Below are 53,721 nucleotides of genomic sequence, written 5' to 3' on the forward strand. Positions count from 1 at the left end.
CGCACCCGCGACGTACAGCCCCGCGCAGCGGCAACAGCCCGCCGCAGGCGCCACGGCGGGAAACGCCAAAAACATGCGGGGCGCCGCGACGGGCGCAACGGCGAAACGGCAGGTACGGCGGGAAAGCCGACAACGTGGGAAGGCAGCCAAACGCAGTGGACCGGTGGGATGTGAAAAAGCTGCGCATCCTGCGCACCCTCCAAGAGCGCGGCACGGTCACCGCGACCGCCGAGGCGTTGCACATGACGCCCTCGGCGGTTTCGCAGCAGCTGACCGGGCTGGCCAAGTCGCTGGGGGTGACGCTCCTGGAGGCCCATGGCCGGCGGGTGCGGCTGACCGGCGCCGCGGAGCTGGTGCTGCGGCATGCCGAGGAGGTCTTCGCGCAGCTGGAGCGCGCGGACGCGGAGCTGCTCGGCTATCTCCAGGGCGAGGCGGGTCAGGTGCAGGTCGGCGCGTTCGCCACCGCCATCCCCGCGCTGGTGGTCCCCGCCGTACAGGAGCTGCGCCGTACGCATCCGGGGCTTACGGTCACCGTACGGGAGGCCGAGGCGGAGGCCGCCTACGAGCTGCTGGCCGAGGGCAGCGTCGATCTGGCGCTGTCGCTGGCCGCGCACGCGCCCACGCCGCGAGACCCCAAGTTCAGCCGGGTCGTGCTGCTCGCCGATCCGATGGACGTGGCGCTGCCGGCCGGCCATCCGCTGGCCGCTGAACCCGAGCTGCGGCTCGACGACCTGGCGAACGAGCCCTGGATCTTCGGCAGCAGCGGTCCCTGGGCGCAGATCACCACTGCTGCCTGCGAGGACGCCGGGTTCGTGCCGGAGCGGGCCCATGCCGCCGCCGACTGGAGTGCGATCTGGGCGATGGTCGCGGCGGGGATGGGGGTGGCGCTGGTGCCCCGGATGGCGATGCGCGGTGCGCGTAGCGGCTCCGGGGTCGCGCTGCGGGTCCTCTCCGGTGACCGGCCGCGCCGCCATGTGATCGCCGCCGCTCGGCGTGGTTCCGAAGGGGCGCCCGGGCTCGCCCGGGTCCTGGAAGCGCTCTGTCAGGCGGCCGTCGCGCAGAATCCCGATGATGTCCCGCTGCACTTCAGGCGACCGTAGCAACCGTTCAGTTCTGCTGAAGATATTCCTCAAGAACTTTCGATGGACCTGTGAGGTGGCCCACTGCGACTGTGGGGTTGTCCGCAACGGCCGACTCCACGAAGGACAACGATGACCACCCCTCCTGTCGCCGACCCGCATGCCAACGACGCAGCTCCGTACGCCGGCGGAGACCCGTACGCCGACTACCGGGGCGGGGACTTCCCCTTCAGCTCGCTCGTCGATCTCGCCGACCGCCGCCTCGGCGCCGGAGTGATTGCGGCGAACGACGAGTTCTTCGCCGAGCGCGAGAACCTGCTGACGCCGGGCCCGGCGGTCTTCGACCCCGAGCGCTTCGGCCACAAAGGGAAGATCATGGACGGCTGGGAGACCCGGCGTCGCCGTGGTGCCGACGCCGACCATCCCTTCCCGTCCGATGACGAGCACGACTGGGCGCTGATCCGCCTCGCCGCCCCGGGCGTGATCCGCGGCGTCATCGTCGACACCGCCCACTTCCGCGGCAACTATCCGCAACAGGTCACCGTCGAGGCGACCTCGCTGCCCGGCAGCCCCGGTCCCGAGGAGCTCCTCGCCGCCGACGTGCGGTGGGAGGAGCTGGTCCCGCGCACTCCCGTCCGCGGACACGCCGCCAATGGCTTCGAGGTCACCGTCGAGCGCCGCTTCACCCACCTCCGCCTCAAGCAGCACCCCGACGGGGGCATAGCCCGCCTCCGGGTCCACGGCGAGGTCGTACCGGACCCGGCGTGGCTCGAGGCGCTCGGCACCCTCGACCTGGCCTCCGTGCTGCACGGTGGCACCGTCGAGGACGCCTCGGACCGCTTCTACTCCTCGCCCGCCCAGCTCATCCGGCCCGACCTGTCCCGCAAGATGGACGATGGCTGGGAGAACCGCCGCCGCCGGGTCCGGGGCACCCACGACTGGGTGCGCTTCCGCCTCGCCGCACAGGGCGAGATACGCGCGGTGGAGATCGACACGGCCTACCTCAAGGGAAACTCCGCGGGCTGGGCGGCGCTTCACGGATGCGACGCGGAGGCCGCCGACCCGGCGGACGAGTCGGCCTGGTCCGAGATACTGCCGCGCACCAAGCTGCAGCCCGACACCCCGCACCGCTTCGTACTGCCGCGCCGGGTCACCGCCACGCATCTACGGCTGGACGTCTTCCCGGACGGCGGCCTCGCCCGTATACGGCTGCACGGCGACCTCACCGAGGCCGGCCGCGCCGCACTGGTCCGCCGCTTCACCGAACTCGGCGGCTGATCCCCACCGCGTACCGCCGCTGGGCCCCGCGGGAGGGGGCGGGGCCCAGCGACAGCAGCGGCTTACCGCGCCGCGTCCGCCGGTTACGCCGCCGCGTCCGCGGCCTGGGCGCGCAGTGCCCGCTCGATGCCGGCCCGCGACTCGGTCACCAGGCGCCGCAGCGCGGCGTTCGGCTCGGCCGAGGCGAGCCAGGCGTCAGTGGCGTCCAGGGTCTCCTGGAAGACCTGCAGCGACGGGTAGAGGCCCACCGCGATCTGCTGGGCCATCTCATGGCTGCGGGAGCCCCAGATGCTCTTCACCACGTCGAAGTACTGCGCGGTGTACGGCGCCAGCAGCTCGCGCTGGTCGGTCTGTACGAAGCCGGCGATGACGGCCTCCTGCACCGCGTTGGGGAGGGTGTCGGACTCCACGGCGGAGGCCCAGGCCGCCGCCTTCGCCTCCGCCGTCGGGCGCGCCGCCCGCGCGGTGGCCGCGTGCCGCTCACCCGCGGAGGTCTTGTCCCGCTCCAGCTCCGCCGCGATGGCCGTTTCGTCCGCCCGGCCGGTGGCGGCCAGCCGCTCCAGCAGCGACCAGCGCAGCTCGGTGTCCACGACCAGCCCGTCGATCTCTTGCGTACCGTCCAACAGGCCCTGAAGGAGGTCCAGTTGTCCATCCGTACGGGCCGATGCGGCGAACGCCCTGGCCCACGCCAGCTGGTGATCGCTGCCCGGCTCCGCCGCCCGCAGGTGCGTGAGCGCCGCCTCCGTCCAGGTGGCCAGACCCGTCTCGCGCCACTCCGGTGCCGCGTACAGATCCAGCGCCAGCTTCACCTGGCGGTGCAGCGACTGGACGACGCCGATGTCCGACTCCTTGCCGATACCGGACAGCACCAGCGACAGGTAGTCGCGGGTGGCCAGTTCGGCGTCCCGGGTCATGTCCCAGGCCGACGCCCAGCACAGGGCACGCGGCAGGGACTCGGTGAAGTCGCCCAGGTGCTCGGTGACGGTCTTCAGCGACTCCCCGTCGAGGCGCACCTTCGCATACGACAGGTCGTCGTCGTTGAGGAGGATGACGGCCGGCCGGGCCTTGCCCACCAGCTGCGGTACGGCGGTCAGCTCGCCGTCCACGTCCAGCTCGATCCGGTCGGTGCGCACCAGCTTGCCCGCGTCGTCGAGTGCGTACGCGCCGATCGCGATCCGGTGCGGCCGCAGCACGGGAGTGCCCTGGGCGCCGGCCGGCAGCGCCGGGGCCTCCTGCCGGACCGCGAACGAGGTGATCTCACCGTCCGCGCCCACCTCGATCTCCGGCCGCAGGATGTTGATACCGGCCGTCTCCAGCCACTTCTTCGACCAGGTCTTCAGGTCCCGGCCGGAGGTCTCCTCCAGTGCGCCGAGCAGGTCCGACAGCCGGGTGTTCCCGTAGGCGTGCGCCTTGAAATAGGCCTGGACGCCCTTGAAGAACTCCTCCATGCCGACGTAAGCGACCAGCTGCTTGAGGACGCTGGCGCCCTTGGCGTAGGTGATGCCGTCGAAGTTGACCAGCACATCGTCCAGGTCGCGGATCTCCGCCATGATCGGGTGGGTGGAGGGCAGCTGGTCCTGCCGGTACGCCCAGGTCTTCATGGAGTTGGCGAAGGTGGTCCACGAGTGCGGCCACTTGCTGTCCGGGGCGTACGCCTGGCAGGCGATGGACGTGTACGTGGCGAACGACTCGTTCAGCCACAGGTCGTTCCACCACTCCATCGTGACCAGGTCGCCGAACCACATGTGTGCCAGCTCGTGGAGGATCGTCTCCGCGCGCACCTCGTACGCCGCGTCCGTCACCTTCGACCGGAACACGTACTGGTCGCGGATGGTGACCGCGCCCGCGTTCTCCATCGCACCGGCGTTGAACTCCGGCACGAAGAGCTGGTCGTACTTCGCGAACGGGTAGTCGTAGTCGAACTTCTCCTGGAACCAGTCGAAGCCCTGCCGGGTGACCTCGAAGATCGCGTCCGCGTCCAGGTGCTCGGCCAGCGACGGCCGGCAGTAGATCCCCAGCGGCACCGACCGCCCGTCCTTCTCGTACGAGCTGTGCACGCTGTGGTACGGGCCCACGATCAGTGCGGTGATGTACGTCGAGATGCGCGGCGTCGGCTCGAAGACCCAGGTGTTGTCCCGGGGCTCCGGCGTCGGGGAGTTGGAGATCACCGTCCAGCCCTCCGGGGCCTTCACGGTGAACTGGAACGTCGCCTTCAGGTCCGGCTGCTCGAAGGACGCGAACACCCGCCGGGCGTCCGGCACCTCGAACTGCGTGTAGAGATACGCCTGTTGGTCCACGGGATCGACGAACCGGTGCAGGCCCTCACCGGTGTTCGTGTACGCGCAGTCCGCGACGACCCGCAGCTCGTTACGGCCGGCCCGCAGCCCCCGCAGCGCGATCCGCGAATCCTCGAACACCTCGCCCGGCTCCAGCGCCTCGCCGTTGAGCACGACCTCGTGCACCGCCGGCGCCACCAGGTCGATGAACGAGTCCGCCCCCGCCTCGGCGACGTCGAACCGCACCGTCGTCACCGACCGGTACGTCCCGCCCTCCTGCGCGCCGGAGAGGTCGAGATCGATCTCGTACGCGTCCACGGTCAGCAGCCGCGCCCGCTGCTGCGCCTCGTCGCGGGTCAGATTCGTGCCAGGCACCCGTTCATCTCCTTCGCGTTGGTCATCGCACCGGATGTCCGGGCCATCCTTCCATGGCGCGGGTTCACCCGATCGTGGGCGGTGCCGGCTGCCGGGATACGGAGGGCGCCGCCGTCCGACCACAGGGGACGGCGTCGTCTTTGCGCCGGCAATCCGTCGGCCCGACGACCACGCTGGACGCATGGTCACATACCTCCCTCGCCCCATCCCCGCCGCCACCGCCGAGGAACTCCGCACCGCCGACGACGCCGGCCGCCCCGCCGAGTGGATGCCAGGGCTGGTTTCCACGCGGCCTTCGACGAGGCGTTCGCCGACTCCGACGTGGCTCTGGTGCACGTACCTGCCCTGGAGTACGGCTGCTTCCACTTCGAGGTGCGCAGGGGCTGAGCGGCCCGGGGACGGCAGAGCGGGGCGGGCCGGTACGTACCCGGCCCGCCCCGCTCCGTGGGTCAGCGCTCCGTGCGGATCAGCCGCGCAGCTCCGCGGCGACCAGCTCCGCGATCTGGACGGCGTTCAGCGCCGCGCCCTTGCGGAGGTTGTCGTTGGAGACGAACAGCGCCAGCCCGTTCTCGACGGTCTCGTCCGCGCGGATGCGCCCCACGAAGGACGCGTCCTGCCCGGCGGCCTGGAGCGGAGTGGGGACGTCGGAGAGGGTGACGCCGGGGGCGGCGGCCAGCAGCTCCTGGGCCCGGGCGGCGCTGATCGGACGCGCGAAGCGGGCGTTGACCTGGAGGGAGTGGCCGGTGAAGACCGGGACGCGGACGCAGGTGCCGGACACCTTCAGCTCCGGGATCTCCAGGATCTTGCGGCTCTCGTTGCGGAGCTTCTGCTCCTCGTCGGTTTCGCCCAGACCGTCGTCCACGATCGAGCCGGCCATCGGCAGGACGTTGAAGGCGATCGGACGGACGTACTTGTCCGGGGCCGGGAGTTCCACCGCCGACCCGTCGTGCGTCAGCTTGGTGGCGTCCTGCTCGACGGCCTTGCGGACCTGGCCGTCCAGCTCCGCCACACCGCCCAGGCCGCTGCCGGAGACCGCCTGGTAGGTGGAGACGACCAGCGAGACCAGACCGGCCTCGTCGTGCAGCGGGCGCAGCACCGGCATCGCGGCCATGGTCGTGCAGTTCGGGTTGGCGATGATGCCCTTGGGGCGGTTCGCGATGGCGTGCGGGTTGACCTCGGAGACGACCAGCGGGACCTCGGGGTCACGGCGCCAGGCCGAGGAGTTGTCGATCACCACGGGGCCCGCTTCGGCGACCTTCTCCGCCAGTGCCCTGGACGTCGCGCCGCCGGCCGAGAAGAGGACGATGTCCAGCCCGGAGTAGTCGGCGGTGGCCGCGTCCTCGACGGTGATCTCGGTGTCCCCCCACGGCAGGGTGCGTCCGGCGGACCGGGCCGAAGCGAACAGTCGCAGCTGCTCGACCGGGAAGTTCCGCTCGGCGAGAATGCCCCGCATCACGCCGCCGACCTGTCCGGTGGCTCCGACGATTCCGACCCTCATGGGACTCCTTCTTTCTGGCCTGACAGAGATGCCTGCTCGGAACACCTGCTCAGTAGTGCCTCCATCATGTGTGTGACACCCGTCGCGTTGTCCAATCCATTCCAGTCTGTGGAGCATGGGCGACATAAGGGGCGACGGAGGGTGTTCGTCGCGTTGCGTCAGGTGAGGAAGGGTTGCGGGGGGGGGAGAGGCGTGTGATGCGTGGTGCGCGGCGCCTGCCTGAGGTCTCTCATATGCGGTGTCAGCGGGGCAGGGCCACCACGTAGGCCGTGGGCCGGCGGTCGGGGGCTGCCATGAGGGCCGTGCGGACCACGGCGGCCTGCTGCTCGGGGGCCTCGCGCAGAGTGCGGGGCAGGCAGCGGACGACGGCGATGCCGAGCCGCTCCAGGTGTTCGCGCTTGTGGTCGAAGGCCGAGTGCGGCGGGTCCTCCTCGGGGCGGGGGGCCCGGGTGTCGATCTCCAGGGCCACCCCGTGCTCCGGCCAGAAGGCGTCCACCCCGCCCAGGTGCGGCCCGCCCGGCAGCCGCAGCTCGACGTTCCACAGCGGGTCGGGCAGGTCGTGTGCGCGCACCATCGCGTACAGCCGCTGCTCGGCCAGCGCCCGGCCCTCGGCGAGCAGGGTGTCGACCGCGTCGACCACATGCGGCCGGCTCAGCAGTCGCGCCCGGCTCAGCTCGCGGACCACCGCGGGCGCCTCGCAGTGCCCGTCGCGGACCGACTCGGTCAGCAGCCGGCGCACCGCCGCCGCGTCACCGAGCCCGGCGACCGCGTCCGCCAGCGCGCGCGGCACCGGAGCCGTCGGCACCCCGGTGACCTCCCGCGCCACCGGCAGCTCCGCCGCCCGGACGACCCGGGCGAAGCCGGTCGAGCGCAGCCGCCGGGTGCGGGCGACCAGCACCTCGATCCGCTCCAGGGCGAGCAGCGGGGGAGACTCGGAGAAGCCGTGCAGGGTGAGCGCGGCCAGGCCGGTGATCATCGCCTGCGGGGTGTCGCCGGACGGGTCCGGCTGCCGGGGCACCCCCGGTCCCCGGTGGGCGGCGTACAGCAGCACCGCGTGCAGCCGCTCCTCGCTGGTGGGCGGCCCGGGGTGGAGCAGGTACACACCGGGGAGCAGCTGCTGCCAGCCGCCGCCGGGGCGGCAGCGCTCGGTGAGCTCCGCCGCCGGGACGCCGTGCTGCCGCAGCTGGCGCGCCGTCAATACCCGGCAGCGGAGGGCGGAGAGGAGGTGCAGGGGGAGGGGGGAGAGCGGGGTTTCGTGGTTCATGACCGGTCGATTCCCGTGCCCGTTCCGCCCCCTAACCGCTGTTACACGCCCGTACCGCAACCTGGACAATCCCGCGCTAAAGTACGGGCGTTCGACTGCCGAGAAGGGCTGGTCGGGGCGGGGGTTACGGCCGCGGACCGGCCGTCTCGTCACAAGCCTGTGCGCGCAGCGCCCGGGCCAGATCGTCCCGCTCCTCCAGCACCAGCCGGCGCAGCGCGGGGGCCGCCTGCGCGTGCTCGGCCAGCCAGGCGTCCGCGGCGTCCAGCGTCGACCGCTCCACCAGCCACGACGGGAACAGCCCGCGCACCACGGACATCGCGATCTCGATGGACCGCTCCTGCCAGATCCGCTCGATCGCCGCGAAGTAGCGCGGCGCGTACGGCGCCAGCAGCTCCCGCTGCCCGGGCTGCGCGAACCCGGCGATGGTCGCCTCCACCAGGGCGTTGGAGAGCGCGTCGGACTCCACCACGTCCGCCCACGCCCGCGCCTTGACCTCGGCCGACGGGCGGGCCGCCAGACAGCGCACCTGATAGCGCTTGCCGGACGCGGTGTCGTCCCTGGCCAGCTCCGCGGCGATCGCCGCCTCGTCCGCGAGCCCGTGCGCGGCCAGCGGCTCGAGGAACGTCCAGCGCAGCTCCTGGTCCACCTCCAGGCCGTCGATCTTCGCCGTACCGTCCAGCAGCCCCTTGAGCAGCTGGAGGGCGGCGGGCGTGGTGCCGATGGCCGCGAAGTGCCGGGCCCAGCTGAGCTGATGGCCGCTGCCGGGCTCGGCCAGCCGCAGCTCGTGCAGCGCGCCCTCGGCCTGCTCATGGGCGGCGGACTCCCGGCGGTCCGGCGCCGCGTAGTGCTCCAGCGCCGTCTGCACCTGGCCGTGCAGCGACTGCAGCACGCCGATGTCGGTCTCCTGGCCGCCGAACCGCCGTACCAGGTCGAGGTAGTCACGGGCCGGCATCAGCCCGTCGCGGGTCAGCCCCCACAGTGCCGCCCAGCACAGTGCCCGCGCCATCGGGTCGGTCAGCTCGCCGAGCCGGGCCCGCAGGGTGGCCAGCGACCCCTCGTCGAACCGGACCTTGCAGTACGTCAGATCCTCGTCGTTGACCAGGATCAGCTCGGGCCGCTCCAGGCCGGCCAGTTCCGGTACCGCGGTCCGCGGACCGGTCACGTCCACCTCGGCGCGGGCGTAGCGCACCAGCGCCGGGGCCCCGCCGCCGGAGAACGCGGTCCGGCTGCGGTAGAGGCCCACCGCGACCCGGTGCGGGCGCAGCTCCGGCTGCTCGGGAGCCGCCTCCTGGAGGATGCTCAGCTCGGTGATCCGCCCGTTGGCGTCATAAGTGGCCTGCGGGGTGAGCGAGTTGACCCCGGCGGTCTCCAGCCAGGCGTGCGACCAGGCCGCCAGGTCCCGCCCGGACGTCTCCTCCAGCACCGCCAGCAGGTCCGCGAGCCGGGTGTTGCCGTACGCGTGCCGCTTGAAGTAGCGCCGGGCGCCCTCCAGGAACGCGTCCTGCCCCACGTACGCCACCAGCTGCTTCAGCACCGACGCGCCCTTGGCGTACGTGATGCCGTCGAAGTTGAGCTTGGCGTCCTCCAGGTCACGGATGTCGGCGGTGACCGGGTGGGTGGAGGGCAGCTGGTCGGCGCGGTAGGCCCAGGCCTTGCGGCGGTTGGCGAAGGTGATCCAGCCGTCGCGGAAGCGGGTCGCCTCCACCAGCGCGAACGAGCCCATGAAGTCCGCGTAGGACTCCTTGAGCCACAGGTCGTCCCACCACTGCATGGTGACCAGGTCGCCGAACCACATGTGTGCCATCTCGTGCAGGATGACGTTGGCCCGGCGCTCGAAGGACGCCTCGGTCACCTTCCCGCGGAAGATGAACTCCTCGCGGAAGGTGACGCAGCCCGGGTTCTCCATCGCGCCGAGGTTGTACTCGGGCACGAAGGCGGTGTCGTACTTCCCGAACGGGTACGGGAAGTCGAAGTGGTCGTGGAAGAAGTCCAGGCCCTGCTTGGTGACGGTGAAGACGTCATCCGCGTCGAAGTGCTTGGCCAGGCCCTTGCGGCAGAGCGCGCCCAGCGGGATCTCCAGCTCCGTGCCGTCCTGGAACGCGCGGCGGTAGCTGTCGGAGACGTAGTGGTACGGGCCGGCGACCACGGCCGTGATGTACGTGGCGATCGGCTGCGTCGTCGCGAACCGGTGCCGGCCTCCTTCCGCGGAGCCCTCCTGGGCGCCGTTGCTCAGTACGACCCAGCCCTCGGGCGCGGTCACCTCGAAGGTGAACGGGGCCTTCAGATCGGGCTGTTCGAAGTTGGCGAAGACCCGGCGGGCGTCGGCCGGCTCGTACTGCGTGTAGAGGTAGACCTCGCCGTCCTCGGGGTCCACGAAGCGGTGCAGACCCTCGCCGGTGCGGCTGTAGGCGCACTGCGCGTCGACGGTGAGGGTGTTCTCGGCGGCCAGGCCGTCCAGCATGATCCGGGTTCCGTCGAAGACCGCCGAGGGGTCCAGTTCGCGCCCGTTGAGGGTGACCGCGGTCACCTGCGGCGCCAGGAGGTCGGCGAAGGTCGAGGCACCGGGCTCGGCGCAGCGGAAGCGGATGGTCGTACGGGACCGGAAGGTCGCCGCGTCCGGTCCCGGCGCGACCGCTGAGCGGACATCCAGCGCCACGTCGTACGCGTCGACGCTGAGCAGTCGGCCCCGCTCACGTGCTTCGTCCCGGGAAAGATTCTCACCTGGCACGACGTGACTCCCTCGTCCTCGTCTCGAATATCGAACAACGGGAATCATGGCACGCCCGGCGCCGGTTGAACCGTCCACGGACCACCGCAGTCCGAGAACCGACCCAGCACCGCTCTCTGGAGGAGACGAGACCCGTGTCCGAAGCGACGAAGACCCCGGCAGACTTCTGGTTCGACCCCCTGTGCCCCTGGGCCTGGCTGACCTCCCGCTGGATGCTGGAGGTGGAGAAGGTCCGGCCGGTGGAGGTGCGCTGGCATGTGATGAGCCTGGCCGTGCTGAACGAGAACAAACTCGACGAGCTGCCCGAGGAGTACCGCGACAACATGCGCCCCGGCGGCAAGGCCTGGGGCCCGGTCCGCGTGGTGACCGCCGCGCGGCAGCTGTACGGCGACGACGTGGTCGGCAGGCTCTACACCGCGCTCGGCACCCGCTTCCACAACGAGGGCCTGGGCGTGAACCGCGAGAGCATCGCCGCCGCCCTCGACGACGCCGGCCTGCCCGCCGACCTCATCGAGTACGCCGGCAAGGACACCTACGACGCGGAGCTGCGCGCCTCCCACAAGGAGGGCATCGACCTGGTCGGCCAGGAGGTCGGCACCCCGGTCATCGCCGTCCCCGGCTCCGACGGCGACCAGATCGCCTTCTTCGGCCCGGTCGTCACCCCCGCGCCCAGGGGCGAGCAGGCCGCCAGGCTCTGGGACGGCACCCTGATGGTTGCCTCCATCCCCGGCTTCTACGAGATCAAGCGGACGCGGACGGCCGCTCCGAGTTTCGACTGACCTTCCCGTGGAACCAACAGGCGAGCCCCCACGAGTCACGTCCTCGTGGGGGCTCGCCGTTCATCCGCCTGCCAGGTGAAGGGTGAGAAGACGATCACGAGGCAGGACGCCCGGGGCGCCGGGTGCTGCTGCTACGCCGTCACGGCGCCAGCAGCAGGTTGTTGGCGCGCTCCTTGGCGGCCGTGTACCGCTTGGCCACGTCCTGCCAGTTCACGACCTGCCACATGGCCTCGATGAAGTCGACCTTCTGGTTCTTGTACTGGAGGTAGAAGGCGTGCTCCCAGGCGTCGAAGACCAGGATCGGGACCGAGCCCTGGCCGACGTTGCCCTGGTGGTCGTAGACCTGCTCGACGATCAGCCGGCCCGTGACGGGCTCGTACGCCAGCACGCCCCAGCCGGAGCCCTGCGTGGTCGCCGCGGCCTTGGAGAGCTGCGCCTTGAACTTCGCGAACGACCCGAAGTGCTCGGCGATGGCGTCGGCCAGCTCGCCCACACCGTCCTGCTCCAGCGGCTCGCCGCCGCCGTCGCCGGTCATGTTGTGCCAGTAGATGCTGTGCAGGATGTGGCCGGAGAGGTGGAACGCGAGGTTCTTCTCCAGGCCGTTGATGTTGCCCCACTGGTCCTTGTCGCGGGCCTCGGCGAGCTGCTCCAGGGTGTCGTTCGCGCCCTTCACGTACGCCGCGTGGTGCTTGTCGTGGTGCAGCTCGATGATCTCGGGGCTGATGACCGGTGCCAGCGCCGCGTAGTCGTAGGGGAGTTCCGGAAGTGTGTAGAGAGCCATGCCGATCCCGCCTCCAAGCTGCGTAAATGCAGTAGTTGCGAACCTGTGTAGTTGCAATCGATGTGCAAGAGCACGCTACCAGCAGAGCTGATCATCAACCGGGGAAGGGGACCCGCCTGGTCCCAAAGACCGAGGCGGGGCGGGACCTCGGAAGGAGGTCCCGCCCCGCCTCGGGGGTGTTCCGTGCCGGCGTGGTGCTACCGCGAAGCCGCCTCCGCTTCCGCGTCCGCCTCCGCGCCCCCGCGCAGCGCCCGCTGCCGCAGCAGCCCGATCACCGCCAGCACCACCCCGAAGCCGCCGGTGAACAGCAGCTGGATGCGCTGGCTCTCGTCCCGCAGCATCAGCAGCAGGACGGCGACGATGCCCGCCAGCGCCACCCAGGTCAGCACCGGGAACGCCCACATCCTGACCACCAGCCGCTCCGGCGCCTCGCGCTCCAGCCGCCGCCGCATCCGCAGCTGGGCCACGGAGATGAAGCCCCACACCACCAGGGTGGCCGCGCCGACCATGTTGAGCAGCCACTGGAAGACCGTCGTCGGCCACCAGATGTTGAACAGCACCGCGAGGAAGCCGAACGAGGAGCACAGGAGCACCGCACGGCGCGGTACCCCGCCGCTCACCTTGGCGAGGAGCCGGGGACCCTGGCCCCGGGACGTCAGCGAGAACGCCATCCGGGACGAGCCGTAGATGTTGGCGTTCATCGCGGACAGCAGGGCCACCAGGATGACGACGTTCATGATCTGGCCGGCCGCCGGGATGTGCAGGTAGTCCAGCACCGCCACGTACGGGCCGCTCTTGGCGATCGAGGCGTCGTTCCACGGGATGACGGTCACGATGATCGCCAGCGAGCCGACGTAGAAGAGGGCGATCCGCCACATCGCGGTACGCACCGCGCGGGCCACGCCGCGGACCGGGTCCTTGGACTCGGCGGCCGCGATGGTCACCGTCTCCAGCCCGCCGTACGCGAACACCGACGCCAGCAGGCCGACCATCAGGCCGTCGACGCCCTTGGGCAGGAAGCCGCCGTCACCGGTGAGGTGCGCGGTGCCCGGTGCGGCGGTGCCGGGGAGCAGACCGAGGATCGCGAGGATGCCCAGGACCAGGAAGAGGGCGATCGCGGCGACCTTGAGGGTGGCGAACCAGAACTCGAACTCACCGAAGTTGCTGACCGACGCCAGGTTCGTACCGGTGAAGACCACCATGAACAGCAGGACCCACATCCAGGTCTCGGTGCCCGGGAACCACTGGGCCATGATGCCCGCGGCGCCCAGCGCCTCGGCGGCCACCGCCACACACAGCAGCGCGGTGTACATCCAGCCCGCGGTGAAACCGGCCCAGGAGCCTATCGAGCGCTCGGCGTGCACCGAGAACGAGCCGGAGGCCGGATTGGCCGCGGACATCTCACCGAGCATCCGCATGATCAGCATGACCAGGGCGCCGGAGACCGCGTAGGCCACCACGATCGAGGGGCCGGCCGCCGCGATGCCCTCGCGCGAGCCGACGAACAGGCCCGCGCCGATCACGCCGCCCAGGGCGATCATCGAGAGGTGCCGCTGCTTGAGGCCGTTGGACAGTGCGGAGCCACTATCGGGGCCGGCGCCCGGAGCGGCGCCGGCCTGCTCGCGCGCGGGTGTGGCGGACGAGGATGTCCGATTCATGTCGTACCTGTCCCAGTAGGTGAGAGCGGAGCAAGGTGGTACTGCGTTCTCCCGGGGCCCCGACCGGTGCGACCCCGCTGCCAGGCCCCGGACCTCTGCCGCGGCAGCGGGTTGCACAGGGGGCTGCCGACGGTGGATCTCCGGGGCTTCGGCAAAGCTGGCTCAGTTTGAGCGTCGATGTTCGGTCAGGGCAACAGGCGTGCAGCGGATGTTCGATATTCAGACGCGATCGTTACCGTACGTGCCTGAACCGTCGTCGATTTTGCGACACCGGGTCAGCGCCGCGTACGAAGACCCCCGCGGCGGTGCCGCAGCTCCCGTACGCCCGCGACGGCCAGCACCGCGCCGGTCGCCCCGGCCGACCACAGCAGCTGGGGCCGGGCCGCGTCATCGAGCAGCATCAGCACGATCACCGCGGCCATCGCCAGCAGCGCCACCCACGTCAGATACGGGAACGCCCACATCCGCAGGGCGAGCTTCCCGGACGCCTCCCGTTCGATCCGCGGACGCAGCCGCAGCTGGGAGACCGCGATCAGACCCCAGACGAACAGCAGCACCGCGCCGACCGCGTTGAGCATGTAGAGGAACACCGAGTCCGGCCACTTCAGGTTCAGCAGCACCGAGACGAACCCGAAGGCCACCGAGGCCAGCACCGCCCGGCGGGGCACCCCGCCGCCCGACACCGTCAGCAGCGCGCGCGGCGCCTCCCCCCGTTCCGCCAGCGAGAAGACCATCCGCGACGAGCCGTAGAGATTGGCGTTCAGCGCCGAGAGCAGCGCCACGAACACCACGATGTTCATGATCTGGCCGGCGCCCGGCACCCCGATGCTGTCCAGCACCGCCACGTACGGGCTCTGCCCCGGCCGCATCGACGACCACGGCAGAAGCGTCACGATGACCAGCATCGAGCCGACGTAGAAGAACAGGATCCGCCACACCGCGCTGCGCACCGCCCGGCCCACCGCCCGCGCCGGATCGTCCGACTCGGCCGCGGCGATGGTGACCACCTCCAGCCCGCCGAAGGCGAACACCACCGCCAGCACACCGGAGACCACCCCGGCCCAGCCGTGCGGCAGCAGCCCGCCCCGCCCGGTGAGGTTCGTCAGCCCGACCGGTTCGGTGTCCGGAAGCACCCCGAAGATCGCCAGCAGGCTCAGCGCGAGGAACAGCACGATCGCGGCGACCTTCAGCGCCGCGAACCAGAACTCGAACTCCCCGAAGTTCTTCACCGCCGCCAGGTTGGCCACCGTGAACACGACCATGAAGATCAGTACCCAGCCCCACTGCGGCACCGCCGGCACCCAGCCGGCCGCGATCCGCGCCGCACCGGTCGCCTCCACGGCGAGCACCACGACCAGCAGGAACCAGTACAGCCAGCCGACGCTGAAACCGGCCCAGCGCCCCAGCGCCCGCTCCGCGTGCACCGAGAACGCCCCGGAGGCCGGCATCGCCGCGGACATCTCACCGAGCATCCGCATGATCAGCATCGCCAGCGCGCCGGCGATCAGATACGACAGCACGATCCCCGGCCCGGCCACCGAGATCCCCGCGCCGGACCCCACGAACAGGCCCGCGCCGATCACGCCGCCCAGGCCCAGCATCGTCAGATGGCGCTGCTTGAGCCCCGCGGACAGCGGCTCCTTCTCACCGGCGCCCTCGCCGAGCGGGGTCGGCCCGACGGCGGTCGGTATGTCGTGCATCGCGCTTGTCACTCTCAGGGAGAAGGGCGGGAGCGGCGCCAGGGGTTTGGGGGAACTCCACAGGTCACCGCAGGGCTCACCCAGTGTCGCCGCACTCCGCGCGCTACCACAAAACCGGCACCATGGAGCGGCCGCCTCCGTGATGAGCATCACGTGACCTGCGCAGACGCCGGTGGTCCGCGCCGGTCCCGGCACGGGGCGGCGGTGCGGCCCCCTCCATCGGAACTCTCCAAACGGGCTGTTACGGCTTTGTCACCGCCACACCGTGATCGCCGTGGGCCCGCTGGACTAACGTCAACGCGTCCCGACCGTCCCGCACCACTCACACCCGCGGAGTCCCGATGAGCACTGCCGCTCTCACCAGCCCTGGCGCTGTCCTCGCCGACCTGCTGCCGGCCGCCACCACCGCCTCCCGCGCCCGCGTCCGCGACGCCGCGCTGGTCGTCGGCGGTGCCGCGCTCACCGGCCTCGCGGCCCAGATCGCCGTCCCGCTGCCCGGCTCCCCGGTCCCGGTGACCGGTCAGACCTTCGCCGCGCTCCTGGTCGGCACCTCGCTCGGCGCGAGCCGCGGGCTGCTCGCCCTCGCGCTGTACGCCCTGGCGGGCATCGCCGGTGTGCCGTGGTTCGCCGGCGGCAGCTCCGGCATCGGCGCCACCCTCGGCTACGTCTTCGGCATGCTGCTCGCCGCCGGCCTGGTCGGCGCGCTGGCCCGCCGCGGCGGCGACCGCGGAGTGCTGCGCACCGCCGCCACCATGGCCGCCGGCACCGCCGTCATCTACGGCGTCGGCGTCCCCTACCTCGCGCTGAGCACGGGGATGTCCCTCGGCCAGGCCGCCGCCGTCGGCCTCGTCCCGTTCCTGATCGGCGACGCCCTCAAGGCGGCCCTGGCCATGGGCGCCCTGCCGACGGCCTGGAAGCTCGCCGGCCGCAAGAGCTGACGGCACGAACGACAGAACGGAAGGGCCCGCACCACGACGGTGCGGGCCCTTCCATGTTGTTGTCCGTCCGTCACTGCCGGCGTATGCGGCGCCGCTCCAGCAGCAGCCCGACCGCCAGCACCACCACGGCCGCGACCACCGACAGCACCATCTGCTTGCGCCCGTTCGGGTCGTAGAACATATAGCCCACGACGAAGACGATCAGCCCGATGGTCGCGTACGTCAGCCACGGGTACAGCCACATCCGCACCGTCAGCCGCTCCGGCGTCTCCCGCTCCAGCGTGCGGCGCATCCGCAGCTGCGAGAAGCAGATGACCAGCCACACGAAGAGCGCCACCGCGCCCGAGGAGTTCAGCAGGAACTGGAAGACGGTGTCCTTCGAGGTGTAGCTGAAGATCGTCGCGATGAAGCCGAAGGCGACCGACGCCCAGATCGCGACCGCCGGCACCCCGCCCTTGTTGACGGTGGCGAACGACTTCGGCGCGTCGCCGCGCTCACCGAGCGAGAACGCCATCCGGGAGGCCGTGTAGAGCCCGGAGTTCAGACAGGACAGCACCGCGGTCAGCACCACGATGTCCATCACCGTGCCCGCGTACGGGATGTCCAGCGACTTCAGCACCGCCACGTACGGGCTCTTGAGCACCTCCTCGTCGTGCCACGGCAGCAGCGTCACGATCACCGCGATCGAGCCGATGTAGAACAGCGCGATCCGCCAGATGACGCTGTTCACGGCCTTGCGGACGGCCTGCACCGGGTTCGGCGACTCGCCCGCCGCCAGGGTCACGATCTCGCTGCCCATGAAGGAGAAGACCACCAGCAGCATTCCGGAGAGGATCGCGCCCGGCCCGTTCGGCAGGAAGCCGCCCTCCCCGGTCAGATTGCTCAGCCCCACCGCGTGGTCACCGGGCGGCAGCCCGAAGATCGCCAGCGCGCCGATCACGAGGAACACCACGATCGCGACGACCTTGACCCCGGCGAACCAGAACTCGAACTCACCGAACGAGCCGACCGAGACCAGATTGGTGCCGGTCAGCACCACCATCACCAGCAGCGCCCAGGCCCACTGCGGGACGGCCGGGACCCAGCCGGTCAGGATCGCGCCGGCCGCGGTCGCCTCGACCGCCAGCACCACCGACCAGAAGAACCAGTACAGCCAGCCGATGGTGAAGCCCGCCCAGCGGCCCAGCGCCCGGTCCGCGTACGCGGAGAACGAGCCCGAGGCGGGGGAGGCCGCGGCCATCTCGCCCAGCATCCGCATCACCAGGACGACCAGCAGCCCGGTCAGCATGTACGAGAGCAGAATGCCCGGCCCGGCTGCCGCGATACCGGCCCCGGAGCCCACGAACAGTCCGGCGCCGATGACACCGCCGATCGCGATCATCGACAGATGGCGGTTCTTCAGACCCGCCTGCAGCCCGTCCGGCGACTGCCCTCCCGCTGGTCCGTGGCCGGGATCGCCGGTCACGGGGGCCGCCGGGGTGGTGAGGGTACCCCTCGCTCCGTGGGAGCTCGGGGGATGGTGCGCACCCATGTGCACCGTCCTTTGTGGTTCGCGGATGGAACTCCCGCATTAGAACTGCGTCAACATGCGGATCGGAAGGGTCCGAATCCGGATCGTTGTGCGAATCACTGGGCGGGTGCCCTCCTGGCATACGTATGGAAGGCGGGGCGTGCGGATCCGTGCACAGAACGTGGGCAGAACGTGGGCAGGACGGGGGCAGGACGGGGGCCGACCCGGCGGCGCCGGTCCGGCGAGTGCCATGTCACACTCATGCCATGCGCGTGTATCTCGGCTCCGACCATGCCGGCTTCGACCTCAAGAACCACCTCGTCGAGTGGCTCAAGGCCCATGGCCACGAGCCCGTCGACTGCGGCCCCCACATCTATGACGCCCAGGACGACTACCCGCCGTTCTGCCTCCGCGCCGCGGAGCGGACCGCGGCCGACCCGGAGAGCCTGGGCATCGTGATCGGCGGCTCCGGCAACGGCGAGCAGATCGCCGCCAACAAGGTCAAGGGCGTACGGGCCGCGCTGGCCTGGAGCGAGGAGACCGCCCGGCTCGGCCGCGAGCACAACAACGCCAACGTCATCTCCGTCGGCGGCCGGATGCACACCCAGGAGGAGGCCACGAAGTTCATCGAGGTCTTCCTCGCCACCCCGTACTCCGGCGAGGAGCGGCACACCCGCCGTATCGAGATGCTCTCCGTGTACGAGACCACCGGCGAACTCCCGGCCATCCCGGCGCACCACCCGCAGGGCTGACCGCCCGCCCCCCCGCCGCAGTCGCCGCCCGCCTCCCCGGTCGCCGGGGAGGGGGCCCCTGCTCCTCGAAGAGCTTGGGTGAGGGCGTACCCACTGGAGAACACCGATGCCCGAGGGCCACACCATCCACCGCCTCGCCGCGGACTACGCCCAGCACTTCCAGGGGCGGACGGTGCGCGTCAGCAGCCCGCAGGGCAAGTTCTCCGACGGGGCCGCCCTCCTCGACCACCAGGTGCTGGCCCACACCGAGGCCCACGGCAAACACCTCTTCCTCGGCTTCGGCCCCGACCGGTGGGTCCACATCCACCTCGGTCTTTTCGGTAAGCTCGGTTTCGGCGGCGCCCCGGCCCCGCCCCCCACCGACACCGTGCGGCTGCGGATCACCGGCCCCACCGCACACGCCGACCTCCGCGGCCCCACCACCTGCGCACTGATCACCGACGCCGAGAAGCAGGCCATACACGACCGGCTCGGCCCCGACCCGCTGCGCCCCCAGGACGACGGCACCCGCGCCTGGCAGCGGATCTCCCGCAGCCGTACCACGATCGCGGCCCTGCTGCTCGACCAGAAGATCATCGCCGGGGTCGGCAACGTCTACCGCGCCGAGGTCCTCTTCCGGCACGGCATCGACCCCTACCTCCCCGGCCGCGACCTCACCCGCGCCGCCTGGGACGCCGTCTGGGCCGACCTGGTGTTCCTGATGGCCGAGGGCGTCCGCCACAACCGCATCGACACCGTACGGCCCGAGCACCTGCCCGAGGCCATGGGCCGCCCGCCCCGGGTCGACGACCACGGCGGCGAGGTCTACGTCTACCGCCGCGCCCAGCAGGACTGCCATATCTGCGGCAGCGAGATCCGCACCGCCGGCCTGGCCGCCCGCAACCTCTTCTGGTGCCCCGGCTGCCAGCCGGCCACCGGCGGACGCTGACCCCGGGCCCGGCCCCGGGCCCGGTCCCGGCGTATCCGTACGCAGATACCACCACTCGCGTACGCCGTTATCACCACTCGCGTACGCCGCTACCGCCACTCGCGTACGCCGTCCCCGCCGCCCGCGCTCCCTCGTGCCGAACGAGGATTCCCGGCAATTGGCCGCTGCGTCGTGCGGCGAATCGACGCACCGCCGAACGGGTGGATAAGGTCCCAGAGCGATGGCAAACGGCCCGGGAACGGAAACCCTGACGGCCCGGGTGCACAAAGGTCTGCACCGGGCCCGCGTCGGCGTGCGCAAGGCCGGGGTCGACTACTTCCGCGGCGAGGGCTCCGACCGGCTCGCGCTGGCCGCCCTGCTGATCGCGATCGCCGTGATCGCCGCGGGCACCCTCTGGCGCCCCGAATGGTTCGCCCCCGCCGCCCTCGTCCTCCCCGTGATCGCCGGCGGTCTGCTGCTGCGCCCGGCCAACCTCCTCGTCCTCTACGGCGCCTCGGCCACCGCCCTGGTCGTCGAATCCGCGCTCTTCGGCCCGTACGAGGACGGGCCCGAACGGATCACCCCGGGCACCGTCCTGGTCGTCGCCGCCGTCGGGTTCTTCGGCCTGCTCATCGCACAGTTCCGCAGCCGCGTCGGGGTGCCCTGGCGGCGCGGCGGCACCATGCTCTTCGACCTGCGGGAACGCATCCGCGTCCAGAGCAAGCTCCCCAGGCTGCCCAAGGGCTGGCACCACGAGATGGCGCTGCGCCCGGCCGGCGGGCAGTCCTTCTCCGGTGACTTCGTCGTCGCCTCCCGCACCCACGGGGGCGACATCCTCGAAGTCGTGCTCACCGATGTCTCCGGCAAGGGCATGGACGCCGCCTCACGGGCCCTGCTGCTGTCCGGCGCCTTCGGCGGCCTGCTCGGCTCCCTCCCGCCGCACGGCTTCCTCCCCGCCGCCAACGGCTACCTCCTGCGCCAGGACTGGGACGAGGGTTTCGCCACCTCCATCCACCTCGTCCTCGACCTGGAATCCGGCGACTACGAACTGTTCTCCGCGGGCCATCTGCCGGCCCTCCAGCTCAGCGCGGGCAGCGGCCGCTGGGAGGAGAAGCCGGGCGAGGGCCCGCTCCTCGGTGTCTACGACGGCGCCCAGTTCGACCCCGTCAAGGGCACCCTGCGCCCCGGCGACGTCCTGATGCTCTTCACCGACGGCCTGGTCGAGGCCGCCGACCGCGATATCGCCGAGGGCATCGACCGGCTCACCGGCGAGGCCGACCGCTATGTCGCCGGCGGCTTCGCCGGCGCCGCCTGGCATCTGATCGAGGCCGTCGCCAAGGACGTCAACGACGACCGGGCCCTCCTCCTCATCTGCCGCGACGCCTGAGCGCGACGCCCGGGAGGACCCCTCAGGCGGCGGTCCGGGCGCGGGCGCGGGCCGCGTCGGCCGGGTCCTCGCGGAAGGCCCAGGCCATCGTCGGCTCCATGGCGAAGCGCAGGGCACGGCGGACGGGCGGGGTGCACAGGCCCGTCACGATCAGCGCGGCGACGAGCGTGACCGTGACCTCACCGACGGGCGTATGCGGCCAGGCGTAGTCGTCGAACCAGCCCCAGAAGCGGGAGCCCTTCGCCAGGAAGCCGTGCAGGAGGTAGCCGTACAGCGTCCCGGCGCCCAGCACCGTGAACCACGTCCGCCGCGTCGGCACCCAGGCGAAGAAGCAGGCCGCGAGCACGAGGGAGCAGCCGAGGAGGGCCACGGTCATCACCGCGCCGATCCACCAGGTGGTGCCCAGTTCCTGCGCGCTGTCGCGGTGGTAGAACCACGCCGAGGCCATCCGCGGCGCCGCCCAGTAGGCCGTCACCAGCGCGGCCGCGAAGACCGGCAACGCGGCGATCCGCACCCACCGCCGCCGCACCAGCGCGAAGTGTTCCGGCCGCAGCGAGAGCCCCAGTACGAAGAACGGGAGGAACTGCAGGACGCGCTGGAGGTCGAGATCGTCGCCGATCTCCGGGCTGACGGACGCGAGCACGGCGATGGCCACGGCGAGCGGAACCGGCCGGCGGACGATCTTCCACAGCGGGGCGGTCAGCCGCCACACGAAGAGCGCCACCAGGAACCACGTCAGGTACCACGGATCGAGCAGGCTGATGGGGTGCCCGGGATCGTCGTCCGCCCAGCGCTTGAAGACGGCGTAGGCCGTCTCGAACAGGACATAGGGGACCGCGATCCCGGTGATCAGCCGCTGCAGCCGGTCCCTGCGCAGGTCGAAGCTGCGCGAGAAGTAGCCGGAGATGATGATGAACGCCGGCATGTGGAAGGCGTAGACGGTCATATAGAGCGCCTTGGCGGTCCGGCTGCCGTCGGTCAGCGGCTCCCATGCGTGTCCCATCGCCACCAGCACGATGGCCAGGTACTTCGCGTTGTCGAAGAAAGCGTGACGGTCGCCGGAACCGGCCGTCGGCGCCGAGGCGGCCGCGTGCGCATCACCGTACGCCCGCGGCGTGGGCTCCGCCGGGCCCGTACCAGGCGCCTCCCGGGGAGGGGGGAGATCACTTTGTGGCGTGGGGGGAGCGGGAAACATCTGAGGCACGATAGTGGCGCCCGGTGAGTGCGTAAAACCGCCTCCGGGCATTCCCTATTTCCTCACCCCCACCGTCCGCTTTAGCGCACTTCATGCACTCAAAAGGGGTTATGCCTCCCGCAGATGACGCGGGCAGAATGCACCTATTGGTGCCCCGCCGGGGCGCCGTGGCCGCCGCGGCCGGAAACGGGCGAAGCGTTGGCCGATGATTCGTCACCGGCCTGCGGTGGGCATGAAGTTGGTGGCACGATGGTGCCGGGGGGTGTGCGCGGCATGCTCCCGGGGCCGGTGAGGCGTTCCGACCGAGGGTGTGATCAGTTGTGGCTCTGTCGCTGTCAGTTGTACTGCTGTTGGGGATCATCCTGGTCGTGTTGATCAGGGGTAAGTCGATCAAGGCGGGCCCCGCGATCGTCGCCATACTGTTCGGCTTCTTCCTGGCCTCCACGGGCATGGCGCCGGCCATCAACAGATTCTTCAACTCGGTGGCGAACACCATCAATCACATCTCGTTCTAGGTGCCTCGCCTCCCGGGCGTCAACCGCCTTCCCGGTGCCGCCTGACGGGCCCGGGCGGGCCGCGCCGGGCGAATGCGTCAACTCCCCTTTCGCAAGGGAAAAGCCGGAGTGGACTTTCGGCGGCGCGATATCCGGTGAACCTTTTCAGTGATAGCCGCGGCGAGCGGAAATGGCGCGCGCGGAAAAGACTCCACGTGCGGAAAAGGCTCAAAGACTCAGGGCCGGACCGTGGAGTTCCACGATCCGGCCCTGAGTCTTTCCGGAGCGGGCGACGGGAATCGAACCCGCGTAGCTAGTTTGGAAGACTAGGGCTCTACCATTGAGCTACGCCCGCAGACGCCGCAGGTCGGGGACCTCGGCACGCAGTGCATCCTAGCGGGTCATCACGGTGTCCCGCACACCCCATCCCGCACGGCTCCCCTATGCCCCGTCTTGTACGCCGTTGCGTGCTCCGCCCACACCGGGCGTTCCGATATCCGGCAGCCGTACCGCCTGCGGCCATGTACCCTACGTGTCGCACCGACGGGGTGTGGCGCAGCTTGGTAGCGCGTCCGCTTTGGGAGCGGAAGGCCGTGGGTTCAAATCCCGCCACCCCGACCAGCAGGTTCAGCCCGGCAGCAGCCGGGCTTCCTCCCGCCCGGGCCCGTACCGCCCGAAAGACGCACCGCCCGAAAAGGCGCATGGCCCGGAAGGGCCGCCGGGGCGCCCGTCGCGGCCGCCGGGGCGTTCAAGGTCACGTTGTCGGTGCCATCCTCCGTGCGGTTACTATGCAAGCTGCGTGTCCGTGTGTCTGTGTGTCTGCGTACCGGACGCGATCGGCCGGGCCCGGTACAGCCGGGTGCTGGTGGATCTCAACACCACGACAGCAGCGACAAGCAGAACCCCAGAAGTCAGCCCCAAGGAGACCGAACCGTGAAGAGCGCCGTGGAGACCCTGAACCCGACTCGGGTTCGGCTCACTGTCGAGGTGCCCTTCGAGGAGCTCAAGCCCAGCCTCGACGCGGCGTACAAGAAGATCAACCAGCAGGTCACGGTGCCCGGCTTCCGCAAGGGCAAGATCCCGGCCCGGGTCATCGACCAGCGGTTCGGCCGCGGTGCGGTGCTGGAGGAGGCCGTCAACGACGCGCTCCCGAAGTTCTACACCGAAGCGGTCAACGAGGGTGAGCTGAACGTCCTCGGCCAGCCCGAGGTCGACATCACCGAGCTCAAGGACAACGAGCTGCTGGCCTTCACCGCCGAGGTGGACATCCGCCCGGCCCTGGAGATCCCGGACTACTCCGGTATCGAGGTCGAGGTCGACGCCGTCGAGGTGTCGGACGAGGACGTCGAGAAGTCCGTCGAGCAGCTGCGTGAGCGCTTCGCCTCCACCAGCCCGGTCGAGCGCGCCGCCCAGGACGGCGACGTCGTGACGATCGACCTGGAGGCCAAGGTCGAGGGCGAGGTCCTCGAGGACGGCGTCGCCCAGGACGTCAGCTACACCATCGGCTCCGGCGAGCTGCTCGACGGCATCGACGACGCGGTCAAGGGCCTGGAGAAGGACGGCAGCGCCACCTTCACCTCCGAGCTCAAGGGCGGCTCCGCCCAGGGCAAGGAGGCCGAGGTCACCGTCAAGGTCACCGAGGTCAAGGTCCGCGAACTGCCCGAGCTGGACGACGACTTCGCGCAGCTGGCCAGTGAGTTCGACACCCTCGAGGAGCTCAAGGCGGACAGCCGCAAGCGCCTCGAGCAGATGAAGAAGTACGACCAGGCCACCCAGGCGCAGGAGAAGGTCCTGGACGAGCTGCTCAAGCTCGTCGAGGTGCCGATGCCGGAGAAGCTGCTCGCGGACGAGATCCAGACCCGCAAGCACAACCTGGAGCACCACCAGCTCGGCCAGATGGGTCTCGACCTCGCGAAGTACCTGGAGATCCAGGGCAAGACCGAGGAGGAGTTCGACGCCGAGACCAAGGAGCAGGCCGAGAAGGGCATCAAGACCCAGTTCATCCTCGACGAGCTGGTCAACAAGGAGAAGCTGAACGTCAGCCAGGAGGAGCTCACCGAGCACCTCATGCGCCGCGCGCAGTCCTCCGGTATGTCCCCCGACCAGTTCGCCCAGGCCGTCGTCGAGGGCGGCCAGGTGCCGATGCTCGTCGGTGAGGTCGCCCGCGGCAAGGCCCTCGCGGTGGTCGTCGAGGCCGCCACGGTCAAGGACACCAGCGGCGAGGTCGTCGACATGTCCGACGAGGACGAGACCGAGGCCGCCAAGGCCGAGGGCGCGGACGAGAAGGCCGCCGAGGAGAAGACCGAGGCCTGATGGGCCCGGCTGTCCGGCGCCCCGCGCAGCACGACTGATCACGGGCCCGAACGCGCACCTTCGCGCGATCGGGCCCGTGTGTCGTACCGTGCCGGATCCGGGTTCGGCGGCGGTCCGCCCCGGATGCCGTATCCGACCGGTGAGCCTGCGCTCACAGCGAACAGTTATCGATGTGGGATGGCGTTGTCCTACCTGCGCGTTAGGGTCCGTAGATACGGGAGCAGGGGAGTCCCCGGAACCGCGCCCGGGCGGGATGCGGCGGCGGTCCCCACGCCCCAGAAGACGACGCTGAGACGGCCCTGGCCGTCCGATCAACGAGCAGGTGGACACGTGACGATCCCGAAGCCCTCCGCCGCCGCTGAGCCGACCTACGGCGGCCTCGGCGACCAGGTCTACAACCGGCTGCTCAACGACAGGATCATCTTCCTCGGTCAGCCGGTCGACGACGACATCGCCAACAAGATCACGGCGCAGCTGCTGCTCCTCGCCGCTGATTCCGAGAAGGACATCTACCTCTACATCAACTCCCCGGGCGGCTCGGTCACGGCCGGCATGGCGATCTACGACACCATGCAGTACATCAAGAACGACGTGGTCACCATCGCCATGGGCATGTCCGCCTCGATGGGCCAGTTCCTGCTGAGCGCCGGCACCCCGGGCAAGCGCTTCGCGCTGCCGAACGCCGAGATCCTCATCCACCAGCCCTCCGCGGGCCTGGCCGGCTCGGCCTCGGACATCAAGATCCACGCCGAGCAGCTGCTGCGCACGAAGAAGCGTCTGGGTGAGCTCTCCGCCCAGCACACCGGCCAGACGCTGGAGCAGTGGACCAAGGACGCCGACCGTGACCGCTGGTTCACCCCCGAGGAGGCCAAGGCGTACGGCCTCATCGACGACGTCATGCCCTCCGCCGCCGGTGTTCCGGGCGGGGGCGGCACGGCGGCCCGGGCCTAGAGCCCCGGCCAGCGCCCCGCAGTCGACCCCCAGCCCCACTTCGTCACCAGGACGGTGAACCACCAGATGATCAACTATCCCGGAAGCGGTCTCTACGAGCGCACGCAGGCCGAGTACTCCGGCCCGGTCTCGCAGTTCTCCGGCCCGCAGGCCGAGGCTCGCTACATCGTTCCGCGCTTCGTCGAGCGCACCTCGCAGGGCGTGCGCGAGTACGACCCGTACGCGAAGCTCTTCGAGGAGCGGGTGATCTTCCTCGGGGTGCAGATCGACGACGCCTCCGCCAACGACGTCATGGCGCAGCTTCTGTGCCTGGAGTCGATGGACCCGGACCGTGACATCTCGGTCTACATCAACAGCCCCGGTGGCTCCTTCACGGCGCTGACGGCCATCTACGACACGATGCAGTTCGTCAAGCCCGACATCCAGACGGTCTGCATGGGCCAGGCGGCGTCCGCCGCGGCCGTGCTGCTGGCCGCCGGCACGCCCGGCAAGCGCATGGCGCTGCCGAACGCCCGTGTGCTGATCCACCAGCCGTACAGCGAGACCGGCCGCGGCCAGGTCTCCGACCTGGAGATCGCCGCCAACGAGATCCAGCGGATGCGCACGCAGCTGGAGGAGATGCTGGCCAAGCACTCCACCACGCCGATCGAGAAGATCCGCGAGGACATCGAGCGCGACAAGATCCTGACCGCCGAGGAGTCCCTGGCGTACGGTCTGGTCGACCAGATCGTCACGACCCGGAAGACCTCCGTCTCGGTCTGACCGTGTTCTTCGCGAAGTGAGGCGGAGCGTTGCCCCCTTGGACCGGGACGGGATCGACTGAACCGAGTCGGTCCAAGGGGGGCCCGTACGGGGGGCCCGGCAAGGTACCGTCGATAGGCAAGCACTCGGGTCCGCGGAGCAATGCGGATCCCAGGCGAAGGGGAAGCACCTCGTGGCACGCATCGGTGATGGCGGCGACCTGCTCAAGTGCTCATTCTGCGGAAAGAGTCAGAAGCAGGTGAAGAAGCTCATCGCAGGACCTGGTGTGTATATCTGCGACGAGTGCATCGACCTCTGTAACGAGATCATCGAGGAGGAGCTCGCCGAGACCTCCGAGGTGCGCTGGGAGGAGCTCCCCAAGCCCCGGGAGATCTACGAGTTCCTCAACGGCTATGTGGTCGGCCAGGAGCCCGCCAAGAAGGCGCTGTCGGTCGCCGTCTACAACCACTACAAGCGGGTGCAGGCGGGGGAGAACGGCCCCGGGCGCGGCGACGAGGGCATCGAGCTCGCCAAGTCCAACATCCTGCTGCTCGGCCCCACCGGCTCCGGCAAGACCCTGCTCGCGCAGACCCTCGCCCGGATGCTGAACGTCCCCTTCGCGTTCGCCGACGCCACGGCGCTGACGGAGGCCGGCTATGTCGGCGAGGACGTCGAGAACATCCTCCTCAAGCTGATCCAGGCCGCGGACTTCGACATCAAGAAGGCCGAGACCGGCATCATCTACATCGACGAGATCGACAAGGTCGCCCGCAAGAGTGAGAACCCGTCGATCACCCGTGACGTGTCCGGTGAGGGCGTCCAGCAGGCGCTGCTGAAGATCCTGGAGGGCACCACCGCCTCGGTGCCGCCCCAGGGCGGCCGTAAACACCCCCACCAGGAATTCATCCAGATCGACACCACGAACGTCCTGTTCATCGTCGGCGGCGCGTTCGCCGGTCTGGAGAAGATCATCGAGGCCCGGTCCGGTGCGAAGGGCATCGGCTTCGGCGCCACGATCCGCTCCAAGCGCGAGATCGAGTCCAAGGACCAGCTCCAGGACGTGATGCCGGAGGACCTGGTCAAGTTCGGGATGATCCCCGAGTTCATCGGCCGGCTCCCCGTCCTGACCTCCGTCCACAACCTCGACCGCGAGGCCCTGCTCCAGATCCTGGTCGAGCCGCGCAACGCGCTGGTCAAGCAGTACAAGCGGCTCTTCGAACTCGACGGCGTGGAGCTGGACTTCGACCGCCCCGCCCTGGAGGCCATCGCCGATCAGGCCATCCTCCGCGGCACCGGCGCCCGCGGTCTGCGCGCCATCATGGAGGAGGTCCTCCAGGCGGTGATGTACGAGATCCCGTCCCGCAAGGACGTCGCCCGCGTCGTCATCACCGAGGACGTCGTTCACTCGAACGTGAATCCGACCCTGGTGCCCCGCACCCGGGGCGACGCGGGGGAGCCGCAGGAGAAGAGCGCGTAGCGCCCGTACCCAGGACACGCCGTCCCACGGAGACGCCGTCCACGGACACACAAGAGCCGCCCGGCAGACGAGTCTGCGCCGGGCGGCTTTCCGGTGTCACGGGTCCGGCCCGCGCCTACTTCTCCTTGCGGACCTCGTTGCGGACCTTGGCCGTCTTCTCGGAGAGCTGCTCCGCGGTGAGCGGCGAGGCGCTGGAGACACCCCCGGACGGCGACGGGGGAGTGGCCTGCGACTGGACGAAGCCGATCGCGCTGCTGTCGCCCCAGATGCAGAGCGAGACCTGCTGGGAGGCGCTGACCCCTTGCAGTGTGGCCGTGGCCTTCTGCGTCTGGCACTTCATCACGGCGCCGTCGAAGTCGCCCGGTGAGTACTCGCTCTTCGGCGTGACCGTCTCGACCTTGGCGCCGGTCTGCTCGGCCCTCTTGCGCTGGCTCTCCTCCAGCTTGGCGAAGAACTGGTCCACGGCCCGCTCCGGGTCGCCGACCTTCCCGTAGACGCCCCCCACGCTGAGCAGCAGCTTGCCGACGTTGCTGTACCCGCCGTTCACGGCCTTGCCGTCCGTGATCCCCATCGCACGCAGTTCCTTGTCGTCGGAGAAGTCCTTCGGCGTCTGGCCGCCCGACTTGCCCGGCAGCTTGCTGTACTCGTTGTTGAGCAGGCTGTTCGGCAGCGAGATGGTGTACGGCTTCACCTCCCCGCCCGGGCCGAAGGCGAAGTACGCGCCCACGCCGATGGCTGCGACGAGCGCCACCGCGCCGGCGATCAGGCCGATCTTCTTGCCGTTGCCGCCGCCGGTCTCCGGGGGGCCCTGCGGGATCAGGCCGTAAGGGGTCTGCTGGCCGCCGTAGGGGGAGCCGGGCTGCTGGCCGAAGGCGGGCTGGGGGGCGGGCTGCTGGGGGTAGCCGTAGCCCTGCTGCGGGGGCACCTGGCCGCCTTGCTGAGGGGGCACCGGAGCGCCCTGCTGCGGGTAGCCGTAGCCCTGTTGCGGAGGCACCTGGCCGCCCTGCTGCGGATAGCCGTAACCGGGCTGCGGAGCCGGCGGCTGCTGCGGCTGGCCGTACGGTCCGGGCTGCTGGGGCTGCTGCCCGTACGGGCCGGGAGGCGGCTGGTTGTAGCTCATTGAGCGGTTCCCCTCGTGACAACTGAGGACAGTCGAACTTCTGTGTGATGCTGCTGTGCGGCGGCGCCGCGTGGTGAAGTCTGGTGACGTCTTATGCGTTGCTCACATCCTGTACGACGGCACCGACAGCCGTTGCCCCGGGTGCCAAACCGATTCGAAGCTGGTACATCCGCGCCCGTACACTGTCCGTCGTGACCGAGAACACTCAGCAGAGCAACCACAGCGCCCCCGAACTGCCGACTCAGTACACGCCGGCCGATGTAGAGGGGCCGCTGTACGAGCGCTGGGTAGAGCGCGGTTACTTCGAGGCCGACGAGAAGAGCGACAAGCCGCCGTACACCGTCGTCATCCCGCCGCCGAACGTCACGGGCTCCCTGCACCTGGGGCACGCCTTCGAGCACACCCTCATCGACGCGCTCACGCGCCGTAAGCGGATGCAGGGCCACGAGACGCTCTGGCAGCCGGGTATGGACCACGCGGGCATCGCTACCCAGAACGTGGTCGAACGCGAACTCGCCAAGGAGGGCGTGTCGCGGCACGACCTGGGGCGCGAGGCGTTCGTCGAGCGCGTCTGGCAGTGGAAGGGCGAGTCGGGCGGCCAGATCTCCGGCCAGATGCGTCGGCTGGGCGACGGCGTCGCCTGGTCGCGTGAGCGCTTCACCATGGACGAGGGCCTGTCCAAGGCCGTCCAGACGATCTTCAAGCGGCTCTACGACGACGAGCTGATCTACCGCGCCGAGCGCATCATCAACTGGTGCCCGCGCTGCCTGACCGCCATCTCGGACATCGAGGTGGAGTACCAGGACGACGACGGTGAGCTGGTCTCGATCCGCTACGGCGAGGGTGACGCCTCCATCGTCGTCGCCACGACCCGTGCGGAGACGATGCTGGGCGACACCGCCGTGGCCGTCCACCCCGAGGACGGGCGGTACGCCCATCTCGTCGGCACCGAGATCGAGTTGCCGCTGACCGGCCGCCGGATCCCGGTCGTCGCGGACGAGCACGTCGACCCGGAGTTCGGTACCGGCGCGGTGAAGGTCACGCCGGCCCACGACCCGAACGACTTCGAGATCGGCCAGCGGCACGGCCTGCCGTCGCTCACCGTCATGGACGAGCACGCGGTCATCACCGTGCACGGCCCGTTCCAGGGCCTGGACCGGCTCGAGGCCCGGTCGGCGATCGTCGGCGCGCTGCGCGCCGAGGGCCGGATCGTCGCCGAGAAGCGCCCGTACACGCACTCCGTCGGGCACTGCTCGCGCTGCAAGACCACCATCGAGCCGCGGCTGTCGATGCAGTGGTGGGTCAAGGTCGGCCCGCTGGCGAAGGCGGCCGGTGACGCGGTCCGTGACGGAAAGGTCGCGATCCACCCCAAGGAGATGGAGTCCCGCTACTTCGGCTGGGTGGACAACCTCCACGACTGGTGCATTTCGCGGCAGTTGTGGTGGGGGCACCGGATCCCGGTCTGGTACGGGCCGAACGGTGAGGTCGTCTGCGTCGGGCCGGATGACGAGGCGCCCACCGGCGAGGGCTGGCATCAGGACACCGACGTCCTGGACACCTGGTTCTCGTCGGGTCTGTGGCCGTTCTCCACGCTGGGCTGGCCCGAGCGGACCCCGAGCGTCGAGAAGTTCTACCCGAACTCGGTGCTGGTCACCGGCTACGACATCCTGTTCTTCTGGGTCGCCCGGATGATGATGTTCGGGCTGTACGCGATGGACGGCACCCCGCCGTTCCACACCATCGCGCTGCACGGCATGGTCCGTGACCAGTTCGGCAAGAAGATGTCCAAGTCCTTCGGCAACGCGGTCAATCCGCTGGACTGGATGGACAAGTACGGTTCGGACGCCGTCCGCTTCACGCTCGCCCGTGGCGCCAACCCCGGCGTCGACGTGCCGATCGGCGAGGACTGGGTCCAGGGGTCCCGGAACTTCGCCAACAAGATCTGGAACGCCACCCGCTTCGCGCTGATGAACGGCGCGACGGTGGCGGGCGACCTGCCGCCCGCCGAGCAGCTGTCGGCGACCGATCGGTGGATCCTCTCCCGGCTGAACTCGGTCGTCGCCGAGGTCGACGCGTACTACGACGACTACCAGTTCGCCAAGCTGTCGGACACCCTCTTCCACTTCGCCTGGGACGAGGTCTTCGACTGGTACGTCGAGCTGTCGAAGACCACGTTCGCGGCGGGCGGCCCGGCCGCCGACGCCTCGCGCCGGGTGCTGGGCGAGGTCCTGGACGTCACGCTGCGGCTGCTGCACCCGGTCGTGCCGTTCGTCACGGAGACCCTGTGGACGGCGCTGACCGGCGGTGAGTCGATCGTCATCGCCGAGTGGCCGACCGCTGTGTCCGTTCGTGGGGCCGACGCCCCGGGGGGCTTCCGTGACGCGGCCGCCGAGAAGGAGATCGAGACCCTTCAGCAGGTGGTGACGGAGGTCCGCCGGTTCCGCTCCGACCAGGGGCTGCAGCCCGGCCAGAAGGTCCCGGCGCGGCTGGAGCTGTCCGGTACCGGCCTGGCGGCGCACGAGGCGGCGATGCGCTCGCTGCTGCGTCTCCAGCCCGAGGGCGAGGGCTTCACGGCCACCGCCTCGCTGCCGGTCGCGGGCGCCACGGTCGCCCTGGACCTGTCCGGCGCGATCGACGTGGCGGCGGAGCGCAAGCGGCTGGCCAAGGACCTGGCCGCGGCCCAGAAGGAGCTCGCGCAGACCACGGCCAAGCTCGGGAACGAGGCGTTCCTCGCCAAGGCGCCCGAGCCGGTCAAGGAGAAGATCCGTACCCGCCAGGCCGCCGCCGAGGCCGATATCGCGCGGCTCAGCGCCCAGCTGGAGGCCCTTCCCACGGCGTAGTCCCCGCTTTCCACGCGGCTTCCGCAGGCCCCACGTCCGAAGGGATGTGGGGCCTGCCCTTTCCGGCGCCGCGGCCCCGCTCCCGTACCGGCCAGAGGAGGACGTACCCCGTGGACACGGCCACGAAGGCCAGGCGGATCAGCCCGCGGGCGGAGTCGTCGGGGACGACGAAGACGCTGCCGTAGAGGATCAGCAGGGCCAGCCAGCTCCACCAGGGGACCAGCCGGCGCTGACCGATGACGTCCCAGAGCAGGGTGCCGAGCAGCACCGACGCGGTGTAGTACGTGTACACGCTGGGGTCGAGGACGATCCGGGCGTTGGCCCCCAGCAGGACCACCGCAGCCCACCGGCCCCGCCAGACGGCGATACCGCCCAGGGCGAGGCCGAGGGCGGCCTGGGCCGGGCGGTCCCAGCCGGGGGTCTCCGGATCGCCGACGCCCAGCCAGCGCAGCGCGGACGCCGGGTGGTTGGGTATGGCGAACTTGGCCGCGGCGAAGGACTGCGGATCGCCGACGAAGAACGGGAGCCAGGCCAGCGCCACCAGGCCCGCGCACCACAGGCCGGCCCGTAGCCACTTCTCCCGGGGGAGCGCCAGCAGCAGCGGCACGAAGGCCAGCGCGGTGGGCTTGGAGTCCATCGCCAGGGCCAGGAAGACACCGGTGTGGGCGGCGTGGCCCCGGGTGACGGCGCGTACCGCGAGGGCGGTGAAGAACAGCGCCAGGACGTCGTCGAGGTGCCCGAAGCGGACCGCGACCTCGATCCACATGGGGATGAAGGCCAGGCCGGCGATCAGGACCCGCTGCCGCAGCCGCTGGTGGTTGGTCCCGGTGCCCAGGAAGTACGTGGCGGCGCTGCGCCCGGCCAGTACGAGGATGACCAGGCCGAGTACCGACATGATGGCCAGCGCGAGGAACTGGCCGACGTGCTCGGGGAACGGGTTGAACAGGCCCGCGATCAGGAAGCTGACCGGGCCCATCTGGAGTTCGGGGTGGTGGGCGTAGAGGTTGAGGCCGCCGGTGCTGTCACCGCCGTAGATCAGCTCGCCGCCGGTGCGCAGGTAGTGCCAGGAGAAGCCGCCGTTGGGCACCACCACGGCGAACCACAGCGCGGTCCAGGCGGTGAGCAGCACCAGGTGCATCCGCTGACTGATTGCCGGCACTCGTCTTCGCTCCCGCTCTTCCGTCCGCTGTGTGCTGATGACCACGGGGCGTGCCGGTGCCGGTGGCCACCGGGTGCGTACCGGTGACCACCGGGTGCGCACAGCCCGCCATGGAAGAGCGGTGAACGCGGCAGAAAGTTGCCCTGGCCAGCTGTTTTCGATGTGATTCGGCTGATTCGAGCCGTTCTTACGGTGCTCTCATGGCGCCTCCGGGGCGCTCTCATGGCGCTCTCAGGAAGCCCGGGCACGGTGGGCCGGAACGCCGGAGTCCGGCGGACCGTACGTCCAGCAGCACGTCCAGCAGCGAGGAGCCGCGCCCGATGAACAAACCCCTGCGACGGGTCTCGGTCTTCTGCCTCGTCCTGGTCCTGGCACTGATGGGCTGGGTCACCTGGATACAGGGGGCCAGGGCCAGCGCGTACCGGGACGACCCGCACAATCCACGGGTCGCGATCGACAAGTACGGGGCGCCGCTGGGCAACATCCTCGTCGGCGGGGAGCCGGTCACCGGCTCCGCCGCCACCTCGTCCACCCTGAAGTACAAGCGGACCTATAAGGACGGCCCGCTGTACGCGCCGGTCACCGGTTTCAGCTCGCAGATCTTCGGCAGCAACCAGCTGGAGAGCCTCTACGGCGGCCTCCTGGACGGCTCCGACAGCCGGCTGCGGAACCCCGCCGACGCGCTGACCCGTACGCGCGCCAAGGGCGGCGATGTGGCCACCACCATCGACCCGAAGGTGCAGAAGGCCGGCTACCAGGCGCTGGCCGGCAAGAAGGGCGCGGCGGTCGCCATGGACCCGGCCACCGGGCGCATTCTGGGCCTGGTCAGCACCCCGTCGTACGACCCGGGGAAGTTCGCCGGGTCCTCCGCGGCCGACCAGAAGGCCTGGCAGAAGATGTCCGGTGATCCGGACGACCCGGAGGTCAACCGGGCGCTGCGGCAGCCGCTGCCGCCCGGCTCCACCTTCAAGCTGGTGGTCGCCGCGGCCGCGCTGGAGAACGGCCTGTACTCCTCGGTGGACGAGCCCACCGACAGCCCCGACCCGTACACCCTCCCGCACACCCGCACCACGCTGAAGAACGAGAACGCCGCCGCCCCCTGCAAGAACGCCACCCTCCGCACCGCGCTCCAGTACTCCTGCAACACCGTCTTCGCGAAGATGGCCGTCGACCTGGGCAAGGACAAGGTCAGGGCACAGGCCGAGAAGTTCGGCTTCAACAACGACAAGGTGGACACCCCGGTGCGGGCGGCCAAGAGCGTCTACCCGTCGGACATGGACCAGGCGCAGACCGCGCTGTCCGGTATCGGGCAGTTCGACGACCAGGCCACCCCGCTGCAGATGGCGATGGTCGCCTCGGCCATCGCGGGCGGCGGGGAGCTCAAGGCCCCGCAGCTGGTCGACAAGCTGACCGACGGGGGCGGCAACACCGTCCAGGAGAACAGCCCGCGGACGTACGGCAGGGCCATGTCGGCGCGGACCGCCGAGCAGCTGCGGTCGGCGATGCGTACCGTGGTCGAGCAGGGCACCGGGGCGAACGCGAAGATCGACGGCCTGACCGTCGGCGGCAAGACCGGTACCGCGCAGCACGGCGTGGACAACAGCGGTACGCCCTACGCGTGGTTCGTCTCGTACGCCGAGGACGGTGCGGGGCACCAGGTGGCGGTGGCCGTGATGGTCGAGGACAGCGACGCGGCCCGCGGCGAGGTCTCCGGCAACGGGCTGGCGGCGCCGGTCGCCCGGGCGATGATGAAGGCGGCGCTGGGGTAGCGGGGCTCCGGGACCCGGCTGCCACCGGCGGACCGCACCGCTGTCAGTGGGGCCTCGTAGACTTGTCCTCGTGAGCGAGCGCCCCCGAAACGACGATCCCGACCCGACCGACCCGACCGACGACGCCTTCGACGAGCTGGTCGAGGCCGAAACGGACCGGGACCCCGACCTCGCGGTGATCGAGGCCGGCAGCCGGACCCTGCGCGCCCAGGCCGGACCGCCGCAGGGGGACCAGGTCCCGGCCCGCCCGGCCGACCCCGAGGTCGACCGTGCGCTGCGCGCCGTCGAGGAGGAACTGGCGGGCCGCTGGGGCGAGACCAAGCTCGACCCGTCGGTCGAGCGGATCGCGGCGCTGCTGGACATCCTGGGCTCGCCGCAGCGGGCCTACCCGTCCCTCCACATCACCGGCACGAACGGCAAGACCAGTACGGCCCGCATGATCGAGGCGCTGCTGGGCGCCTTCGACCTGCGCACCGGCCGGTACACGAGCCCGCACGTCCAGTCGATCACCGAGCGGATCAGCCTGGACGGCAGCCCGATCTCCGCCGAGCGGTTCATCGAGACCTACCGGGACATCGCCCCGTACCTGGAGATGGTCGATGCCCAGCAGGAGTTCCGCCTGTCGTTCTTCGAGGTGCTGACGGCGATGGCGTACGCCAGCTTCGCGGACGCGCCGGTGGATGTCGCGGTCGTCGAGGTCGGTATGGGCGGCACCTGGGACGCGACGAACGTGATCGACGGGGACGTCGCCGTGATCACCCCGATCGCGCTGGACCACACCGACCGGCTGGGGGAGACGCCCGAGCAGATCGCCGTGGAGAAGGCCGGGATCATCAAGAAGGACGCGACGGTGGTGCTGGCCCAGCAGCCGGTGGAGGCGGCGTCGGTGATGCTCAAGCGCGCGGTCGAGGTGGATGCCACGGTCGCCCGTGAGGGCATGGAGTTCGGAGTGCTCTCCCGTGAGGTGGCGGTCGGCGGCCAGATGGTGACGCTGCGCGGGCTGGGCGGCGAGTACCCGGACGTCTTCCTTCCGCTGCACGGTGCGCACCAGGCGCACAACGCCGCGGTGGCGCTCGCCGCGGTCGAGGCGTTCTTCGGCGTCGGTTCGGAGCAGGCCCGGTCGCTCGACATCGACACCATCCGCTCCGCGTTCGCCGCGGTCTCCTCGCCGGGCCGGATGGAGGTCGTCCGCCGCAGCCCGACGGTGGTGCTGGACGCGGCGCACAATCCGGCGGGCGCGCACGCGGCAGCCGAGGCGGTCACCGAGGCGTTCGGTTTCAGCCGGCTGGTGGGCGTGGTCGGCACGAGTGACGACAAGGACGTCCGGGGCTTCCTGGAGGCGTTCGAGCCGATCTTCGCCGAGGTCGTGGTGACGCGTAATTCCAGCCATCGTGCGACGGATCCCGACGAGCTGGCGGCGGTCGCCGTGGAGGTCTTCGGGGCCGAGCGGGTGCAGGTCGAACCGCGCCTCGACGACGCCCTGGAGGCGGCGATCACGCTGGCCGAGGAGGAGGGCGAGTTCTCCGGGGCGGGCGTCCTGGTGACCGGTTCGGTGATCACGGTCGGCGAGGCCCGGATGCTGCTGAGGAGGAGCTGACCGTGCGCACGCTGTGTGCCAGCACCCTGATAGGCGAGTTCTTCGTGATCGGTTTCGCCGGTCTGGTCGCGATGCAGCTGACCGACCTGCCGAAGGCCACGATCTGGACGGTCAGCGGGATCGCGATGCTGCTGAGCCTCGTGCTGTGCGGGATGCTGGGCCGCCCCGGCGGGGTGCAGCTCGGCTGGGCGCTGCAGATCGCGCTCATCGCCAGCGGTTTCGTCGTACCGACGATGTTCTTCCTGGGCGCGGTGTTCGCCGCCCTGTGGTGGGCGTCGGTCCACTTCGGCCGCAAGGTGGACGAGGCGAAGGCGCGTTGGGCGGCGGAATCCCCCACGGGGAGCGCCTGACGGCGTGCCTGCGGCGGAAGCGGCCGACCGCCTTCGTGGCCACTCCGGCCCCCCTGTACCCTCAGGGCACCCGCTGACCGTTACGTATACAGGGAGCCCCTTCGTGAGCCAGCGCACGCTCGTCCTTCTCAAGCCCGACACCGTCAGGCGCGGCCTGATCGGCGAGATCATCGGCCGTATCGAGAAGAAGGCCGGATGGACGATCAGCGCGCTGGAGCTGCGGACCCTCGACCGGGCCATCCTGGAACAGCACTACGCGGAGCACGTCGGCCGGGACTTCTACGAGCCCCTGGTGGAGTTCATGTCCTCGGGCCCGGTCGTGTCCATGGTCGTCGAGGGCGAGCGGGTGATCGAAGGCGTCCGTGCGCTGGCCGGTCCGACTGACCCGATTGCCGCGCCAAGTGGGTCCATTCGTGGGGACTTCGGAACGATCACTCGGGAGAATCTGATCCACGCATCCGATTCCGAAGAGTCCGCCGAGCGCGAGATCAAGATTTTCTTCCCCGCGATTTCCTGACATCTCGTCAGTTGTAAACCCCTCGTGACCAGGGGCGACCGAGAAAATACTCGGTCGCCCTTTGGTGTATACGACACGATCGGGGGAACGCATCACCCCGACACGACGTCACCATTAAGGGGGACGGGTGCGTGTACGGCTGACAATGGCGGAACAGCCTCCCGGCGTGTTCGAGTGGATGCACTACGAACTACGATGGAGGCTTCCGCGCCATAGCGCGCATCACCTCCTGCCGACCTCCAGTAAGCATTCGCTCCAGTTGGGAAGGCCAGACGTATCCTCATGGGGAACAACATGTCGTTCATCGGCCGTGACATGGCTGTCGACCTCGGGACCGCCAACACGCTGGTGTACGTCAGGGGCCGCGGAATCGTTCTCAACGAACCGTCGGTCGTGGCCATCAACACCAACACCGGCGGCATCCTCGCGGTGGGTGCTGAGGCGAAGAAGATGATCGGACGCACGCCCGGCAACATCGTCGCCGTGCGGCCCTTGAAGGACGGCGTGATCGCCGACTTCGAAATCACCGAGCGGATGCTCCGCTACTTCATCCTCAAGATCCACAAGCGGCGCTATCTCGCCCGCCCCCGGGTCGTGGTGTGCGTTCCCTCCGGTATCACCGGAGTTGAGCGCCGCGCGGTCATCGAGGCCTCGACCCAGGCCGGTGCGCGGCAGGTGCACATCATCGAGGAGCCGATGGCCGCCGCGATCGGGTCCGGTCTGCCGGTCCACGAGGCCACCGGCAACATGGTGGTGGACATCGGCGGCGGTACGACCGAGGTCGCGGTCATCTCGCTCGGCGGAATCGTCACTGCCCAGTCCATCCGGGTGGCCGGCGACGAGCTGGACAACGCCATCATCCAGCACATCAAGAAGGAGTACAGCCTTCTGCTGGGCGAGCGCACCGCCGAGAGCATCAAGATCACCATCGGTTCGGCGTACGACCTCGAACAGGACGAGCACACCGAGATCCGCGGCCGTGACCTGGTCTCCGGGCTGCCGAAGACCGTGGTCATCTCGGCCGCCGAGGTCCGCAAGGCCATCGAGGAGCCGGTCAACTCCATTGTCGACGCGGTCAAGACGACCCTCGACAAGTGCCCGCCGGAGCTGTCCGGCGACGTCATGGACCGCGGCATCGTGCTCACCGGAGGCGGCGCCCTGCTCCGCGGCCTCGACGAGCGGCTGCGCCGCGAGACCGGTATGCCCATCCACATCGCCGAGGACCCGCTCGACTCTGTCGCGCTCGGTTCCGGCAAGTGCGTCGAGGAGTTCGAGGCGCTCCAGCAGGTCCTCGACTCCCAGCCCCGCCGATAACCGCCTTGCGGTTCCCGACCGCGCCGCGGCCGTCCTGCGGTCCGCGGCGGTCGGGCACCGTGGCGGGACGATCCGGTCCACCCCGTCCCGCCGATGTGCTCCGCACAGACGAAACCTTCGCGAAGACGGAACCCCTGATACGGATCACCGCCGCGAATCGTTGATATACAGGCACCACACCTCCACAGACACGGTGCGCCGGCGTTCACCGCCGCACCGTTACAGCAAGGCACAACGCTCAACTCCCGAACGAGACCGGCGGGGCCCGCAGCCGGCCGGTCCTACGAGGAAGGACACGGCCGCCGCACGTGAGGGACACACGAGAGAGCCGGCTGCTGCTGGTGCTGCTGGTCGCGATCGCGTTCGCGCTGATCACGGTCGACATCCGCGGCGGTGAACAGTCCCCGCTCGATGGTGCCCGGCAAGTCGCCGCCTCCGCCTTCGGCCCGGTCGAGAGCGGCGTCGCCCACGTCGTCGACCCGGTGGGCAACGCCATCGGCGCCGTCCGGGACTCCGGCCGCCGGCACAGCCGGATCGCCACGCTGGAGCACGAGAACGAGGCGCTCAAGGCCAAGCTCGGCTCCTCCGACCGCAACCGCAGCCGCGCCGCCGAGCTCGACAAGATCCTCAAGACCGCCGGCACCGGCCAGTACGCCATCAAGGGCGCCCAGGTCATCGCCATCGGCTCGGCCCAGGGCTTCTCCTGGACCGTCACCATCGACGCCGGCAGCCGCGACGGCATCGCCCGGGACATGACCGTGCTCAACGGCGACGGTCTGGTCGGCCGGGTCACCACCGTCGGCGCCGACACCTCCACCGTGCTGCTCGCCGCCGACCCGGACTTCACCGTCGGCACCCGCATGGAGAAGACCAACGAGATCGGCTTCGCCAACGGGCAGGGCGTCAACTCGCTGCGCGTCCAGCTGCTCAACGGCCGGGCCGCGGTCAAGCAGGGCGACCGGCTGGTCACCTTCGGCTCCAGCAAGGACAAGCCGTTCGTGCCGGGCGTGCCCGTGGGCCGGGTGGTCAAGGTCGAGCCCTCCAACGGCGATCTGACCCGCATCCTCCAGGTCCGCCCGTTCGTCTCCTTCTCCCAGCTCGACATCGTCGGCGTCGTCGTCCAGCCGCCCCGCGAGGACCCGCGCGACACCGTCCTGCCGCCCCGGCCCGCGAAGCCCAAGCCGGCGCCCACGGTCACCGTCACGGCCACCCCCTCCGCCAGCGCCTCCCCCAGGGACTGACCGATGCGCATCAACCGGATCCTGCTCTCCGCCCCGCTGGTGGTCGTCGCCCTCGTCATCCAGGTCGGCGTCCTCGCCCGCCTCCAACTGCCCGGTGCCGTACCGGACCTGCTGCTGCTCGTCGTCCTAGGCCTCGCGCTGGTCTACGGACACGTCGCCGGCTCGCTCATCGGCTTCTTCGGCGGGCTGCTGGCCGACCTCGCCCCGCCCTCCGACCACGCCATCGGCCGCTATGCGCTGGTGCTCTGCGTCATCGGCTACATCGCGGGCCTGACCAAGCCGGACACCGGCCAGCACCGCTCGGCGACGCTCCCGCTGATGGTCGTCATCGGCGCCGCCATCGGCTCCACCCTGATGTACGCCGGGGTCGGCTCGCTCGTCGGCGACACTGCCGCCCGGCACGTCGGCGTCCTCGGACTGCTGCTCAGTGCCACCTTCTACGACCTGCTGCTGGCGCCCTTCACCGTCCCGCTGGTGATGGCCCTGGCCCGCAGGACGGAACACGAATCGGTGATCGGCGACGGCACCGGCAGCCCCAGCGGCACGGCGACCAGGGACACCGCGTACGGCTGGCTGCACACCGGCACCGGCCTCAAGTCCAGCCGCGGCGCCATGAAGTCCCTGCGCACCGGGACCCGGATCGGCAGCCAGCGCGGCGGACTGCTCGGCAAGTCGTCCCGCGACAAGGCGGGCCGCATCAAGGGGGTCAAGCGGCTGTGACCAGTCTTCCGGGAACCCGGACGTCGCGGGTGACGGTCCGGCTCATCGCGCTCCAGATCCTCGTCTTCTCCCTGCTGCTCACCCTCGGCGGCCGGCTCTGGTACCTGCAGATCCGCAACGGCGAGGAGTACGCCAACGAGGCGCGGAGCAACCACGTCCAGCAGGTCATCGACCCCGCCACCCGCGGCGCCATCCTCGACGCGCGCGGCGTACCGCTGGCCGACAACCAGACCCGGCTGGTCGTCTCCGCCAGCCGTACCGAGCTGCTGAAGATGAAGGACGACGGCAAGGCCGTCCTCGGCCGGCTCGCCAAGGTGCTCGGCATGTCCGAGAAGGAGATCCGCAACAAGGTCCGGCTCTGCGACTCCAAGACACCGCAGCCCTGCTGGAACGGCTCCCCCTACCAGCCGATCCCGATCACCGACGAGGCCACCACCCAGCAGGCCCTCCAGATCCGCGAGCGCGCCGAGGAGTTCCCCGGCATCAGCGCCGAGCCCACCGCCGTCCGCCGCTACCCGTCCCCGGTCGACGCCAACACCGCCCAGGTCCTCGGCTACCTCTCCCCGGTCACCGACGAGGAGATCCAGAAGGCCAAGAACAGCAACTCGCCGTTCCTGCGCTCCGACCAGATCGGCCGGTCCGGGCTGGAGCGGCGGTACGACGAGTACCTGCGCGGCAAGGCCGCCGTCACCCGCTACGAGGTCGACAACCTCGGCCGGGTCATCGGCCAGGCCAAGAGCGACAAGGGCCAGGCCGGGTCCAGCCTGATCACCAGCATCGACGCCCGCGTACAGGCCATAGCGGAGAAGCAGCTCGACCAGGCCATGAAGGAAGCCCGTAAGCAGATGGACCGCAACACGGGCACCAACTACAAGGCCGACTCGGGCGCCGTCGTCGTCATGGAGGCGAAGACCGGCCGGGTGGTGGCGATGGCCTCCAACCCCAGCTACGACCCCAACGCCTGGGTCGGCGGGATCTCCGGCAAGGACTACGCCCGCCTCACCGGCAAGTCCTCCAACTACCCGCTGCTCAACCGCGCCATCCAGGGGCAGGCCGCGCCCGGCTCGATCTTCAAGGTCGTCTCGACCGCGGCCTCGGTCAACGCCGGCTACGACTTCAACGGCAGCTACCCCTGCACCAGCTCGTACAGCATCGGCGGCCAGACCTTCATGAACTTCGAGGGCCAGGGGCACGGCAGCATCAACCTGGGCCGCGCGCTGGAGGTCTCCTGCGACACCGTCTTCTACCGGCTCGGGCACGAGGAGTGGAAGAAGGACGGCGGGGACAAGCCCAAGAAGGACGCCCACGACTGGTTCTACAAGACCGCCCACCAGTTCGGGCTCGGCAAGGAGACCGGCATCGACCTCCCCAACGAGGTCTCCGGCCGGGTCCCCGACCGCCGGTGGAAGAACGCCTTCTGGGAGGCCAACAAGGACGCCTGGTGCGCGCAGGCCAAGGCCTGGCCCAAGAAGAAGGACTTCCACACCAAGCTCGCCCGGGAGGGCTGCCTCGAAGGCATGAAGCTGCACGCCTACGACTCGATCAACTACGCCATCGGCCAGGGCGACACTCTCGTCACCCCGATCCAGATGGCGACCATCTACGCCGCGCTCAGCAACGGCGGGACGCTCTACAACCCGTCCGTCGGCAAGGCGATCGTCAGCCCCGACGGCAAGGACATCAAGACGATCAAACCCACCTCGCACGGCCGGCTGCCCGTCACGCCCGCGACGCTCCGGCAGATGGACGCGGCACTGGCGGGCGTCGCCGAACGCGGTACCGCCGCCTGGCGCTTCCAGGGCTGGCCGCAGGACAAGATCCCGATGCACGCCAAGACCGGTACCGCCGAGGTCTACGGCAAGCAGACGACCTCGTGGTTCGCGACATACACCAAGGACTACACGATCGTCATGACGATCTCCCAGGGCGGCACCGGCTCCGGTGCCTCCGGCCCGGCCGTCCGCAACATCTACAACGCCCTCTACGGCGTCGACGAGGAGGGCAACATCCACCAGGACGCCGCCCTGCTCCCGAAGCCGCAGGCCGGCCTCCCCAAGATCGAGAGCGACGGCACGATCGCGGCCCAGCCCATCAAGCCGTACCGCCTGCCGACGCCGTCGCCGTCCCCCTCGGAGAGCCCACAGTGACCACCACCGGCCGCACCTCCCGGGCGTTCTCCATCCGGCGCTACACCCCCGAGCTCGGCACCTGGGGCAGGCTGACCGCGCGGGGCTCGGTGCTGCGCAGGCTGGACTGGGTGCTGCTGCTGTCCTGCCTGCTGCTGTCCCTCATCGGCTCGGTCCTGGTCTTCTCCGCCACCCGCAACCGCACCGAGCTCAACCACGGCGACGAGTACTACTTCTTCCTGCACCATCTGCTGAACGTCGGCATCGGACTGGCGCTCGCCGGCGGCACGATCTGGCTCGGCCACCGCACCCTGCGCGGCGCCATCCCGGTGCTGTACGTCCTGTCCCTCGTCCTGTCGGTGCTGGTGCTGACCCCGCTCGGCGCCACCATCAACGGGTCCCGTTCCTGGCTGGCGATCCCCGGCGGCTTCTCCCTCCAGCCCGCCGAGTTCGCGAAGATCACCATCGCGCTCGCCATGGCGATGGTCCTGGCGTCCCGGGTCGACGCGGGCGACCGCCCGCACCCCGACCACCGGACCGTCGTCCAGGCCCTGGCCCTCGCCGCGGTCCCCATCGTGATCATCATGCTGATGCCCGACCTCGGCTCGGTCATGGTGCTCGGCGCCGTCATCCTCGGCGTACTGCTCGCCTCCGGCGCCTCCAACCGCTGGATCCTCGGCCTGGTGGGCACCGGCGTCGTCGGCTGTGTCGCCATCTGGCAGCTCGGCCTGCTCGACGACTACCAGATCGCCCGCTTCGCGGCGTTCGCCAACCCGAGCCTCGACCCGGCCGGCGTCGGCTACAACACCAACCAGGCCCGGATCGCCATCGGCGGCGGCGGACTGACCGGTTCCGGCCTCTTCCACGGCAGCCAGACCACCGGCCAGTTCGTGCCCGAACAGCAGACCGACTTCATCTTCACCGTCGCCGGTGAGGAACTGGGCTTCCTGGGCGCGGGCCTGATCATCCTCCTGCTCGGCGTGGTGATGTGGCGCGCCTGCCGGATCGCCCGCGAGTCCACCGAGCTGTACGGCACGATCGTGGCCGCCGGCATCATCGCCTGGTTCGCCTTCCAGTCCTTCGAGAACATCGGCATGACCCTCGGCATCATGCCCGTCACCGGTCTGCCGCTGCCGTTCGTCTCGTACGGCGGCACCTCGATGTTCGCGGTCTGGATCGCCATAGGGCTGCTGCAGTCGATCCGCGTCGGACGCCCGCTGTCCGCCTCGCGCTGACGCCGGGTCAGCCCCCGGCGTACAGCTCGAACCAGAGCGCGGCGGACCGCGGCACGCCCGCGTACGGCGTGATGCCCCAGTCGTCCGCGAGCCGGCTGGTGAGCAGCAGCCCGTGATCCGCGTACGGCTGACCGGCCGCCGGGGCGTACGGCCAGCAGCCCCGCACCGGAAGGCGGACCGGCGCCTCGTCGTACACGCTGATCCGCAGCCCGTGCCCGGCCGTCAGCAGCCTCAGCAGGATCTCCGCCGAGCGCGGGGTCCGCAGATGGGAGCTGGTGACCGCCTCCGAGGTCAGCAGCACCGCGGTGTCCACGAGCGGGGCGAGGTGCGTCCCGCGCAGCACCGCCCGGATGAAGTCGCGGGCGGCCTTCGGGGCGGTGGGCCTGCTCGGCGCCGCCAGCAGGAACGGGCGGGCGCCCGTCGCGACACGGATGGCGGTCCGGGCGGCGGCTGCGGTGTGGGGGTGCACGGGTCTCCCTCCCCGAAGGGGCCTGCTCCTGGAGGCCGGCTGAGCGAGCGCCGGCGGTCACGTTTGCGTGAGGCGCCAGCCACCCCGTGTGGACGATCGGTGACACACCGTAAGGCACGTTCCCCGGCGCATGCCACCGCTTCTCCGCATCCCGCCCGCCCCGCCGCTCCCTTCCGTACCGGTCCGTCCCGGCCGTCTCCGCCGTCCTGGCCGGGCGAGGAGGGGCCGGCGGACGGGTGGTCCCCGGAAGGGCGGGTGACTAGATTCGATGCATGGCGGAGACCGTGCGCGAGATCGAGCGGAAGTACGAGGCCGACGACGGTATACGGCTGCCCGACCTGTCCGGTGTCGACCGGGTCGCGACCGTGGCGGAGCAGGGCGTCGAGTGCCTGGACGCCCTCTACTACGACACCGCCGACCAGCGCCTCGCCGCCGACGGCATCACCCTGCGCCGCCGCACCGGCGGTACCGACGCGGGCTGGCACCTGAAGCTGCCGGTCGCCCCCGGTGTCCGGGACGAGGTGCGGGCTCCGCTGTCCGACGCGCCGCCCCCGGAGCTGACCGCGCTCGTACGGTCCCGGGTGCTGGACCAGGACCTGGCCCCGGTCGTACGGCTGCGCACCCGCCGCACGCTCCGGGTGCTGCGGGACGCCGGGGGAGCGCCGCTCGCCGAGGTCGCGGAGGACGCGGTACGGGCCCGCCGGGTGGCCGAGGCGGCCGGGCCCGAAGGCCCCGAAGGCCCCGAAGAGGCCGAAGGGGCAGGGGAGGCCGCTGGTGAGGTGCGCTGGCGGGAGATCGAGGTGGAGCTGGTCGGTGAGGGCGCCGGAGCGGCTGTGGACGGCGGGGACGCCGGACTGCTCGACGAGGTCGGCCGGGTCCTGACCGCCGCCGGCGCGCGCCCCGCCTCCGCCGCGTCGAAGCTGGCGCGGGCGCTGGCCGAGACCGGGACGGGGAAGCCCCGCGGCAAGAAGGAGTCCGGCGGCAAGAAAGAATCCGGCGGCAAGCAGGAATCCGGCAGCAGGAAAGAATCCGGCGGCAAGAAGGAGTCCGGTAAGAAGGAGCGCGCCGGTAAGGGCGAGCCCGCCGCCGGGGATGTCGTCCTGCGCTACGTCCGTGAACAGGTCCGCGCGATCACCGAACTCGATCCCGCGGTCCGCCGCGACCTCCCCGACTCCGTGCACCAGATGCGGGTCGCCACCCGTCGGCTGCGCAGCGCCTTCCGCTCGTACGCGAAGATCCTCGACCGCACCGTCACCGACCCGATCGGCGCCGAACTCAAATGGCTGGCGGCCGAGTTGGGCGTGGACCGGGATCGCGAGGTGCTCACCGAACGGCTCCAGGGCGCACTGTCCGAGGTACCCCGGACGCTACGGCTCGGCCCGGTCTCGGCCCGGCTGCGCATCTGGTCGCAGCGGCGCCGGGCCGGCTCGCGGGGCCGGCTGCTCGCCGTCCTGGACGGTGACCGCCACCTCGCGCTCCTGAAGAGCCTGCGCGTCCTGCTGGAGGCGCCGCCGCTGCGCCCGGCCGCCGCCCGCCCGGCGCCCGGGGCGGTGGCCAGGGCCGTCCGGAAGGACTACCGGCGGCTGGCCGGCCGTATGGAGGCGGCCCTGGCCGCGCCCGCCGGGCGGGAGCGGGACGAGTTGCTGCACGGCGCCCGCAAGGCGGCCAAGCGGACGCGGTACGCGGCGGAGGCGGCCTGCCCGGTGCTGGGCCGCCCGGCGGAGAAGTTCGTCAAGCGCGTCAAGCGGGTGCAGCAGCTGCTGGGCGACCACCAGGACAGCGTGGTGGCCCGCGGCGCCCTGCGCGAGCTGGCCACCCAGGCCCGGCGGGCCGGTGAGAGCGGTTTCACCTTCGGGCTGCTGTACGGCCGCGAGGAGGCCCTGGCCGCCGACCGGGAGCGTGAGCTGCCGAAGGTGTGGAAGAAGGCCTCGCGGCCCGGCCTGCCGGCCCGGCTCGGGGCGTGACGACGGCGGCGGCCGTCGCCGTGCGAGGGGTGGCCGCGGGCACGTTACGCTTGAGGGTCACCCGCCCCCAGTCTTCGGCCGGGGGTGCCCCCTGTCAGCTCACGAAGGTTACGCCGCCATGTCTGCCGAGTCGGTCTTCCCGCAGCTCGAAGCTCTGCTCCCGCATGTGCAGAAGCCCATTCAGTACGTCGGCGGTGAGCTGAACTCCACCGTCAAGAACTGGGCGGACTGCGACGTCCGCTGGGCGCTCATGTACCCCGACGCCTACGAGGTCGGTCTGCCCAACCAGGGCGTCATGATCCTCTACGAGGTCCTCAACGAGCAGGAGGGCGTCCTCGCCGAGCGCACCTACAGCGTCTGGCCGGACCTCGAAGCGCTGATGCGCGAGCACGGCGTCCCGCAGTTCACGGTGGACAGCCACCGGCCGGTCGGTGCGTTCGACGTCCTCGGCCTGAGCTTCTCGACCGAGCTCGGCTACACCAACATGCTGACGGCCCTCGAACTCTCCGGCGTCCCCCTGGAGTCCAAGGACCGCACCGACGAGCACCCGCTGATCCTCGCCGGCGGCCACGCCGCCTTCAACCCCGAGCCGATCGCGGACTTCCTCGACTGCGCGGTGATCGGCGACGGCGAGCAGGCGGTGCTGGAGATCACCGAGATCATCCGCGCCTGGAAGAACGAGGGCCGCCCGGGCGGCCGCGACGAGCTGCTCTTCCGCCTCGCCCGGACGGGCAGCGTCTACGTCCCCAAGTTCTACGACGTCGAGTACCTGGCCGACGGCCGGATCTCCCGTGTCGTGCCCAACCGCTCCGGCGTCCCGTGGCGGGTCTCCAAGCACACCGTCATGGACCTCGACGAGTGGCCCTACCCCAAGCAGCCGCTCGTTCCCCTGGCCGAGACCGTCCATGAGCGGATGTCGGTCGAGATCTTCCGTGGCTGCACCCGCGGCTGCCGCTTCTGCCAGGCCGGCATGATCACGCGTCCCGTACGGGAGCGAAGCATCACCGGCATCGGCGAGATGGTCGACCGTGGTCTGAAGGCGACCGGCTTCGAAGAAGTCGGCCTGCTCTCCCTCTCCTCCGCGGACCACACCGAGATCGGCGATGTCGCCAAGGGGCTCGCCGACCGGTACGAGGAGGACAAGATCGGCCTGTCCCTGCCCTCCACCCGCGTCGACGCATTCAACATCGACCTCGCGAACGAGCTGACCCGTAACGGCCGCCGCTCGGGTCTGACATTCGCGCCCGAGGGCGGCTCGGAGCGGATCCGCAAGGTCATCAACAAGATGGTCTCCGAAGAGGACCTGATCCGGACCGTTGCCACGGCGTACGGCAACGGCTGGCGCCAGGTGAAGCTCTACTTCATGTGCGGTCTGCCCACCGAGACCGACGAGGACGTGCTCCAGATCGGCGACATGGCGGTCAACGTCATCGCCAAGGGCCGCGAGGTGTCCAAGTCCAACGACATCCGCTGCACGGTGTCGATCGGCGGTTTCGTCCCCAAGCCGCACACGCCGTTCCAGTGGGCCCCGCAGCTCTCCGCCGAGGAGACCGACGCCCGCCTGGAGAAGCTCCGCGACAAGATCCGCGGCGACAAGAAGTACGGCCGCTCGATCGGCTTCCGCTACCACGACGGCAAGCCCGGCATCGTCGAGGGCCTGCTCTCGCGCGGCGACCGCCGGATCGGCGCGGTCATCCGCGCGGTCTACGAGGACGGCGGCCGCTTCGACGGCTGGCGCGAGCACTTCTCCTACGACCGCTGGATGCGGGCCGCGGAGAAGGCGCTGCCGGAGTTCGGCGTGGACGTCGCCTGGTACACCACCCGTGAGCGGGAGTACGAGGAGGTCCTGCCCTGGGACCACCTGGACTCCGGTCTGGACAAGGACTGGCTCTGGGAGGACTGGCAGGACGCCCTCGACGAGACCGAGGTCGAGGACTGCCGCTGGACCCCGTGCTTCGACTGCGGCGTCTGCCCCCAGATGGACACCCAGATCCAGATCGGCCCGACGGGCAAGAAGCTCCTGCCGCTGTCGGTGAAGTGACGTAGAGTCGCGCTGCGATGACGCTCCCCGCCGGCGCGGGGTGATCCGTCGCCTCCGGTACCCGGCGGCGACGGTGCGCAGCCCCGCCGGGAACTTGAGGGGTGCGGGGCACGTACTCTAGGTAAGACGTCCGGACGCGACGTGTCCCCGCACCGGCGGGGATGATCCGGACTGGGCGACGCCGGGTGGGCGTCAACCGGAGCGGTCCCCGCGTATGCGGGGGTGGCGTCCGGTGGCGCGCCCGCACACCGACGCGCCCTCACACCAAGGAGAAGTAACACTGGGCAAGCGACAGCCCGAAGGCCCGCCGCCCGCATCGGCGGTGCAGCGCATCCGACTGCGTTACACCAAGCGCGGCCGCCTCCGGTTCACCAGCCACCGCGACTTCCAGCGCGCTTTCGAGCGGGCGCTGCGCCGCGCCGAGGTCCCCATGGCCTATTCGGCGGGCTTCACCCCGCACCCCAAGGTGTCGTACGCCAACGCCGCCCCGACCGGTACGGGGAGTGAGGCCGAGTATCTGGAGATCCAGCTCACCGAGCGGCGTGACCCCGACATACTGCGCAAACTGCTTGACGCCTCGCTGCCGGCCGGACTCGATGTGATCGACTCCGTCGAGGCACACACCAGCGGGCTGGCCGACCGGCTGCAGGCCTCGGTGTGGGAGATCCGGCTCGACGGGGTGCCGGCCGAAGCGGCCGAGTGCGCCGTCGAGGCGTTCCTCGCCGCCGAAGAAGTGCTGGTCGAGCGCCGTACGAAGAACGGTATGCGGACCTTCGACGCGCGGGCCGCAGTGGCGCGTCTGGAGGCCGCCGGTCGTGAGGGCGATAGGCCCGACGGCGATGCCTGTGCGATACTGCGGCTGGTTGTTCGGCATGTGACACCCGCCGTTCGACCCGACGACGTCCTGTCCGGCCTCCGAGCTACGGCCGACCTGGCGCCGCCGGTTCCCGCTGCGGTGACCAGGCTGGCGCAGGGGCTGCTCGATGAGGAGACCGGCGCGGTGACCGACCCGCTCACGCCCGACCGCGACGCTGCCACGGCCGCCACATCCACGGCCGCCGGGCCGAGTGCCGCGAAGGCGCCGAGTGGGCCCTCCCCGGCAGCCGGGGAAGGCACTGCGTAGGACCGCCGTCGTCGCGTCACCGGTAAACCAGGGCCCCGCCCCGGTCCGGCGGACGCACTGACCAGGAGACTTTCGCCGGTCCCCGCCCTACGGGGCCCGGCGAGCGAGACGACAGCTCCCGTGCGGCGCCCACGCCCCGGACAGCGGGCCCGCGCTCATCACGCGGACCGCCGGCCGGAATCAGGCGCGGCGCCCGGGAGCGTGACGGGAGAACCGCCCGCATGCTCGAGCCCATTGAGCCCATCGAATCCACGCCGTCCGCGGACCGTGGGGTCGAGGACAACCACTCACCCAGCGACACCCTGCCGCCGCGCCGTCGGCGCCGTGCGGCGTCCCGGCCGGCCGGTCCGCCGGTGGCCGGAGGCGCCGCCGAGACGTCCGTGATCAGCACGGACGCCGCCGCCGACCCGGCCCCGGCCGCCGACCCGGCTCCCGGGGAGCCCGCTTCCGCCACGGCGGACGAGGCAGCACCTGCCGCCGAGGCGGCGAAGCCCGCCCGTACCCGCCGCCGCGCCACCCGTAAGGCCACCGCACCGGCCGGATCCCCGCAGGGAGCCGGGACGGCCGCGGAGGAGCCCGCCGAGGCTCCGGCCGCCGTGGAGGCCCCCGCTGCCGCAACGCCCGCCGAGGCGCCGCAGGCCGAGGAGGCCGCGCCGCGTCGTACCCGCCGTCGTGCCACCCGTAAGGTGACCGCGCCCGCCGGTGCCCCGCAGGCCGAGGCCGAGGCCGTCGCGGAGCCGGCCGTCGCCGAGACGCCCGCGCCGGTGGCCGAGGAGGCCGCTGCCGAGGCGGCGAAGCCGGCCCGTGCCCGCCGTCGTGCGACCCGTAAGGTGACCGCGCCCGCCGGTGCCCCGCAGGTGAGCGCCGCCGAGGAGGCCGCGCCCGCGACGGTCGAGAGCGCCGTTCCGGCCGCCCCGGCCGCCGAGGAGGCGCCCGCCGAGGAGGCAGCACCCACCGCCGAGGCGGCGAAGCCCGCCCGTGCCCGCCGTCGTGCGACCCGTAAGGCCACCGCCCCCGCCGGCTCGCCTCAGGCGACCGAGGAGGCCGCCGCCCCCGCGGAGGCCGCAGAGGCCGAGGAGCCGGAAGCGGCCGCGGTGACCGAGGAGGCCGAGACCGCGCCGGCGCGTGGCCGCCGGACGCGCCGCCGTGCCGTGCGCCCCGCCGCGTCGGCGGCCGAGCCGGCCGCCGAGACGCCGCGCGCCGAGGCCACCCGCGCGGAGGAGGAGCCGGCCAAGGAGGCGCCGGTACGCGGCCGCCGCCGGGCGCAGCGTCCGCCGACCGCCGTCTTCCAGGCGCCGGTGTTCGCCGAGCCGATGTTCCAGACCCCGGAGACCGCGGCTGCCGCGGCCGCCGCGGCCCGCCAGGAAGAGGCCGCTGCCGAGGCCCCCGCGGCCGAGGAGCAGCCCGCCGCCGGTACCCGCCGTCGCCGCCGTCGTGGCGCGCCGGCCGAGGCCGAGCAGGCGCCCGCGCCCGCGGCCGTGGCCGAGGAGCCGGCGGCCGCGGAGGCGGCCGAGCCGGAGACCGAGCCGGCCGAGGCCGGTCACGGCGAGGACGAGTTCGCCGAGCGCCCCTCGCGCCGCCGGCGCCGTGGTGGCCGTCGCCGCCGCCGTGGTGAGGCCGCCGAGGAGCAGCTCGCCGAGGAGGCCCCCGCGACCGAGGAGGAGGCCGCCGGCGCGGAGGCCGGGCCCGAGGCGGGCGAGGAGCGCGCCGCCGAGGAGCCGGCCGAGGCCGAGGAGCCGCAGTCGGCCGCCGGTAGCAGCAGCAGCCGTCGCCGCCGCCGTCGCCGTCGCCGCGCGGGCGAGCCCGCCGAGGCGATGGGCGAGGCGGGCACCGACGAGCCGGAGCGCACGGTCGTCAAGATCCGCGAGCCCCGGAAGAAGGAAGAGCCGACGGACGAGGTGCAGTCGATCAAGGGGTCGACGCGCCTGGAGGCCAAGAAGCAGCGCCGCCGTGAGGGCCGTGAGCAGGGCCGCCGCCGGGTGCCGATCATCACCGAGGCGGAGTTCCTGGCCCGCCGTGAGGCCGTCGAGCGGGTGATGGTCGTCCGCCAGAGCGGCGAGCGCACCCAGATCGGCGTCCTCGAGGACAACGTGCTCGTGGAGCACTTCGTCAACAAGGAGCAGGCGACCTCGTACGTCGGCAATGTCTACCTCGGCAAGGTGCAGAACGTCCTGCCGTCGATGGAGGCCGCCTTCGTCGACATCGGCAAGGGCCGCAACGCCGTGCTGTACGCCGGCGAGGTCAACTTCGAGGCGCTGGGCATGGCCAACGGCCCGCGCCGGATCGAGACCGCGCTGAAGTCCGGCCAGTCGGTGCTGGTGCAGGTCACCAAGGACCCGATCGGCCACAAGGGCGCCCGGCTGACCAGCCAGGTCTCGCTGCCCGGGCGCTACCTGGTCTACGTGCCCGAGGGCTCGATGACCGGTATCAGCCGCAAGCTCCCGGACACCGAGCGGGCGCGCCTCAAGCAGATCCTCAAGAAGATCGTCCCCGAGGACGCGGGCGTCATCGTCCGTACGGCCGCGGAGGGCGCGAGCGAGGAGGAGCTGGCGCGCGACGTCCAGCGGCTGCAGGCGCAGTGGGAGGAGATCCAGAAGAAGGCGAAGGCCGCTTCCACGAGCTCCCCGTCGCTGCTCTACGGCGAGCCGGACATGACCGTCCGGGTCGTCCGTGACATCTTCAACGAGGACTTCTCCAAGGTCATCGTCAGCGGTGACGACGCCTGGCAGACCGTTCACGGCTATGTCTCGCACGTCGCCCCGGACCTCGCCGACCGGCTGCAGAAGTGGACGTCGGAGGTCGACGTCTTCGCGACGTACCGCATCGACGAGCAGCTGATGAAGGCGCTGGACCGCAAGGTCTGGCTGCCCAGCGGCGGCTCGCTGGTGATCGACCGGACCGAGGCGATGGTCGTGGTCGACGTCAACACCGGCAAGTTCACCGGTCAGGGCGGCAACCTCGAGGAGACGGTCACCAGGAACAACCTGGAGGCGGCCGAGGAGATCGTGCGCCAGCTGCGGCTGCGCGACCTCGGCGGCATCATCGTGATCGACTTCATCGACATGGTCCTGGAGTCCAACCGGGACCTGGTGCTGCGGCGGCTGCTGGAGTGCCTGGGCCGGGACCGTACGAAGCACCAGGTGGCCGAGGTCACCTCGCTCGGCCTGGTCCAGATGACCCGTAAGCGGGTCGGCCAGGGGCTGCTGGAGTCGTTCTCCGAGTCGTGTGTGCACTGCAACGGCCGGGGCGTCATCGTCCACATGGACCAGCCGACGGCGGCCGGCGGTGGCGGCAAGCGCAAGAAGAAGGGCAAGGCGACGCCGGCCGAGCCGCAGGTCCACGAGGTGGAGGCGGCGGCCGAGCCGCTGCCGGACGGTGCCGGACCCGAGCTGGAGCCCGCCCCGGTGACCGAGGCCGAGCTGCAGCCCGCGGTGGCCGAGGCCGACGAGTGGTTCAGCAGCCCGGCGGAGGCCGAAGCGGCCGCCGGACGGAGCCGGAGCCGCCGCCGGGTGAGCCGGAAGGTGTCCGCTCCGGCGGGCGCCCCGAAGGCCGCCGCGGAGCCGGCCGAGATCGTGGTGCCGGCCGAGCCGGCGCCGGCCCCCGAGGCGGAGGCCGTGGAGGCCGTGGAACCCGCGGAGGCCGTGGCGCCCGAGCAGGTCGCGGAGCCGCTCGCCGAGGCCCCGGCCGCGGAGCCCGCACCGGCCCGTACGCGGCGCCGGGTGACCCGCAGGGTGTCCGCTCCGGCGGGCTCGCCGGATGCCGCGGAGTCAGCGGCCACGGTGGTCATCGCGGCTGCGGCCGAGCCGGAGAAGCCGGCCGAGCCGGTCGCCGAGGTCGCCGAGCCCGCCACGGGCGCCGAGGCACCCGAGGCGGCTGAGGCCCCCGAGGCCGTCGAGCCGGAGGCCGAGCCCGCGGCCAAGAAGACCGCGAAGAAGGCGGCGGCGAAGAAGACCACGGCCAAGAAGGCGGCGGCGAAGAAGACCACCACCGCCAAGAAGACCGCGGCGAAGAAGACCACGGCCAAGAAGGCGGCGGCGAAGAAGACCACCACCGCC

General features: G+C 70.8%; 39 protein-coding genes, 2 tRNA genes and 1 pseudogene. 29 read left to right on the forward strand and 13 right to left on the reverse strand.

The features are described 5' to 3' along the window. The first annotated feature begins 155 nt into the window (after positions 1 to 155). Both AZE13_RS16905 and alc read left to right on the forward strand, forming a co-directional pair. A complete protein-coding gene (locus AZE13_RS16905) occupies positions 156 to 1,100 on the forward strand; it encodes a LysR family transcriptional regulator (protein ID WP_066931854.1) in 945 nt (314 codons plus the stop codon). A gap of 111 nt (positions 1,101 to 1,211) precedes the next feature. Further along, complete coding sequence (gene alc, locus AZE13_RS16910) at positions 1,212 to 2,357, forward strand: allantoicase (protein ID WP_066931856.1); 1,146 nt, start codon at positions 1,212 to 1,214, stop codon at positions 2,355 to 2,357. 83 nt (positions 2,358 to 2,440) lie between these two features. On the opposite strand, the gene pepN (AZE13_RS16915) is transcribed toward alc, so the two are convergent. After that, the gene (pepN, locus tag AZE13_RS16915; RefSeq protein WP_066931858.1) at positions 2,441 to 5,008 is read right to left on the reverse strand and encodes an aminopeptidase N; all 2,568 of its coding nucleotides are present in this window, start codon (positions 5,006 to 5,008) and stop codon (positions 2,441 to 2,443) included. Between the two features lie 267 nt (positions 5,009 to 5,275). Here pepN (AZE13_RS16915) and AZE13_RS35675 point away from each other — a divergent pair. Further along, positions 5,276 to 5,395, forward strand: a pseudogene (locus tag AZE13_RS35675) (DUF1203 domain-containing protein); the annotation flags it as partial. A gap of 79 nt (positions 5,396 to 5,474) precedes the next feature. On the opposite strand, the gene AZE13_RS16920 reads toward AZE13_RS35675, so the two are convergent. From AZE13_RS16920 to pepN (AZE13_RS16930), 3 genes are all read right to left on the reverse strand, one after another. After that, a complete protein-coding gene (locus tag AZE13_RS16920; RefSeq protein WP_066931860.1) occupies positions 5,475 to 6,506 on the reverse strand; it encodes an aspartate-semialdehyde dehydrogenase in 1,032 nt (343 codons plus the stop codon). Between the two features lie 241 nt (positions 6,507 to 6,747). Continuing rightward, positions 6,748 to 7,770 carry a hypothetical protein gene (locus AZE13_RS16925; RefSeq protein WP_066931862.1) on the reverse strand — a complete coding sequence of 341 codons (1,023 nt, stop codon included), beginning with the start codon at positions 7,768 to 7,770 and terminating at the stop codon, positions 6,748 to 6,750. Between the two features lie 124 nt (positions 7,771 to 7,894). Further along, positions 7,895 to 10,498, reverse strand: coding sequence for an aminopeptidase N (gene pepN, locus AZE13_RS16930; RefSeq protein ID WP_066931864.1), 2,604 nt, complete (start codon positions 10,496 to 10,498; stop codon positions 7,895 to 7,897). A 134-nt stretch (positions 10,499 to 10,632) separates the two neighbouring features. Between pepN (AZE13_RS16930) and AZE13_RS16935 the strand changes: the two genes are divergently transcribed. Beyond that, positions 10,633 to 11,277: a DsbA family protein gene (locus AZE13_RS16935; protein ID WP_066931866.1), complete on the forward strand. Its 645-nt coding sequence runs from the start codon at positions 10,633 to 10,635 to the stop codon at positions 11,275 to 11,277. A 139-nt stretch (positions 11,278 to 11,416) separates the two neighbouring features. Here AZE13_RS16935 and AZE13_RS16940 read toward each other — a convergent pair whose 3' ends face one another. The 3 genes from AZE13_RS16940 to AZE13_RS16950 form a co-directional block, all read right to left on the reverse strand. Beyond that, on the reverse strand, positions 11,417 to 12,058 hold the full coding sequence (locus AZE13_RS16940) for a superoxide dismutase (RefSeq protein WP_066931868.1): 642 nt from the start codon (positions 12,056 to 12,058) through the stop codon (positions 11,417 to 11,419). 197 nt (positions 12,059 to 12,255) lie between these two features. Further along, entirely contained in the window at positions 12,256 to 13,716 is a 1,461-nt protein-coding gene (locus tag AZE13_RS16945) for an amino acid permease (RefSeq protein ID WP_066931870.1), read from the reverse strand. Positions 13,717 to 13,991: 275 nt separating this feature from the next. Further along, entirely contained in the window at positions 13,992 to 15,416 is a 1,425-nt protein-coding gene (locus AZE13_RS16950) for an amino acid permease (RefSeq protein ID WP_066931872.1), read from the reverse strand. Positions 15,417 to 15,757: 341 nt separating this feature from the next. Here AZE13_RS16950 and AZE13_RS16955 point away from each other — a divergent pair, with 341 nt between their 5' ends. After that, entirely contained in the window at positions 15,758 to 16,354 is a 597-nt protein-coding gene (locus AZE13_RS16955) for a biotin transporter BioY (protein WP_066931874.1), read from the forward strand. Positions 16,355 to 16,424: 70 nt separating this feature from the next. Here AZE13_RS16955 and AZE13_RS16960 read toward each other — a convergent pair whose 3' ends face one another. After that, the gene (locus tag AZE13_RS16960) at positions 16,425 to 17,885 is read right to left on the reverse strand and encodes an amino acid permease (protein WP_107288366.1); all 1,461 of its coding nucleotides are present in this window, start codon (positions 17,883 to 17,885) and stop codon (positions 16,425 to 16,427) included. A gap of 245 nt (positions 17,886 to 18,130) precedes the next feature. Between AZE13_RS16960 and AZE13_RS16965 the strand changes: the two genes are divergently transcribed. From AZE13_RS16965 to AZE13_RS16975, 3 genes are all read left to right on the forward strand, one after another. Continuing rightward, the gene (locus AZE13_RS16965; protein ID WP_066931876.1) at positions 18,131 to 18,616 is read left to right on the forward strand and encodes a ribose-5-phosphate isomerase; all 486 of its coding nucleotides are present in this window, start codon (positions 18,131 to 18,133) and stop codon (positions 18,614 to 18,616) included. 106 nt (positions 18,617 to 18,722) lie between these two features. Further along, positions 18,723 to 19,544, forward strand: a complete 822-nt coding sequence (locus AZE13_RS16970; RefSeq protein ID WP_066931878.1) for an Fpg/Nei family DNA glycosylase — start codon at positions 18,723 to 18,725, stop codon at positions 19,542 to 19,544. 220 nt (positions 19,545 to 19,764) lie between these two features. Next, positions 19,765 to 20,910 (forward strand): PP2C family protein-serine/threonine phosphatase, encoded by a 1,146-nt coding sequence (locus AZE13_RS16975; RefSeq protein ID WP_066931880.1) that lies wholly within the window; start codon positions 19,765 to 19,767, stop codon positions 20,908 to 20,910. A gap of 22 nt (positions 20,911 to 20,932) precedes the next feature. Here the strand turns inward: AZE13_RS16975 and AZE13_RS16980 are convergent, their stop codons facing one another. After that, positions 20,933 to 22,105, reverse strand: coding sequence for an acyltransferase family protein (locus AZE13_RS16980; protein WP_066931882.1), 1,173 nt, complete (start codon positions 22,103 to 22,105; stop codon positions 20,933 to 20,935). 320 nt (positions 22,106 to 22,425) lie between these two features. On the opposite strand from AZE13_RS16980, the gene AZE13_RS16985 reads away from it, so the two are divergent. Then, positions 22,426 to 22,620, forward strand: a complete 195-nt coding sequence (locus AZE13_RS16985; RefSeq protein WP_066931884.1) for a hypothetical protein — start codon at positions 22,426 to 22,428, stop codon at positions 22,618 to 22,620. Positions 22,621 to 22,883: 263 nt separating this feature from the next. On the opposite strand, the gene AZE13_RS16990 is transcribed toward AZE13_RS16985, so the two are convergent. Then, a tRNA-Gly gene (locus tag AZE13_RS16990) sits at positions 22,884 to 22,954 on the reverse strand. A gap of 189 nt (positions 22,955 to 23,143) precedes the next feature. Between AZE13_RS16990 and AZE13_RS16995 the strand changes: the two genes are divergently transcribed. From AZE13_RS16995 to clpX, 6 genes are all read left to right on the forward strand, one after another. Next, positions 23,144 to 23,220 (forward strand) — tRNA-Pro (locus AZE13_RS16995). A gap of 178 nt (positions 23,221 to 23,398) precedes the next feature. After that, positions 23,399 to 23,536: a hypothetical protein gene (locus tag AZE13_RS36925; protein ID WP_181690360.1), complete on the forward strand. Its 138-nt coding sequence runs from the start codon at positions 23,399 to 23,401 to the stop codon at positions 23,534 to 23,536. Then, positions 23,533 to 24,912: a trigger factor gene (gene tig, locus AZE13_RS17000; protein WP_066931886.1), complete on the forward strand. Its 1,380-nt coding sequence runs from the start codon at positions 23,533 to 23,535 to the stop codon at positions 24,910 to 24,912. The genes AZE13_RS36925 and tig overlap by 4 nt, the downstream gene beginning before the upstream one ends. Before the next feature lie 330 nt (positions 24,913 to 25,242). Then, entirely contained in the window at positions 25,243 to 25,863 is a 621-nt protein-coding gene (locus AZE13_RS17005) for an ATP-dependent Clp protease proteolytic subunit (RefSeq protein WP_066931888.1), read from the forward strand. 66 nt (positions 25,864 to 25,929) lie between these two features. Then, positions 25,930 to 26,625 carry an ATP-dependent Clp protease proteolytic subunit gene (locus tag AZE13_RS17010; protein WP_066931890.1) on the forward strand — a complete coding sequence of 232 codons (696 nt, stop codon included), beginning with the start codon at positions 25,930 to 25,932 and terminating at the stop codon, positions 26,623 to 26,625. A gap of 172 nt (positions 26,626 to 26,797) precedes the next feature. After that, complete coding sequence (clpX, locus tag AZE13_RS17015; protein ID WP_066931892.1) at positions 26,798 to 28,081, forward strand: ATP-dependent Clp protease ATP-binding subunit ClpX; 1,284 nt, start codon at positions 26,798 to 26,800, stop codon at positions 28,079 to 28,081. A 115-nt stretch (positions 28,082 to 28,196) separates the two neighbouring features. Here clpX and AZE13_RS17020 read toward each other — a convergent pair whose 3' ends face one another. Beyond that, positions 28,197 to 29,201, reverse strand: coding sequence for a hypothetical protein (locus AZE13_RS17020; RefSeq protein ID WP_066931894.1), 1,005 nt, complete (start codon positions 29,199 to 29,201; stop codon positions 28,197 to 28,199). Between the two features lie 191 nt (positions 29,202 to 29,392). On the opposite strand from AZE13_RS17020, the gene AZE13_RS17025 reads away from it, so the two are divergent. Next, positions 29,393 to 32,041: a valine--tRNA ligase gene (locus AZE13_RS17025; protein ID WP_066931896.1), complete on the forward strand. Its 2,649-nt coding sequence runs from the start codon at positions 29,393 to 29,395 to the stop codon at positions 32,039 to 32,041. Here AZE13_RS17025 and AZE13_RS17030 read toward each other — a convergent pair. Continuing rightward, entirely contained in the window at positions 32,007 to 33,179 is a 1,173-nt protein-coding gene (locus AZE13_RS17030; protein ID WP_066931898.1) for a hypothetical protein, read from the reverse strand. The two genes, AZE13_RS17025 and AZE13_RS17030, sit on opposite strands and share 35 nt — an antisense overlap. Before the next feature lie 341 nt (positions 33,180 to 33,520). On the opposite strand from AZE13_RS17030, the gene AZE13_RS17035 reads away from it, so the two are divergent. The 9 genes from AZE13_RS17035 to rodA all read left to right on the forward strand — a co-directional run bounded on the left by AZE13_RS17035 (position 33,521) and on the right by rodA (position 44,069). Then, positions 33,521 to 34,969 carry a peptidoglycan D,D-transpeptidase FtsI family protein gene (locus AZE13_RS17035; protein WP_066931900.1) on the forward strand — a complete coding sequence of 483 codons (1,449 nt, stop codon included), beginning with the start codon at positions 33,521 to 33,523 and terminating at the stop codon, positions 34,967 to 34,969. A gap of 70 nt (positions 34,970 to 35,039) precedes the next feature. Next, the gene (gene folC, locus AZE13_RS17040; protein WP_066931902.1) at positions 35,040 to 36,566 is read left to right on the forward strand and encodes a bifunctional tetrahydrofolate synthase/dihydrofolate synthase; all 1,527 of its coding nucleotides are present in this window, start codon (positions 35,040 to 35,042) and stop codon (positions 36,564 to 36,566) included. A 2-nt stretch (positions 36,567 to 36,568) separates the two neighbouring features. Next, positions 36,569 to 36,916 carry a DUF4233 domain-containing protein gene (locus tag AZE13_RS17045; RefSeq protein ID WP_066931904.1) on the forward strand — a complete coding sequence of 116 codons (348 nt, stop codon included), beginning with the start codon at positions 36,569 to 36,571 and terminating at the stop codon, positions 36,914 to 36,916. A gap of 103 nt (positions 36,917 to 37,019) precedes the next feature. Next, the gene (ndk, locus tag AZE13_RS17050; protein WP_066931906.1) at positions 37,020 to 37,433 is read left to right on the forward strand and encodes a nucleoside-diphosphate kinase; all 414 of its coding nucleotides are present in this window, start codon (positions 37,020 to 37,022) and stop codon (positions 37,431 to 37,433) included. Positions 37,434 to 37,727: 294 nt separating this feature from the next. Next, the gene (locus AZE13_RS17055) at positions 37,728 to 38,747 is read left to right on the forward strand and encodes a rod shape-determining protein (RefSeq protein ID WP_003985182.1); all 1,020 of its coding nucleotides are present in this window, start codon (positions 37,728 to 37,730) and stop codon (positions 38,745 to 38,747) included. A gap of 308 nt (positions 38,748 to 39,055) precedes the next feature. Continuing rightward, positions 39,056 to 39,988: a rod shape-determining protein MreC gene (gene mreC, locus AZE13_RS17060; RefSeq protein ID WP_066931908.1), complete on the forward strand. Its 933-nt coding sequence runs from the start codon at positions 39,056 to 39,058 to the stop codon at positions 39,986 to 39,988. Between the two features lie 3 nt (positions 39,989 to 39,991). Further along, positions 39,992 to 40,708: a rod shape-determining protein MreD gene (mreD, locus tag AZE13_RS17065; protein ID WP_066931910.1), complete on the forward strand. Its 717-nt coding sequence runs from the start codon at positions 39,992 to 39,994 to the stop codon at positions 40,706 to 40,708. Next, positions 40,705 to 42,855: a penicillin-binding protein 2 gene (gene mrdA, locus AZE13_RS17070; protein ID WP_066931912.1), complete on the forward strand. Its 2,151-nt coding sequence runs from the start codon at positions 40,705 to 40,707 to the stop codon at positions 42,853 to 42,855. Before mreD ends, mrdA begins: the two co-directional genes overlap by 4 nt. Beyond that, entirely contained in the window at positions 42,852 to 44,069 is a 1,218-nt protein-coding gene (gene rodA, locus AZE13_RS17075; RefSeq protein WP_066931914.1) for a rod shape-determining protein RodA, read from the forward strand. The genes mrdA and rodA overlap by 4 nt, the downstream gene beginning before the upstream one ends. A 7-nt stretch (positions 44,070 to 44,076) precedes the next feature. On the opposite strand, the gene AZE13_RS17080 is transcribed toward rodA, so the two are convergent. Then, positions 44,077 to 44,538 carry an ATP-binding protein gene (locus AZE13_RS17080; RefSeq protein ID WP_066931915.1) on the reverse strand — a complete coding sequence of 154 codons (462 nt, stop codon included), beginning with the start codon at positions 44,536 to 44,538 and terminating at the stop codon, positions 44,077 to 44,079. A 272-nt stretch (positions 44,539 to 44,810) separates the two neighbouring features. On the opposite strand from AZE13_RS17080, the gene AZE13_RS17085 reads away from it, so the two are divergent. From AZE13_RS17085 to AZE13_RS17100, 4 genes are all read left to right on the forward strand, one after another. After that, a complete protein-coding gene (locus AZE13_RS17085; RefSeq protein ID WP_066931917.1) occupies positions 44,811 to 46,502 on the forward strand; it encodes a CYTH and CHAD domain-containing protein in 1,692 nt (563 codons plus the stop codon). Between the two features lie 118 nt (positions 46,503 to 46,620). Further along, positions 46,621 to 48,543, forward strand: coding sequence for a TIGR03960 family B12-binding radical SAM protein (locus AZE13_RS17090; protein ID WP_066931919.1), 1,923 nt, complete (start codon positions 46,621 to 46,623; stop codon positions 48,541 to 48,543). 322 nt (positions 48,544 to 48,865) lie between these two features. Continuing rightward, positions 48,866 to 49,666, forward strand: a complete 801-nt coding sequence (locus AZE13_RS17095; protein WP_066931921.1) for a TIGR03936 family radical SAM-associated protein — start codon at positions 48,866 to 48,868, stop codon at positions 49,664 to 49,666. A 221-nt stretch (positions 49,667 to 49,887) separates the two neighbouring features. Next, the coding region (locus tag AZE13_RS17100; protein ID WP_066931923.1) for a ribonuclease E/G at positions 49,888 to 53,721 on the forward strand (3,834 nt) is incomplete at its 3' end.

Origin of the sequence: Streptomyces sp. NBRC 110611 (genome assembly GCF_001590865.1) — a bacterium.
Classification (GTDB): Bacteria; Actinomycetota; Actinomycetes; order Streptomycetales; family Streptomycetaceae; genus Streptomyces.

Coding starts and splice junctions, on each gene's coding strand:
- AZE13_RS16965 (WP_066931876.1), top strand. CDS start 18,131: ATGCGCGTGTATCTCGGCTCCGACCATGCCGGCTTCGACCTCAAGAAC.
- mreD (WP_066931910.1), top strand. CDS start 39,992: ATGCGCATCAACCGGATCCTGCTCTCCGCCCCGCTGGTGGTCGTCGCC.
- AZE13_RS16955 (WP_066931874.1), top strand. CDS start 15,758: ATGAGCACTGCCGCTCTCACCAGCCCTGGCGCTGTCCTCGCCGACCTG.
- AZE13_RS16925 (WP_066931862.1), bottom strand. CDS start 7,770: ATGAACCACGAAACCCCGCTCTCCCCCCTCCCCCTGCACCTCCTCTCC.
- AZE13_RS16960 (WP_107288366.1), bottom strand. CDS start 17,885: ATGGGTGCGCACCATCCCCCGAGCTCCCACGGAGCGAGGGGTACCCTC.
- AZE13_RS16970 (WP_066931878.1), top strand. CDS start 18,723: ATGCCCGAGGGCCACACCATCCACCGCCTCGCCGCGGACTACGCCCAG.
- AZE13_RS16945 (WP_066931870.1), bottom strand. CDS start 13,716: ATGAATCGGACATCCTCGTCCGCCACACCCGCGCGCGAGCAGGCCGGC.
- AZE13_RS17035 (WP_066931900.1), top strand. CDS start 33,521: ATGAACAAACCCCTGCGACGGGTCTCGGTCTTCTGCCTCGTCCTGGTC.
- alc (WP_066931856.1), top strand. CDS start 1,212: ATGACCACCCCTCCTGTCGCCGACCCGCATGCCAACGACGCAGCTCCG.
- AZE13_RS17030 (WP_066931898.1), bottom strand. CDS start 33,179: ATGCACCTGGTGCTGCTCACCGCCTGGACCGCGCTGTGGTTCGCCGTG.
- AZE13_RS16975 (WP_066931880.1), top strand. CDS start 19,765: ATGGCAAACGGCCCGGGAACGGAAACCCTGACGGCCCGGGTGCACAAA.
- AZE13_RS17020 (WP_066931894.1), bottom strand. CDS start 29,201: ATGAGCTACAACCAGCCGCCTCCCGGCCCGTACGGGCAGCAGCCCCAG.
- AZE13_RS17010 (WP_066931890.1), top strand. CDS start 25,930: ATGATCAACTATCCCGGAAGCGGTCTCTACGAGCGCACGCAGGCCGAG.
- AZE13_RS16920 (WP_066931860.1), bottom strand. CDS start 6,506: ATGAGGGTCGGAATCGTCGGAGCCACCGGACAGGTCGGCGGCGTGATG.
- AZE13_RS17055 (WP_003985182.1), top strand. CDS start 37,728: ATGTCGTTCATCGGCCGTGACATGGCTGTCGACCTCGGGACCGCCAAC.
- AZE13_RS17090 (WP_066931919.1), top strand. CDS start 46,621: ATGTCTGCCGAGTCGGTCTTCCCGCAGCTCGAAGCTCTGCTCCCGCAT.
- AZE13_RS16940 (WP_066931868.1), bottom strand. CDS start 12,058: ATGGCTCTCTACACACTTCCGGAACTCCCCTACGACTACGCGGCGCTG.
- AZE13_RS16950 (WP_066931872.1), bottom strand. CDS start 15,416: ATGCACGACATACCGACCGCCGTCGGGCCGACCCCGCTCGGCGAGGGC.
- AZE13_RS17085 (WP_066931917.1), top strand. CDS start 44,811: ATGGCGGAGACCGTGCGCGAGATCGAGCGGAAGTACGAGGCCGACGAC.
- AZE13_RS16980 (WP_066931882.1), bottom strand. CDS start 22,105: ATGTTTCCCGCTCCCCCCACGCCACAAAGTGATCTCCCCCCTCCCCGG.